This is a genomic window from Nonomuraea gerenzanensis, assembly GCF_020215645.1.
Lineage (GTDB): Bacteria > Actinomycetota > Actinomycetes > Streptosporangiales > Streptosporangiaceae > Nonomuraea > Nonomuraea gerenzanensis.
Map to the genome: position 1 here is coordinate 3,949,248 of NZ_CP084058.1, position 56,026 is coordinate 4,005,273.

A 56,026-nucleotide genomic window follows, 5' to 3' on the forward strand; every position below is an offset into this window, starting at 1 on the left:
CTGGGCGGTGCCGAGCCGCTGCAGCCGGACCACGCCGTTGGCGTCGCCACTGGCCAGGCTCTGCCCGTCGGGGCCGAAAGCGACCTGGTAGACGGCCGCGGCGTGCGTGGTGTGCACGCCGCGGGCCTCGCCGGAGGTCTCCCACACGCGTACGCTGCCGGCCGTGTCGCCGCTGGCCAGCAGGGAGCCGTCGGGTGAGAACGTCACGCAGTAGACGCTGCCCAGGTGCCCGGTCAGCTCGTGGGTGAGCCGCCAGGTGCGGGTGTCCCACAGCCTGACCGTGCCCGCCTCGTCGCCGGTGGCCAGCAGCCGCCCGCCGGGGCCGTGCACGGCGCGGTAGACGCTGCCGCGGTGCTCCCCGAGCGTCTCCTTCACCTGACCGGAGCCGAGGTCCCAGACCCGCACCACACCCGCGGAGTCGCCGGTCACCAGGGCGGAGCCGCCGAAGGAGGCGGTGTAGACGGGTGCCCGGTGCCCGCTCAGCTCGTGCGCGAGCCGCCCGGTGGCCGTGTGCCAGACGCGGACGACGCCGTCGCCGCCGCCCGCCGCGACCAGCTCGCCCGAGGGGTCGAGCCGCACCGGCCAGACGCCGCCGGGGTGGCACTCCAGCCGGTGCAGCAGCTCGCCGCTCAGGGCGTCCCACAGCAGCACGAAGCCGTCGCTGGCGCCGGTGGCCAGCAGGTCGCCGGCGAAGGCGACGGCGTACACGCGGCCTCGGTGGCCCTGCAGCGTGCGCACCGGGGCGCCGCCGGAGCACAGCAGCACACCGCCGTCCTCGTTGCCGACCGCGATCGTGGCCCCGTCGGGGCTGTAGGCGATCGGCTCGGGCAGGCGGCTGGTCTGGAAGTGGTAGCCGTACGGCACGCTGATGCCGGCCGGCGCGAACTGCACCTCGACCGGCTGCCCCGGCACCACGGCGGCGCCGGGCAGGTGCGGCAGCGTGCCGGTCACGTCGATCAGCGAGGCCCGGTGCCAGCGGGCGCCCTCCAGCGCGGCGTCGCTCAGGTCCACCCGCGCCAGCCGCGCCCCCGACAGGTCGGCGCCGCGCAGGTCCGCGCCGGTGAGCTGGGCGCCGTCGAGCCGCGCGCCGGTCAGCCTGGCGTCGCGCAGCGTGGCCCTGGACAGGTTCGTGCCGACGAGCGTGGCCTCCGACAGGTCGGCGCCGGTGAGATCGACCTCGCGCAGGTCCCTGGCCGACAGGTCCTCGCCCTTCAGGTTGGCGCCGCGCAGGTCGGCGTGGGCGGGCGTGCGCAGCCTGGCGGAGATCTTGACGGCGTTCGCCCTGGACAGGTCGTCGGGCGGCGGGTCGTTCACCCAGGCGCGCAGCGACCGCACGTCGGCCAGGTCGCACAGGAACTCCACGGTCAGCGCCGACAGCGGCCTGCGCGTCAGCAGGACGGGGTGGTCCAGCGTCGTGGCGATGTGCCGGGCGACCAGCCACTCCATCACCGAGGCGTGGATGAACCCGAACATCCCCTCCTCGGTGCGCACCAGCAGGCTGCCCGAGCCCATCCGGAACGCGGCGTGCGCGGCCGTGAGCTGCCCGTCGGCCAGGCCGGTCAGCGTCTCGCCGATCTCGGTCAGCTCGTCCAGGGCCAGCAGCGACTCGCCGGACTCCCACAGCCGCACCGCCAGCGCCGTCACCGCCTGCCACAGGTCCTCGACGGTCAGCCCCGTCGGGGAGCCGGGGATCCTGGCCCGCCGCTCCTCGAAGACCAGCCACGAGGTGAGGATCTCCTCATACAGCAGGGCGGGGCTGATCGTGTGCCGCGCCTCGGCCACCGTACGCAGGCGGTCGGCGTCGAGATCGGCGATGAAGCTGAGCATGCGCGGGTTCTGCGCCAGCGCCAGCAGGTCCTCGATCTCCCCCATCAGCGACATGCGGGCGCCGGCCTCCTCGCCGCCGCCGAACCGGTTGGCCAGGTAGGAGCGGATCTGGTCGGGCGTGAAGTCCTCGACGCCGAGCACCCGTCGCTGCGGCAGCACGCCGACCATCTCGCCGAGCGAGGTGAGCACCTGGCTGTGGGACTTGAAGTGCTGGGTGCGGCTGGCCACCACGATCTTCGCCTTGTCGTCGGCGGCGGCCAGCAGCGTGGCCAGGTGGTCGGCCGCCCGGTCGTAGGTCAGCCGGGTCACCAGCTCGTCGAACCCGTCGAACAGCAGCACGATCCGCCCCTGCCGCAGCAGGTAGCGGAACGCCTTCAGGTCGATGACCTCCTCGCCGTGGCTCGCCAGGTGCGCCGCCACCAGCGCGTCCACCGAGTGCGCCTTGTCCAGGGCGCGCAGCTCGATGAGGATCGGCGTCAGGTGCGGCAGCTCGGCCGGGATGCGCCTGGCCAGCTCGCGCAGCGCGAACGTCTTGCCGTGGCCGAAGTCGCCGAGCAGCAGCAGGAACCGGCCGTGGTCGGCGTTCAGCAGCCGCATCAGCTCGTCGGTCAGGCCCTGCCGGATCTGGCTGCCGGGGCGGTCGAGCTCGCGGTAGCGCTGCGGGACGTACAGGTCGGGCGGGTAGCGCCGGTCGGAGGTCAGGCGGGCGGTCTGCTCGGCGACGTAGCCGCTCAGGTCGAGCAGCCCCTGGAACTCGGTGAAGCTGCGCAGCCGCACGCCCATGCGCATCAGGTCGTCGCGCAGCGAGCGCGGCGCGGGCGGCCCCTGGTAGACCAGCTCGGCGGCCAGGCCGCTGGCGTGCGCCTGCCGGACGAACCCGGCCACGGCCTGCTCGTCCAGCGCGCCCACGTGCGCGCCGATCATCGTCTGCCTGACGAACCCGTCCTCGGCCTGGGTGACCACCAGGTGCGCGTCGAACCTGCGGATCTTCGCGCGCTCGTGCCTGGCCTCGCAGACCTCGGCCACCCGGTCGAGCAGCAGCTCCACCGGGCTCGGCGCGCGCTCCTCCGGCTTGGCGGCGGGCGGCCGCTCGGGCGGGCTCTCCCCGGTGAACGTGGCCTGGGCGGCCCGCCAGCGCACGCGTACGCGCTCGGGACGCTCCTCGTCGGGCACCCACGTACGCAGCCCGTCGGGCCCGATCTCCACCACATGGTGCCGCCCCGAGCGCGGCGCGGCGATGCGGCCCTCCGCCGCCTGCCCGGAGCCGCCGTGGAAGAGCAGGTTGAGCCGGTGCCCCAGCAACCGCTCGAACGTCGGCGCGTCGCGCAGCTCCTCCGGCGCGTGCCCCATCGCGCCCAGCCGCAGCCACCCGCGCTCCTCGTAGGGCCGCAGCCGCTCGGCGAACCAGGCCGCCTGCGCCTCCCCGAGCATCGCGTACGCGTCGCGCTCCAGATGGCTCATCGCCATCGTGGAGTTCAGCCCCGCCACGACCACCTTCAGATCGGGCACCTCGAACAACGTCCACGGCTGCCCGCCGTCGAACACCCGGTCGTCCAGCCCCTGGTACAGCTCCCCGAACAGGGTGGCGAAGTGCCGCCACTTGGGCCAGTAGGGCGGCTGCGGGCTCACGTCGTCGGCCTCGCAGGTCATGAAGTACGCGCTGGCGGCGGCCTTGGTGACGTCGCGCGGCCCGGGCAGCAGCACCAGCCGGTGCGGCTCCAGGCCGAGCAGCAGCCGCAGGTCGGTCACGAACCGGGTGGCCTGCGAGAACTGCCCCAGGCTGCCGGACTCGGTCACGTCGCCGCTGATGACCATCAGGTCGGGGCGGGGCATGCCGCGGTCGTACAGGGCGGTCAGGTCGGCCCAGATGCGGGCCTGCATGTCCTCGGGCGTGAACGGATCGCCGGGGTCGGGCAGCGCCCGGCCGAACCGGGGGCCCCCGATGTGCAGCACGCTGATCGAGTCGCGGCCCCGGCTCTCACCGGCCACGGGCGGGAACGTGGGCGCCGTGACCGGCGTGCGCCGCGCCCTGGCCCGCTCGGCGGGCGGCGGCAGGGTCGGCACGGGCGGCGGGACCGAGGTGCCGTCGGGGAAGGCGGGCGCGGCCTCCGGTTTGGCCCGGCCCGCCAGCGCCTCCCTGACCCGGCCCAGCAGCAGCGCCCTGGCCTGGCCAGGATCGGTGACGCCCAGCAGGTCGACCCAGGTGATGGTGGACAGCAGCCCCTCCAGGGGGACGTCCTCCAGCCTGATCGTGACGAGTTTGTTGGAGGGGTTGTCGGGGTCGGCGCGCAGCGCCGCCTGCCACTCCATCCGGCCGTAGCGCGAGCCCAGGTAGTTGCGCGAGAGCACGGCCACGACGAGCTGCGCCTGGCTGACCCCGCGGTCCATGAAGTCGATGAAGTTGGTGCCGGGCACGAAGTCCCAAGCCTGGATCATGGTGCGGTAGCCCGCCGCCTCCAGCTCCCAGGCGATCCAGGTCGCCCAGGCGGTGTCGGCCGGGGAGTAGCTGACGAAGATGTCGGTCGGCCTGCCGTCGCGTGCCATTCGCCCAGTATCCCTTGCTGCGCCGCGGGTGTGCGATCATCTTCGGGTGTTGCGGCGTCTTGGCGTACTCGACTGGATCAGGATCGGGCTGCTCGTCCTGGGGCTGGTCTTCGTGGCGTCCGGGCTGTTGCCGTGGGCCGACGCGGTCACCAGCCTGCGGGAGATCGGCCCGCTGCTGATCTTCCTGGTGGCGGTCATCGTGCTGGCCGAGCTGACCAAGGAGGCGCAGGTCTTCGACGCCATCGCGGCCAGGATGGCGGTGCTCGGGCGCGGCAATTACGCCGCCCTGTTCTTTCTTTGTGTCATTTTTGCGTCTTTTGTTACGATATTTCTGAATTTGGACACGACGGCGGTGCTGCTCACGCCCGTCATGCTCGCCCTGGCCCCCCGGGCCCGTATCGCCGCCCTCCCGCTGGCCATGACCACGATCTGGCTGGCCAACACCGCCAGCCTGCTGCTGCCGGTCTCCAACCTGACGAACCTGCTCGGCATGCAGAAGATCGGCCTGGACGCCCAGGAGTTCGCCGCCCGCATGTGGGCGCCCCAGCTCGCCGCGATCGCGGTGACGATGGTGTTCCTGTGGGTGTTCTACTGGCGGCGCGGCGAGCGGCGCGACCTGCGCTACACCCCGCCCGTGCTGGAGCCGGTGGCCGACCGGGTGCTGTTCTGGGCCGCGTCGGCGGCGTGCCTGCTGTTCATCGCGCTGCTGCTGGTGGAGACGCACGTGGCGATCGCCGCCACGGCCGCGGCGATCGTCGTGGTGGCCGCCTTCGTGCTGCGCGCCCGCGACCGCCTGACGTGGAGCCTGGTCCCCTGGCAGCTCGTCGTCTTCGTGACCGGCCTGTTCCTGGTCGTGCCGACGCTCAGCCTGCACGGCCTGTCGGCCCTGATGACCTGGATGATCGGCACCGAGGGCGACCCGTACCGCACCGCCGCCGTCGGCGCCGGGCTGTCCAACCTGATCAACAACCTGCCCGCGTACAAGGCCGTCGAGACCGTCATCCCGGCCACCGACCAGGATCTTCTGCTGGCCCTGCTGGTGGGCACCAACGTCGGCCCGGTCATCACCCCGTGGGCGTCGCTGGCCACGCTGCTGTGGTTCGAGTCGTGCCGCCGCCACGACGTGCGGGTCCCGATGCGCCGCTTCCTGCTCACCGGGGCCGGCCTGGCCGTCGTGGGCGTCCCTGCGACCGTGTGGGCGCTGGTCACGTTCGGCTGAGCGGTCAGGCGGCGGCCAGGGCGTAGGCGTCGGCCACCGCGTCCAGGGCCCAGCGCATGCGCCGCACGAACGTCTCGGGGTGGTCGCCGGCCTCCTGCGCCACGAGCGCCGCGCACCGGGACGGGTCGCCGCCGCACGCGCACAGCCGCTCGTCCACGGCCTCGCGGATCTGACAGGGGGACAGCTCGTCGGACGGCTGGAGGGTGGTGACGAAGAGCACCTGCGCCAGCTCGGTCGTGGTCATCATGTCGGGCTCCTCTCCGCGTGGTGCCGTTGTCCGGCACCCTCTCAATAGACGTCGAACGGCGGCGGAACTCATCGACAAAGGACACAGATTATCTGCGCACTTTTTCTCACTCGAGCAGGGAGAGCAGGCCCGGCAGCGCCCGGGGGTGCGCGGCCACGAAGCTGCGCTCGTCGCCGGGGGCGTCCACGCACTCCTCGTACGGGCCCCCGTCCAGCGCCCTGATCTCGATGCCCGCCTCCTGCGCCAGCAGCGCCCCCGCCGGCAGGTCCACCACCCCGGCCCGGTAGCCGACGATGCCGTCGATGTCGCCCCGCGCCAGCATCGCCCAGGCCAGCAGCGGCGCCCACAGCTGCAGCACGCGGCGGGCGTTGAGGTCGAGCGCCGTCTTCAGCCGCCGTACGGTCGCGTCGTCCCTGGCGATGCCGTACCCCTGGGTCCAGGCCAGCAGCGGCCCGTGCGGGCTCGGCGCGTAGGGGGGAGCCAGGCGCAGCCCCGAGGAGGTGACCGCGCCCCTGCCGCGCACGGCCGACCAGGTCTGCCGGGACACCGGGTCGTGCACCACGCCCAGCAGCGGCCGCCCGCTCCTGCACAGCGCCACGCCCACCACGTACGTCGGCAGCCCGATGGCCACGTTGTTGGTGCCGTCGAGCGGGTCCACCAGCCACGTCCACTCGCCGCCCGCCGCGCCGACCAGCCCGGACTCCTCGGCGATCACCGTGTGCGACGGGTAGGCCGTCAGGATCCGCTCCAGCAGCAGCTTCTCCGAGGCCAGGTCCAGATCGGTGACCACGTCGCCGGCCTCGCCCTTGGCCCGGGTGCCGAGCGCGCCCCGCGTGCCCTCCAGGAGCAGGGTGCCCGCGGCCTCGGCGGCTTCGACGGCGACCGTACGAGCGTGATCCAGGTCCATCGGGTGCCTCTCAGGTCAGGTGCGCGGTGATCGTGCGGACGGCCAGGGCGGTCTCCGCGGCGTCCAGCGGCTGCCTGGACACGTGGTGGGCGCCACCGGCCAGCGGGCCGAGCGACAGGTCGTGGCTGCCGGGCCGGCCGCGGCCGAGCGCGATCGTGGCCGCCTCGCCGCGCTCGGGCACCACGCTGCTGTGGAAGCGGCCGGCGGCCAGCGTGTAGGTGTCGCCGGGGCCGAACACCTCCACCAGGCCCGTGCTGTGCCGCACGGTGCGGGCGGTGGGCGAGATGCGGTCGCCGTCGGCGCCGCTGACCACCTCGTACACGCGGTGGGTGGCCCGCGCGGGGGCGTCGCGGACCAGCGCGTGCACGTTGCGCACCTGGCCGTAGAGCACGTGGCTGAGCAGGTCCCAGCTGTGGCAGTGGATCTGCGAGGTGGTGCTCTCGGCGTGCGCGAGCGAGTCGGTCCACAGGTGGAGGCATACCCCTTCGCCGCCCTCGCGCTCCAGCGGCAGGCAGACGAACCCGAGAGGATGGCGCACGGCCCGCAGCCCGGGCCTGGCCAGCATCGCCAGCGCCCACGACCTGGCCTCGCCGGCGCGCAGCACGTCACGCACGCTGCCGAGGCTCATGCGTACGGATCCAGCGCGCGCAGCGCCTTGCGGGCGATGTCCACGACGTCGCGGCCGTCGTAGGAACGGGGCAGGGGCACCCCGATCCGCTCGAACAGCTCCTGCACCTCCTCGATGGTGGGCTCGTCGCCGAGCGGCACCTTCTTGTACATCTCCAGCGGCACCCGCCGCGCCTGCTCCATGCTGAGCCGCAGCTCGGTGTCGCAGTTCTCGTAGTAGAACGTGTCGGCCAGCGCGGTCATCGCCATGTTCGGGTCCTCGACCGTCATGATCAGGCGGGTGGAGGACAGGTCCCAGCGGAACGTGGTCATCGTCGAGGACAGGCCCACCTCGATGTCGAGCAGGCCGTAGCGCTGGCGGTGCCAGAAGGCCGCCAGGATGGTCGCGTACGACTCCTTCCTGGCCCGGTCGGTCGTCCACGTCTCGCCGGTGCCGTCGGGCGCGTCGGACAGCGAACGGCGGTAGTGGGCGTAGGTCTCGCACACCTCGACGTTGGACGGGTCGATGATCTCGACGCTGACCCTGAGGTGCCGCTTGTCCTTGCGCGCGGCGGCCACGCACTCGGGCAGGGTGACGGCGCGCAGGTAGGTGCCGGTGCCGCCCTTGAAGCTCCAGCGGGTGGTGTCGCGGCGGGCCTCGGCGTGCGACTGCGCGATCTCCTGCCTGCTGCCCAGCACCCTGACGAGCTGCAGCGAGTCGAGGGCCTTGCGGGTGCTGTGGGCCAGGGTCTCGATCTCCTCCAGGCGGGCCAGCCGCACGGGCAGCTCGGCCAGCGCCCCCGAGGTGATCGTCTTCTCGACGGGCGCCTGGCGGGCGCGGTCGCGCAGCAGCGCCGTGGCCACCAGCGCGAGGATCACCAGGGTCGCGGCGGTCACGAGCTGGCGCTGGATCTCGTCGCCCTGCGAGCCGAAGATCTCGTCGGGCATGATGCCGAGCACGCCGACCACGATCGCCAGGCCCAGTGCGATGGCGCCGTCCGCGTTGCGTGCCGCCCATGGGGCGGACCTCTTCAACGCCGCCATGAACCGTGCCATCGCTCGCCCCGCCGTTCGACGATCAGTTCCCGACGTCATGGTAACGAGCGCGCCACGCGACTGTCAGCACACGATCTACTGGCGAAAGATGCCCCGTGATATTGCCTCGCGCCCGGATCGAGGGTCGCCGTAGGATCCGAGGGCATGATCTTGGACCCGGCCCTCATGGGCTACTACGAGCGTGGCGGCGAGCTGACGAGGTTACGCCAGGGCCGTGGCCGGCTGGAGTACTGGCGCACCCGCGACGTGCTGCGCCGCACGCTTCCTCCGGCGCCCGCGCGGGTGCTGGACGTGGGCGGCGGTACGGGCGTGCACGCCGAATGGCTGGCGGCCGAGGGGTACGACGTCGAGCTGATCGACCCGGTGCCGCTGCACGTCGAGGAGGCGGGGAAGCTGCCGGGCGTGCGCGCCGGGCTGGGCGACGCCCGTGCCCTGCCGGTCCCCGACGGGCAGGCTGACGTCGTCCTGCTGCTCGGCCCGCTCTACCACCTGCCCGAGCGCGCCGACCGCGTGCGCGCCCTGACCGAGGCCCGCCGCGCCGCGCGGCCGGGCGGGCTGGTCGTGGCCGCTTGCATCAGCCGGTACGCGTGCCTGCACGACAGCGTCTACCTCGGCACGTTCGCCGCGCAGCCGTCACGGATCGCCGACTACCGCTCCCTGGAGACAGGCGTGATCATCTCCAGCAAGGAGGGCGGGTTCCGCGGCTACGGCCACCACCCCGACGAGATCCTCACGGAGTTCGCCGACGCCGGCCTGCCCGAGCCGCGCCGCTACGGCCTGGAGGGCGCCTTCTGGCTCTACGGTGACGTGGACGCCTGGCTGGACGACGACGAGCGGCGCGAGCTGCTGCTCGACGCCGCCCGCCGGATGGAGTGCGAGCCGTCGCTGCTGGGCGTCAGCGGCCACCTGCTCGCCGTGTCGTCCGCTTGAGGTCGACGACCTGGTCGCCGCGCCCGGGGTAGACCTGGACCAGCAGGTGCTGCGGCGTCCAGGCGTCCCGGCCCGGCTCTCGGTAGTGCACCCGCACCCGGTAGTGGCCCGCGCCCGCCACCGCCAGGTTGGGCAGCTCGGGCGCGTCGAACGGGTCCCGCAGCCTGAAGTCGCCGGTGGGGCTGCGGTAGCCGACCTCGATCGCCTTGTCCCAGCCCTCGACCTCCACCGGAGGGCGGCGCCGGTAGGTCTCGGTGGTGACGCACTGCTCGAAGTCGGCCGCCAGGTAGATGTGCAACGAGCCCGTCGCGCTGCCCACCAGGTCCTGGTGCATGACCGGGTCCTCCTGCGAGTCCTGATGGTCCTCGTAGGCCTGCAGCCCGATCTCGGAGAACTCCAGGACGCGCGCCACCTCGACCGGCTCGGTCAGCGGCCGGTGGCGGAACCGGTCGCACTCGGCCTGCGCCTCGGCCCGCTCGCGGTCGTACTCGGCCTGCTCGGCGCCGAGCTCGCGCCGCGAGTCGGCCGCGGCGGGCGGGCAGAGCGGGGCCAGGAAGGCCGCCGAGGCGCTGGTGCCGGGGTAGCGGGCGCACTGCTCGCGGCCGTAGGCGAGCAGCCGGTGGTCGGGCAGGGTGGGGTAGGCGCCGCCCTGCCTGGCGCCGCACAGGAACGCCTGCTCGCCCGTCGGGAACGTGCTCACGTAAGGGTGGGAGGGCTCGCACGCCAGCGGTGTGACGGGCCCCGAGGCCAGGTCGGCCGCACGCGACAGGCCGAGCAGGCCCAGCGCGAGCACGACGGCGGCCGTCCGCCTGAAGGGCGCCCCAGGAGCAGGGCGCGCAACCGGTGGCGGGGCACGCGCACGGCCGCCAGCGCGCACAACGCGGCCGACACCGGCGCGAGTGACGGGCTGAGGAAGAACCAGCTGCCTTCAAGGCCGCCCCACGTCTCGACGCAGGCCCGGTCCACGGCCACGTCCGCGGCGAAGGCCAGGGGCGCGGCGCCGTACACCACGAGCACGGCGCAGGCCGTCACCCGCGCCAGCACGCGGCCTGTTCGAGGCCGGGACAGGCGCAGGCCCAGCCAGTGCGCGGCGAAGCCGAGGGCGAGCAGCGGGGCGCCGCCGTAGGCGAGGTACCGCGGGCCGTGCAGGTGGTGGAGGGTGAGCTCCCAGCCCAGGCAGGACCCGATGGAGCCGAAGAAGAACAACGAGCTGTCCACCGACAGGTGATGGCGGGCGCGGGACCGCCCGCCATCCCGGCGTCAGAACCAGCCGCGGTGGCGCGCCATCTGCTCCAGGCCGCGCTGCAGGGCCGCGTCGGCCTCGTGCGGCGACTGGTCGTAGCGCACCGTGAAGCGGTTGTAGGCGTCGTGGCTGGAGCTGAGGAAGCCGCCCCGCTTGTCGGCCTCCAGGATGACGTCCATCTGCCGCGGCCCGGCGATGAACGTCAGCTCCAGCTCGTTGAAGTAGCGCCGCCACTGGCCGCCCGCGTAGTACTCGATCTCCTGGAAGAACGGCATCGTCGAGCCGTACAGCGTGCCGCGCTCCAGGTCGGCCTTCTTGAACTGGAAGCCCAGCCGGTCGAGCGCCCCGATCACGTGCTCCTGGGCCGGCAGCGGGCTGACGAACAGCGGGTCGAGGTCGCCCTTGTCGAGCGCCCCCGCCAGCGCCAGCTCGGTCTGGACGCCCAGCTTCATGCCGTGCAGCGGGTGCCCGGCGATCGCGCTGATCGGCGTCTCCCACGGGATCGGGATCTCGAACTGCTGCTGGTGCTGGGCGCCCTTGGCGAGCTGGAAGGTCCCGGCCACCTGCTGGCGCAGGAAGCTGTAGGACGTCTTGTACTCGTTGTCACCGGACTCGACCTCGACCACGGCGGTGAGGTCGATGTAGATGCCCTCGACCTTGTAGTCGGAGTTGCCGCCACGGAAGTGCACGACGCCGCGCAGCGGCTCGCCCGGACGCACGCCCGTGTTGGTCAACACCGTGTCGACCTCGACGCCCGCGCCGAACGCGGCCATCAGCTTGCGGAACACCATGGGGTTCTCCTATGCGGAAGGTGTGTGACCGTTGAGTTGGCCTGAACCCGAGATGCGGGGGAGCAACTGGGCCAGGAGAAGGGTGGAGAGCGCGGAGTCCGCCTGCCCCTGCTGGGTGCGCACGACCAGGGGCTGGGGAGCGTTCTCCGCCAGTTTGGCACCCACGTCGAGGCGCCTGCGAGCCAGCTCGTACTGCAGCACGGCCCGGTTGTCCCGGTACGACTCGGCCAGCCGGCGCAGCGCCTTGGCCTCGTTCTCGGCGGCGGTCAGCTCGGCCCGGCCGCGCGCCTCGATCTCCCACGTCACCCGCTGCGCCTCGGTCTCCTGCTCCTCCAGCATGCGCGCCACGTCCTTGCGCGCCTTGTTGTGGGCGGCCTTGACCTCGACGACCCGGGCGTCACGGGTCTTCTTGGAGCGTTCGATCTCCATCAGCAGCGTGTCGATGCGGCGCTTGCGGGTCAGCTCCCACTCGCGCTCGTAGGCCGACAGCTCCTTGGCCACCTTCTCGCGGGTGGCCAGGTGCTGCTGGTACTGGTCGGGCAGCTGCACGTCGGGGATGTTCGCGCCGGTGATGCGCACGCCGTAGCGGCCGAGCTGGCGGTTGAGCGCGTCCTGCATGTCGCCGACGTCGGAGCCGCGCAGGTCGTAGGCGCGCTCGGTGTTGACCCGGCGGCTGCGCTGCCTGATGGCGTCCTGCACCGCGCTGGACAGCACGAGGTCGAAGTTGCCCGCGCCGATCGTGCGGACGAACGCGACGGGGTCCACGATCCTGAACTTCAGGAAGAACTCGATCGACTTCAGCGGCACGTTCTCGGCGGTGGGGCAGGCCACGATCGGCGCCGAGTACGGGATCTCGGTGGAGGTGTCGACGACCGCGTCCACCCGGTCCCACGGCAGCCAGAGGTAGTGGCGGCCGGGCGGCAGCGTGCCGGTGATGGCGCCCCAGCGGCTGCGCACGCCGGTGGTGCCCTCCTCGATCTCGATGATCGCCTTGCGCCAGATCGTCAGCAGCGCCAGCAGCACGAACAGCAGCGCCCCGAACGTCCCGATGAGCCGGAAGTCGGTCAGCGCGGCCAGGCCGGCGAAGTACAGCGCCAGGAACACCAGCGTCATCCAGGCGAAGCCGCGCCGGTCCTTGGGGATGACGACGGGCACGAGCTGGCCCTGCTCACCGCCGCGCAGGAGCTGGCGGATCTCTCCCCAGGAGGCCAGCGACTCCTTGATCTTCGAGAACTCACGGCTCATCTCAGATCTCCTTCCCTGGCAGCAGGCGCTCCACCGTGCGTTCCAGATCCTGGTCGGGCTCGGGCGTCTGCGGCGGCTCTTCCACGTCGGCGGCGGCCTTCGTGAGCAACGCGGCGATCTCGTCCTCCCGGTCGCGCACGCGGGCGGCGATCTCGTCGAGCCTGCCGCGGATGGCGGCCATGTCCTCGGCGGAGAACAGCACCGCGCCCTTGCCGCCCACGAGCTGCTGGGCCAGGGCCAGGAAGTCGATGTCGGTCTCCTCGCCCACCTGCACCACCTGCGGCAGCCTGGTGGCGACGGACTCCAGCTTGGCCAGCAGGTCCTGCTGGAAGCGGTAGTCGAGGATCTCGGGCGCCTCGGCGGCGGACAGCGCCCTGATGTCCAGCGCCTGCGCCTCCAGCAGGGCGGCGTTGGCGTTGGCCGTGGACTCGGCCTCGACCAGGCGCTGCCTGGCCTGCGCGGTGGCCTGGTGGGTGGCGCGTTCGAGGGCGGTGTCCATGCGGGCCTGGTAGCCGGCGATCTCGGCCTGGATGGCGCTCAGCGTCTCCTGCAGCCCCGCCAGCTCCTTGACCAGGTCGCCCTCGTTCTGCTCCTTGCGCAGTTGCAGCTCGTACTCGTAGGTGTAGGCCTCCTTGGCGACCCTGACCATCTCGGGGGCGGCCAGGTCCATGCGGTATTCCTGGCTGGACGGCTCGGCGTGGGTGATGTTGACGTCGGTGAGCCGCACGGCGGGCAGGAACTGCTGGTTGAGGCTCTCCAGCATGCCGAGCGTGCTCTCGCCGACCAGGTCGTAGATCTCCTCGGCCCGCTGGGCGTAGATGAGCGAGCGGGTGACCTCGCTGATGGCGTTCTGCAGCTTGGACTGGAAGCCGCTGACCGAGCCGAGGACGAAGATGAACTCCGCCGGGTTCTCGATCCTGAACTGCAGGAACAGGTCCACGCTGGCCTTGACGCCCTGCTGGGTGGGCGCTTCGCTGATCGGCGCGTTGAACGGGTACTCGCGGGTGGTGTTGACGATGTAGCTGACCCGCTTCCACGGGTTGAACAGCGTCACCCGGCCCGGGTCCGCGATGTGCACCAGCTTGCCGAACTGGGTGATGAGCGCCTTGCAGCCCTCGGGCACCATCACCACGCTGCGCCGCCACCACAGGAACCCGGCGGCCAGCACCAGCACGATCCAGTAGTGCGGACCGAAGATCACGTCGGCGTTGGGCACGATGTTGCCGAGCGCGCCGATGAGGCCGAGCACCACGAGGATGCCCAGCGGCACGATCACCTTGGCGGTGCTGCCCTTGGGGATCACCACGGGCGAGATGACGTGCATGCCGTTCTCGGCGAAGCTGCGGTTGACGATCTCGCCGGCCTCGTTCAGCGAGGCGGACTTCGCCTCGATGAGGGTGCCGACGGAGACGCCGCCGTCGCGGGCCGCCGCGAAGTCGTGCGGGTTCAGCCTGAAGCCGGGAGCCTGGCCGGCCAGTTGCCCAGCCTGGTCGACCATCTGTCCCATGGCCTGCCCCATGGCCTGTCGTACGTCACCCCCCTGGGCCACCGCTTGGACCATGCCCTGTCCTGCCTGGATCAGTGCCTCTCTGGGTCGTGACATCGAACCTTCCTTTTCCGCTACAGGCGATTCCGACCGTATCGGGTGCGACTTACTGTTCGCTTGCAATGTGGTGTCATATGTGTATTGCGTCCCGTAGCAGATGTGCTATCAATGTAGTAGTCCTACTATATGGAGGGTCGATGGGCGCGGTGAAAGAGCTCGCAGGCGGGGTCGACCTGGGCAAGGACGCCGCCGCCGTCGAGGTCGCCGGGCTGCGGATGGCGTACGGCGACAAGGAGGTCCTGCGGGACGTCGGCTTCACGATCAGGCCGGGCGAGGTGATCGCCCTGCTGGGGCCCAACGGCGCGGGCAAGACGACGACGATCGAGATCCTGGAGGGCTTCAGGAAGCCGTCCGGAGGGCACGTACGGGTGCTGGGGGTCGAGCCCGCCCGCGGCGACGAGCGCTGGCGCGCCAGGCTCGGCGTCGTGCTGCAGTCGTGGCGCGACCACGGCCGCTGGCGGGTGCAGCAGCTCCTGCACCACCTCAGCCGCTACTACGAGCCGTACGCCGACCGGGACCGGCCGCCGTTCGACACCACCGAGCTGATCGAGGCCGTCGGGCTCACCGAGCAGGCCGGGCAGCGCATCAGGCAGCTCTCGGGCGGCCAGCGGCGCCGGCTGGACGTCGCCATCGGCATCGTCGGCCGGCCCGAGGTGCTCTTCCTCGACGAGCCGACCGCCGGGTTCGACCCACAGGCCAGGCGCGACTTCCACGACCTGGTGCACCGCCTGTCGGACCTGGACGACACCACGATCCTGCTCACCACGCACGACCTCGACGAGGCCGAGAAGCTCGCCGACCGCATCCTCATCCTGTCCGGCGGCCGGATCGTCGCCGACGGCAGCCCCGACAGCCTCACCCGCGAGTACTCCCGCGACGCCCAGGTGCGCTGGAGCCGCGACGGCGAGCACTTCGTGCACGCCACCCACGACGCCACGGGGTTCGTGCGCGAGCTGTTCGAGCAGTACGGCACCGCGATCGGCGACCTGGAGGTGCGCCGGGCCTCGCTGGAGGACACCTACATGACCATCGTCAAGCGGGAGGAAGCGTGAACCCCGTGCTGCACGCGGTCCGCCTCGGGCTCTCCCGCGGCTGGATCGAGTTCAGGCAGCAGCTCACCAGCGCGCAGGACATGGGCTTCACCGTGGTGAGCACCGTGGCCCTCATCGTCGTGCTCTACTTCCAGCGCGACGCGACGCTGCCCGGCACCGAGCTGTCCCTGGCGGCCGCCACGCTGCCCGGCCTGGTGGCCCTGATGGTGCCGATCAACGCGCTCATGGGCGCGGTGGGCGCCCTGTCCGTCGAGCGGGAGGACGGCACCCTGCTGCGGGCCAAGGCCATGCCGCAGGGCATGATCGGCTATCTCGTCGGCCGGATCGTCATGTTGTCGATCAGCGCCGTCGGCGCCGCGGCGCTGATGCTCGTCGCCGGCCTGTTCTTCGTGCCCCAACTGCTCGGGATCGGCCTGGGCGGCTGGCTCACCATCGCCTGGGTCGGGCTGCTGGGGCTGCTGTCGTCGCTCACGATCGGCGCGATCATCGGCTCCCTGGCCCGCACCCCGCAGGGCGGGGCCGGGCTGTCCATGCTCGCCGTCAGCGGGCTCACCGCGATCTCGGGCATCTTCTACCCGATCTCGGCGCTGGCCGGCTGGCTGCAGGTCCTCGCCCAGGGCTTCCCCCTCTACTGGCTCGGCCTGGGCATGCGCTCGGCGCTGCTGCCCGACGCGGCCGCCGCCGCGGAGATCGGCGGCTCGTGGCGGCCGGTGGAGACCACTCTGGTGCTGCTCGCCTGGGCCGTGGCGGGGCTGCTGCTGGCGCCTCCGATCCTGCGCAGGATGGCCAGGCGCGAGTCCGGCTCGGCGATGGAAGAGCGCCGTCACCGGGCGATGCAGCGGGTGACCTGAGAAACTACGCGTGATGAGCGAGAACGTCTACAACCGCATCGCGCTGCTGCGCGCAGAGCGGAACGTGACCCGCAGGCAACTCTCCGACGCCCTGGGGGTGCACTATCAGACCATCGGGTACCTCGAACGCGGCGAATACAGCCCCAGCCTCTACCTGGCGCTGCGCATCGCCGAGTACTTCGAGGTGCCCGTCGAGGTCGTCTTCTCCACCACGCCCTTCCCCCGGATCGGGGAGCGCACGGCCTGACCGTTTCTGTCGGTCGGGCCGCCTACAGTGGCAGCATGCGACCGGTCACTGATTTGCAGCGGAAGGTGGCGCCCTTCGAGGTCGTCACCGAGATGACTCCATCCGGCGACCAGCCGACGGCCATCGCCGAGCTGGAGCGCCGCGTCAAGGCCGGGGAGAAGGACAGCGTCCTGCTGGGCGCCACCGGCACCGGCAAGACGGCCACGATCGCCTGGCTGATCGAGCGGCTGCAGCGGCCCGCCCTGGTCATGCAGCCCAACAAGACGCTCGCCGCCCAGTTCGCCAACGAGCTGCGCGAGATGCTGCCCAACAACGCGGTCGAGTACTTCGTCTCGTACTACGACTACTACCAGCCCGAGGCGTACGTCCCGCAGAGCGACACCTACATCGAGAAGGACTCCTCGATCAACGACGAGGTCGAGCGGCTGCGCCACTCGGCCACCAACTCGCTGCTCACCCGCCGCGACACCATCGTGGTCGCCTCGGTGTCGTGCATCTACGGCCTGGGCACCCCGCAGGAGTACGTCGACCGCATGGCCCGGCTGCGCGTCGGCATGGAGACCGACCGCGACCAGCTCCTGCGCCGCCTCGTCGACATGCAGTACACCCGCAACGACCTGGCCTTCACCCGCGGCACGTTCCGGGTGCGCGGCGACACGATCGAGATCATCCCCAAGTACGAAGAGCTCGCTGTGCGCATCGAGATGTTCGGCGACGAGATCGAGAAGCTCGCGACCATGCATCCGCTGACCGGCGAGGTCATCACCGAGGACGAGGAGCTCTACATCTTCCCCGCCTCCCACTACGTCGCCGGCGAGCAGCGCATGGCCGCCGCCGTGGCCGGCATCGAGGCCGAGCTGGCCGACCGGCTGGCGGAGCTGGAGCGGCAGGGCAAGCTGCTGGAGGCGCAGCGGCTGCGGATGCGCACCACCTACGACATCGAGATGATGCGGCAGGTGGGCACCTGCTCCGGCATCGAGAACTACTCGCGGCACATGGACGGCCGCGAGGCCGGCAGCGCGCCCAACACGCTGCTCGACTACTTCCCCGAGGACTTCCTGCTCGTCCTCGACGAGTCGCACCAGACCGTGCCGCAGATCGGCGCCATGTACGAGGGCGACGCCTCCCGCAAGCGCACGCTGGTCGAGCACGGCTTCCGGCTGCCGTCGGCGCTCGACAACCGGCCGCTGAAGTGGGAGGAGTTCCTGGAGCGCATCGGGCAGACGGTCTACCTGTCGGCCACGCCCGGGCCGTACGAGCTGGGGCGGGTCAAGGGCGACGTGGTGGAGCAGGTCATCCGCCCGACCGGCCTGGTCGACCCCGAGATCGTGGTCAAGCCCACCAAGGGCCAGATCGACGACCTGGTGCACGAGATCCGCGAGCGGGCCGAGCGTGACGAGCGCGTCCTGGTCACCACGCTCACCAAGAAGATGTCGGAAGACCTCACCGACTACCTCCTGGAGCTCGGCATCCGGGTCCGCTACCTGCACAGCGAGGTCGACACGCTGCGCCGCATCGAGCTGCTGCGCGAGCTGCGAGTCGGCGAGTTCGACGTGCTCGTCGGCATCAACCTGCTGCGCGAGGGCCTCGACCTGCCCGAGGTGTCGCTGGTGTCCATCCTCGACGCCGACAAGGAGGGCTTCCTGCGCTCGGAGACCTCGCTGATCCAGACCATCGGCCGCGCCGCCCGTAACGTCTCGGGCCAGGTGCACATGTACGCCGACAAGGTCACGCCGTCGATGGAGCGGGCGATCGACGAGACCAACCGGCGCCGGGCCAAGCAGATCGCCTACAACGAGGCCAACGGCATCGACCCGCAGCCGCTGCGCAAGAAGATCGCCGACATCCTCGACTCGCTGTCCCGCGAGGACGCCGACACCCAGCAGCTCATGGGCGGCGGCCGGCAGCAGTCGCGCGGCAAGGCCCCCGTGCCCGGCTTCGCCGCCCGGCAGGCGGGCCAGCACGCCAAGGCCATCGCCGGTGAGATGCCTCGGGCCCAGATGGAGTCCCTCATCGAGTCGCTCACCGAGCAGATGCACCAGTCGGCGGCCGACCTGCAGTTCGAGGTGGCGGCCCGGCTGCGCGACGAGATCAAGGAGCTCAAGCGCGAGCTGCGTGACATGCGCGAGGCCGGAGTTCAATAGGGCGTATGCCTTCTGACCTGGGCGAATGCTTCGCCTGCTGGTGGGCAGCGTCCAGGTATGAACAAGACGATCATTGGGGCCCTGGTCGGTGCGTCGGTGCTCGCGGGGGGCTGCGGCGCCGTCGTGCGCGAGGTGGAGCGGCTGGCCGTCCGCTCCTCGCCGTCCATCGGCACCCCCACGTCCGCGTCCTCGCCGACCGGCTCGCCGGGGGCGGGCGACCTCAAGCAGGCCGCCCAGGCGGCGCTCGGCGCGGTGCCCGGCTCCACCCTCGTCTCCATCGAGACCGAGGAGAACGGCAGCCTGTGGGAGGTGCAGGTCGTCGGCAAGGACGGCACCGAGCACCAGCTCGACGTGGAGTCCGGCAAGGTCGTCGCGGGGCCCACCACCGAGCAGGAGGACGCCGACGACAAGGCCAAGCACCGAGCCCGGGTGTCGGCGGCCAAACTCGACTACGCCCAGGCGGCCGACAAGATCGTCGCCGCGGTGCCCGAAGGGCGGGTCACGGAGCTGAACCTGGACACGGAGCAGGGCAAGACCGTGTGGGAGGCGGATGTGATCGGGGCGGACGGGGTCAAGCACGAGGTGGCGGTGGACGCGGCCACGGGCGCGGTCACCAGGAACAACGCCGCCACGTCCTGACAAACCACGGCACGCGCCCAGCGCCACGGCACGAAGCCCGGGGATCACCACATGCGGAAGGGGCGATCGCAGGCGGGCACGGGGCCGCTGTGTGCTGCCGAGGGTGCGGTGGAGCCCCCAGGCCAGGGGACGTCTGAGGTCAGGGACGCCTTGGGCGGGGGACGTCTGAGGTCAGGGGAGCAGGGCTGTGAGGGTGCGGGCGAAGGCCTCGGGGTTGTCGAGCATGATGTTGTGCCCGGATTCCGGCACCTCCAGCACCCGCACCCCGGCCTCCCGCAACCCCGCGACCCCGGCGGGCTCGGCCCCCTCCGGGTACAGGAAGGCGCGCGAGATCGACAGCCCGGCCAGCAACTCGCGCACGGCCGGTTCCGTCCCCCTGGCCAGGCTGACCGCGGTGCGGTGCAGTGCGCGCAGGTCGGCGAGGCGCATCGTGGACCACCAGTGCGGCCCCACCCGATCCCGCACCTGCCTCCACCCTCCCGCCAGGAACTCCTCCTCCCCGAACGCCGCGATGCCGCTGCTCCCGGGCGGGACCGGCGTAGGCGGGTAGGGGTCGAGGTTGGCGTCGACCAGCACCAGCCGCGCGACCAGCTCCGGATGGCGCGCGGCCAGGACCGTGGCCACCGCCCCGCCCATGCTGTGCGCGATCACCGAGGCCCCCGCCACCCCGGCTTTGCGCAGCCCCTCCGCCAGTGTTTCCGCGTGCTCCTCCAGCGTGTACGAGAACTCCCGCGGCCGGTCGCTGATCCCGAACCCGAGCAGGTCGATCAGCAGGGACCGGTGGCGGGGCAGCAGGGGATGGGCCGCGACCTCCGCGTAGTAGGGGGCCGAGGTGGCGCCGAGTCCGTGGACGTAGACACGCGCCGGCTCCTCGCCTGGCAACTCCACCCAGCGCATGCGAGCGCCGCTGTGATGGACGATGGCATCGTGCATGACGGATCTCCTCGTATATCGGCACCAATATATATCGGATCCGAGGTATGATGACAGTCATGCTGGAGCTGGCCATACTCGGGTTTCTCAGAGATCGGCCCCTACACGGTTACGACCTGCGCCGCAGGGTGGCGGCGCTGATGGGGCACGTACGCCCGGTGGCCGACGGCACGCTCTACCCGGCGATCAAGCGGATGGCCGCGGCCGGCTGGCTCGTCAGGAAGGACGAGCCGGGGGTCGCCGCCGCACCCCGCCGCACCCTCTACCTGACGCCCGAGGGCCGCGCAGAGCTGGAACACCGGCTGCGCGACCCGGACGAGCTCGACATCAGCGACGAGAACCGCTGGTTCGCGCTGCTCGCCTTCCTCCGGCACCTGGACGAGCCCAAGGAGCAGGCGGCGGTGCTGCGCAGGCGGCTGGCGTTCCTGGAGGAGCCGACGAGCTTCTTCTACGACGGGGACAGGCCGATGGGCGCCGAGGAGTTCGCCGACCCGTTCCGTCAGGGCCTGCTCACCATCGCCCACGCCACCAGCCAGGCCGAGCTGGCCTGGCTGCACCACACCATCGCGACCCTCGAATCGGTCACCGGCTGAGCCCAGCCTCCTTGCGGAGCAGGGCGGCCAGGTCGTCCGGGTCGGCGGCGGCCACGCCCTTGGCGGCGAACCACGTCGCCACGTTCCGGGCGTCGCGGTCGAGGAACGACGGCCCGGCCGGATGCGCGATCACGTCCACGATCTGCGGCAGGTCGATCACCACCAGCCTGCCCTCATGTACCAGCAGGTTGTACGGGGACAGGTCACCGTGCGCGAGCCCCTCCCTGGCCAGCGTCACCATGGCCGCCACGAGCTGCTCCCACAACCCGTCGAGCCCCTCGGCCACCTGCGCCAGCCGCGGCGCCGCGTACCCGTCGGCCGTCCCGACGAACTCCTGAAGGATCTCCGTCCCGACGATCTGCACCGGGTACGGCACCGGCACCCCCAGCTCCCACAGCCGGCACAGCGCCGAGAACTCGGCCACCGCCCACTGCGCGGCGATGGCCTGCTTGCCGAAGGCGGTGCGGCTGGCCATGGCCCGGTTCATGCGGTCGTCGCGCGTCCTGCGGCCCTCCAGGTAGCCCGAGTCGCGGTGGAACAGGCGGTGCTCGGACGAGCGGTACCGCTTGGCGGCCAGCAGGCACACCCGGTCGGTGCCGGGCACGCCACGCGAGATCAGGTGGACGTCGGCTTCCTTGCCGGTCTTGAGTATGCCGTGCTCGGTGTCGACGGCGGCCAGCTCGGTGACCAGCCAGTCAGGGTGAGGGCGGGGGCCCTTCTCGGTCGGGGTGCTCTGGTCCCAGGTGGACCAGCGGTCGCCCTCAGGCGGGCCGTCGAGCGCCTCGGGGGCGTTGTCGAGCCATTCGAGGTCGTCGGCGTCGAGGGCGTTCCTGCCACGGCGGCGGTGTTGCGAGTGCTTCGGCACGGTGGGATGACTCCAGGTCTGAGGCCCACCGGCGGGTCGCGATCAGGTCGGCTGACGCCTGGTGGGAAGGAATGAGGACGCGGAAAACGGCACGCGGACAGTCGTTGTCACGGTCTCAGCCTCCCTTCGTGCAGCGGTGATCGATACGAGCTCAGAGTATGGCGACGCGGCCGGTACCGCCGCAACCCCTTTACCGCTCAGCGCGCGGCTGCCTCCAGGTCGAGGTCGATGTCCACGTCGAAGCCGATGCTGGTACGCAGGCGCTTGCGGTGGATGCCAGTGGGGACATATGCCCTGACCGAGGGTTCGAGCTCGAACGTGTAGACCACGGGCAGCGCATCCTCTTGCTCCACGCGCCAGAAGTGCCTGATGCCGGCGTCCGAGTACTTGATGGGCTTGGTGGTGCGGTCGCGCTCTCTGGACTCGTCCGAGACGACCTCGACGGCCAAGTGGACATCCTCGGGTTTGAACGAGGTGGTCTTCGCGGTGAAGGCGGAGCGCCTGACGATGAGGATGTCGGGCTCCGGCCGCTGCCGCAGGCCCAGCGTCACCGTCATCTCCCGGGCCACCAGGAACTCCTCGGGCGGGCGGAGCGACCGCTCCAGCAGGCGAAGCATGAGCATATGGAAGCCGGTCTGCGGCGACCTCATGATGAGGGACTCATCGATCAGCTCGACGTGCCGGGGCGCGTCAGGGGGAAGGTGATCGAGCATGTCGGCGGTCCACCCACCGGGAGGCCCGGGGTAGAACCACTCGGGAAGGGCCATGCTCATCGGAGCACCTCCTCAGTGAACTTCACGCGTCGCATCCATGGTGACACATGGAGTGACTGTCAGGGCCGGTCCCTGCGCTCCTCCATCGAGCGCCGGTACAGCTCGTCGATCTGGTCCAGCGGGTCGGGGGCGTGGCGGCGGGCCTCGATCTCCAGGTCGGTGCGGGAGTGGAGGTCGGCGATGCCGGTGGCGGTGTGCTGGACCTGGTCGCCGAGGAGGTCGGCGCGGATGCGGGCGCACATCGCCGTCAGCTTGGCCTGGTGCTCCCTGAGCCGGTCGAGGGTGGCGTGGTCGACGTACGGGGACAGGCGGCGCTGCTGGGCGTACATGCCGAGCTGCCCGTCGTGCACGTCGGCCTGCGCCGTCAGGTCGGCCAGGAGGCGGGGCAGGTCGCCCAGGCCCCAGCCGAGGCTCTGCGCGTGCTCGACGGCCTGGCGGGTGAGGGTGACCTCGCGGCGCAGGTCCAGCCGGAGGCGCTCGACCTCGGCGGCGTCGCCGGTGCCCATCGCGTTGACGTGCGTGCTGAGGCGGGCGGTGGCCTGCTTGGCCTTGACCGCGGCCTTCTTGCCCAGCTTGACCAGGACGTAGATGCCGACGCCGCCCAGCAGCAGGAGGAACGCCAGGATCACCAGCACGATGACAAGGAACTCGCCGATCTTCGCCACCTCCTGTTGGTGTTGGTGCCTTGAAGGATAGTCGGCTCCGGCGGTTCGGGCGCGCCTCGCGGGCGCTGCGGTGAGCAAGCAAGCTCTTGATCGGATACGGCCGGTGTGTTTCAGTGCACATGACTTCCGAACCACCCCTAGAGAGGGCATACAGGGTGCTTGACGGCAAGGTTGTGATCATCACTGGCGGCGCCCGCGGCATGGGGGCGGCCACCGCCCGGCGCTGCGTCGCGGCAGGCGCTTCCGTCGTGCTCACCGACGTGCTGGTGGAGGAGGGTACGGCGACTGCCAAGGAACTGGACGCCCGCTTCATCCAGCACGACGTGACCAGCCAGGACGCCTGGGCGGCCGTCGTCGCCGAGACCCTGGAGGCGTACGGACGGGTGGACGGCCTGGTGAACAACGCCGGCATCGCCACCATGCTGACGATCGAGCAGCAGCCGCTGGAGGAGTTCCAGAACGTCCTCCAGGTGAACCTGGTCGGCACCTTCCTGGGGCTGAAGGCCGTGGTCGGGCCGATGCGGGAGCAGGGCGGCGGCGCCATCGTGAATCTGTCGTCCGTCGCGGGCCTGTTCGCCCTTCCCCTGACGGGCGGGTACGGCGCCTCCAAATGGGGCGTGCGCGGGCTGACGAAGATCGCGGCGCTGGAGTTCGGCCGGGACCGGATCCGGGTCAACTCCGTGCATCCCGGGATGATCGTGACCCCGATGACGCAGGGGCTCGGAGCGGTGTCGGGGGAGGGCACATTCGGGCTCGCGCCCGCCGGGCGCTGGGGGGAGCCGCAGGAGGTGGCGGAGGCGATCACATTCCTGCTGTCCGACGCGGCCTCGTACATCACCGGTGCCGAGCTGGCCATCGACGGCGGCTGGACCGCAGGGGAGGGCTCGCTGCTGCCCCCGCCCAAGGCGCCGGAGGTCTAGATGCCGTACGCGGAGGTCGAGCGGGGGGTGCGGCTCTTCTACACCGACGACGGCGTGGCGGGCTCGCCGCCGTTGCTGCTGGTCCACGGCTGGGGGACGGACTCGCACCAGTGGTCGTGGCACATCGACGCGCTCTCCTCCGCGCACCGCGTGCTCGCCGTGGACCTGCGCGGCCACGGCTACTCCTCGGTCCCGGAGACCGGCAACACGCCGCGCGCGATGGCCGGTGACCTGGACGTCCTGCTCGACCGGCTGGCGATCCCCCAGGTGGTCGCCGTCGGGCACTCCATGGGCGGCCAGGTGGTCTCCATCCTGGCCGTCGAGCATCCGGAACGAGTGCGGGCGCTGGTCACCCTCGACCCCGGCTACGGCATGTCCGCCGAGATCGCCCGCGGCTTCCCCCGCATGATCGCGGGGCTGAAGGGCGAGCGGCCGCACGAGGCGGCCGAGCGCATCGACGAGTGGTGCACGAACGCGGCCACTCCCGCCGTCATCAGGCGCTGGCACAAGCGGCGGTTGTACGGCATGCCGCCGCACGTGCTCGTGCAGGCGTTCGAGGCCATGTTCACCGGCCCGGGGGCCATCGGGGTGCGGCCGGCCAGCGACGAGTACCTGGCCCGGAGGCGGTGCCCGGTGTTGTCGATCTGGGCCGATGCCGGGCGGGCTAGCTGGGAGGCGGGGCTGCTCAAGGATCCCGCGTCGGTGGTGCTGTCGTGGGAGGGCGCCAGCCACCGGCTGCACGAGGAGCGCCCCGACGACTTCGTCAACGCCGTGGACGGCTGGTTGAGCCGCCTGTGATGAGCCACGCCGAATGTGCTGGGCCCGGCGGCACGGATGTCCCGCCGGGCGCCAGCGCGTGTGAGCGTGCCAGGGTTGGGGGCCACGGATTGACGCCCACACGTTTCGATCCCTTTGTTCGCTACCTCGCCCCCACGGTAGGCGCCGGCCTCCCGCCGGCGCGTCACCCCGCGGGTGGAGATGGGGTCACCCTGGCGGGTGATGCCCCCGGGCGGCCCTCCTGCGCGCACGCGAGCGGCGTACCCGGCGCAGCACCCACCACGCTCCTACCGCGAGCAGCAGCAGCACGACCAGCACCAGCACGGGCAGGAACAGCGCGATCAGGCTCATGCCGAACGACCCGGCGTCCTCGACCGTGCTGACGACCGGCGCGCCGACCCCGGCCGTGCCCGCGTTGATCACCGGACGGGCGGCGGACTTGAGCGCGTGCACGGCCAGCGCCATCACGATGCCCAGCAGCCACCCCGCCCACGGGTTCTGCGTCATCCAGGAGGAGTTCTCCAGCTCGGCGGCGGCGCTGGTGGCGGAGAAGACCACGCCGCCGGAGGCGGGGCGCACCACGGTCTGGATGGCGTCGTTGACGCTGTCGACGGCGGGCACCTTGTCCAGGACCATCTCGGCCAGCAGCAGCACCGCGAGGATGGCGAGCACGCCCCAGTTGGACAGCCACGCGTAGCCGTCGGGCAGCCGCACGGCGTCGGTGACGTTCGCCAGCACCCCCACGACCAGGAGCGGGATGTATGCGTTCAGCCCGGCGGCCGTGGACAGCCCCAGACCGGTCAAAGCGGCCAGCATGCCCCTAGTCTGCCCGGGCGGCCTCGTCCATGAGGCGTGTCAGCGCGGGATCGGTGAACTCGGTCATCGCCCGCTCGTACTTCTCCATGCCCCACGACCAGAAGTCGAAGTCGATGGTGTCGTTGGCGCCGTCCTGGATGGAGGCCCACAACGTCCAGCCGTACTTGGACATGAGGCCGAGCAGGCGCGCCCGGGCGATCTTGTGGCGCAGGCGGCGGCCGTAGTACGCGGTGACCAGCTCGTCCAGGTGCCCGGGTGGCAGGTCGGACTCGCTCCAGATGTTGCCCAGCTCGAAGCAGGGGTCGTTGTTGCCCGCGTACTCGTAGTCGATCAGCCAGAGGCGCTCGCCGTCGTCCAGGATGTTCCCCGGCAGCAGGTCGTTGTTACACGGAACCGTCCCCTCGTCCCTGATGGCCAGACATTTCCGGATCTGGGCGACGGCGGGCATGAAGTCGAGGTAGCGAGGCGGCAGCCGGAAGCCGCGATCCCGCACGATCTCCAGGTAGCGCCGCTGCACCTCGAACATGTCGAAGTCGCGCACGAAACGCGGCCCGGCGTGCAGCCGCCGGCACGCCTCCGCCACGCGCGGCAGGTTCGCCGGATCCCGCAGGTCGGCCTCCGTGTACGTGCGGCACCCCGGCAGGAACCCCACCACGAGCACCCCCAGCTCCGGCAGGTAGTCGTGCACCGGCGCGCCGACCCCGGCCTTCGCCGCCGCGATCGAGTTGGCGTGCTCGGCGGCCCTGTCGATGGCCAGCAGCTCGCCGTCGCTGGCCCACACGCGCACCACGTACACGCCGGACGGTGTCGTGACCTTGTAGTTGTGGTTGGTGAGCCCGCCGGGCAGCTCCTCCACGGAGCGCGGCACGCCGGACAGCAGGGGGATGCGATCGAGGACCTCGGGCGCGGCCATGCTCGATGCTAGCTCCACCGCCCTAAACGGTCTAGACCTTTACAGGCGCGCCGGTTAACCTCGCGACCATGAGCGACTCGGCCCGGATCGTGATCATCGGCGGCGGGGTGGGCGGCGCGTCCGTCGCCTACCACCTCGCCCAACTCGGCGAACGCGACGTCGTCCTGCTGGAGCGGGACGAGCTCACCAGCGGCTCCACCTTCCACTCCGCCGGGCTCGTCGGGCAGTTGCGCGCCGACCCCACCCTGACCCGGATGAACCAGTACTCCGTCGAGCTCTACCGCACCCTCGACGCGGGATGGACCGAGTGCGGCGGCATCAAGCTCGCCTCCACCCCGGAGCGGATGGCGGAGATCCGCCGCCAGATCGGCTGGGCCCGCACGTTCGGCCTGCCGCTGGAGGAGATCTCCGTGGCCGAGGCCGTGGAGCTGTTCCCGCTCATGGACCCGGCGGGCGTGGTCGGCGCGGCGTACCTGCCGACGGACGGGCAGATCGACCCGTCCCAGCTCTGCTACGCGCTCGCGAGCCGCGCCCGCGAGGCCGGCGTCACCGTCCGCACCCGCACCCGCGTGCTCGGCATCACCGTCGAGCGGGGCCGCGTCACGGGTGTGCGCACCGACCAGGGCGATCTCGCGTGCGAGATCGTGGTCAACTGCGGCGGCATGTTCGCCGCCGAGATCGGCCGCATGGCCGGGGTGCGGGTCCCGATCGTGCCGATGTCGCACCAGTACGTCGTCAGCGACGCCTTCCACGACCACACGGGCCTGCCCACCCTGCGCGACCCCGACCTGCTCATCTACTACCGCCAGGAGGTCCAGGGCCTGGTCATGGGCGGCTACGAGCGCCAGTGCGCCCCCTGGACGGCCGGGCAGAACGCCTACGACGCGGTGCCGGGCGACTTCAACGGCCGCCTCCTGCCGGAGGACTGGCCCAGGTTCGAGGAGATCTCCGACAACTCCCGGATCCGCGTGCCCGCCATGGCCGACGTCGGCATCCGCAAGCTGATCAACGGGCCGGAGGCGTTCACCCCCGACAACGAGTTCTGCCTGGGCGAGACCGAGGTGGCCGGGTTCTTCGTGGCCGCGGGGTTCTGCGCCCACGGCATCGCGGGCGCGGGCGGCATCGGCAAGGTGATGGCCGAGTGGATCGTCGAGGGCGAGCCCAGCATGGACCTGTGGCACATGGACGTGCGCCGCTTCGGCCGCCACTACCGCTCGCCGTCGTACACGATCAAGCGGGCGGTGGAGAACTACGAGACGTACTACGACATCCGCTACCCCGGCCACGAGCGGTCGGCGGGCCGGCCGCTGCGGGTCTCGCCCGCCTACGGCTGGCACGCCGCCCACGGGGCCGTCTTCGGCGAGAAGTCGGGATGGGAGCGGGTCAACTACTACGCCGCCAACGAGCATCCCGGCGAGGAGGAGCGCCCGGACGGGTGGGCCGGGCGGCTGTGGTCCTCCGCGATCGGGGCCGAGCACCGGGCCACGCGCACGGCCGCCGGGCTGTTCGACGAGAGCTCGTTCGCCAAGATCGAGGTCACCGGCCCCGACGCCGCCGAGCTGCTGGAATGGGTGTGCGACAACCGGGTGGCCAGGCACGTGGGCGCCGTCACCTACACGCAGGCGCTCAACCGGCGCGGCGGCATCGAGTGCGACTTCACCGTCACCCGCCGCGGCGAGCAGGAGTTCCTCATCGTCACCGGCACCGCGTTCGGCGCGCACGACCTGGGCTGGCTGCGCAAGCAGGCCGCGCTCACCGGCTCGACGGCCAGGATCGCGGACGTGACCGGCCAGTACGCCTGCTTCGCGCTGTGGGGGCCGCGGGCCCGCGACGTGCTGGGCGGGCTGTCACCCGATCCGCTGGACTTCCCGTTCATGTCGGCGCGCGAGCTGACCGTGGGGGACGTGCCCGTGCTGGCGCTGCGGGTGACGTTCGTGGGGGAGCACGGGTGGGAGCTGTACTGCTCCAGCGAGTACGGCCTCGCGCTCTGGCAGACGCTGTGGCGGGCGGGGGAGCCGCACGGGCTGGTGGCCGGTGGCTACCGGGCCATCGACAGCCTGCGGCTGGAGAAGGGATACCGGGTGTGGGGGGCCGACCTCGGGCCCGAGACGACGCCGTACGAGGCAGGGCTGGGCTTCTGCGTCAAGACCGACAAGGACTTCCTCGGCAGGGACGCCCTCGACCCGGCGCCCGCGCGGCGGCTGCGCTGCCTGACGCTGCGCGATCCGCGCGCCGTCGCGCTCGGCAACGAGCCGGTGCGGGTGGACGGGCGGGTGGCGGCCCGGGTGACCTCCGGCGGGTACGGCTACACCGCCCGTGAGTCGATCGCCTACGCCTACCTGGAGGCCGAGCCGGGGACACCGGTGGAGGTCGAGGTGGAGGGGCGGTGGGTGCCCGGGGTGGTGGTCAAGAGCCCTCTGGTGCCGTGACGCCGCTGCGTACCGTGATGCGGACCCGGTCCGGGCGGAACAGGTCGCGGGCGTACTCCACCGGCGTGCCGCCCGCCGCGTAGGCGGTGCGCTCGATCAGCATCAGCGGCGTGCCGGGCTCGATGCCCAGCTCGGCGGCCTCGGCCGGCTGGGCGATGACCGGGTCGAGGTGCTCGGTCGCGGTGCGCGGCTCCAGGTCGTACCGGGTGGCCAGGAGCGCGTACAGGGAGCCGGTGAGGTCCTCGTCCAGCAGGCCGGGCAGGCTGGGAAAGTACGAGCGTTCCAGCGCCACCGGCGACCGCCCGGCCGACCGCACCCGCGCCACCTCGTGCACCGCGGCGCCCGGCGCGACCCCCAGGGCCCGCGCGGCGGCGGCGGGCGCGGGCACCGTCGCCGCCCGCAGGATCCGTGCCTCGGCCCGCAGGTGGGCGCGGCGCATCTGCTCGGTGAACCCGGCCAGCCCCGTCAGGTCGCAGTCGATGCGCGGCTCCGGGCGCGGCTCGGCGACGAACGCGCCGCCCGACCGGCCGGGCACCCGCACCAGCACGCCGTCGCGTTCCAGCGAGGCCAGCGCCTGCCGCAGCGTCATCCTGCTCACGCCGAGCCGCCCGGCCAGCTCCCGCTCGCCGGGCAGCCGGTCGCCCGGCGCCAGCTCGCCGCCGGCGATCGAGGCGAGCAGCCAGCGCTCGATCTGCACGTGCGCGGGGACGCCGGTGCCGCGTTCCAGCTCAGGCGGAGTCCCGACCACAGGCGCAGGTTACCTCCTGGCAAAAAGCGGGCAACCTCCGGGCGTCACCCTTCCGACAGGCTTCCGGCAGGTGGCTTCGGGCGTCACCCTTCCGACAGGTGGCGCAGCCGCTCGATCGCCTCGCCGAACTCGCTGACCATGTCGTAGACCACGTCCCTGGCCGGCCGCACCTGGTCGAGCTGGCCTACGACCTGCCCCACGAAGTAGTTGACCAGCTCCACGGCCCCCGGCTCGCCCTTCTCCGCCGCCGCCCCGATGCGCGCCATCGCGCCCTCGGCCAGCAACATCTGCAGCGGCATCCCCAGCGCGCCGGGGCTCTCCTGACCGGCGTCCCACTCATCCGTCCAGGCGGACTTGAGCTGCCGGGCCGGCTTGCCCGTGCGGGAGCGGGAGCGGACCGTGTCCAGCGACGAGGCCGCCAGGAACTTGGCCTTGACCGCCGGCGCCGTCTCGGCCTCCTCGGTGGTGAGCCACACCGAGCCGCACCACACGCCCTCGGCGCCGAGCGCCATGGCGGCGGCCATCTGCCGCCCCGACGCGATCCCGCCCGCCGCCAGCACGGGGACGGGGGCGACCGTGTCCACGACCTGGGGCACCAGCACCATCGTGGAGACCTCGCCGGTGTGCCCGCCGGCCTCCGTGCCCTGCGCCACGATCAGGTCCGCGCCCGCCGCCACCTGCCTGCGGGCGTGCTCGACCGTGCCGACCAGCGCGGCCACCGGCACGCCCGCCTCCCTGGCCCTGGACACCATCTCGGGCGGCGGCGGCCCCAGGGCGCTGGCGATCAGCCCGATGCGGTGCTTGAGCGCCACGTCGATCAGCCCCGTCGCACCGGCCGCCGTCACCCGCCTGCCGAACTCGTCGGCCACCGCCGTCATCGGCTGGCCGGGGGCGCTGACGCCGTACTTGGCCAGGAGATGGGTGACGAAGTCGCGGTGACGGTCGGGGACGGCCTCCATGAGGTGCGTGCGTCGGTCGAGCGCCGAGGCGTCGACCTTGCCGGGGACGAGCACGTCCACCCCGTACGGCCGGCCGCCCACCCGTTCGTCCAGCCAGGTCAGCTCCGTGTCGAGCTGCTCCGGCGAGTACGCGATCGCGCCCAGCACCCCGAAACCGCCCGCGTTCGTGACGGCGGCCACCACGTCGCGGCAGTGGCTGAAGGCGAACAGCGGGAACTCGATGCCCAAACGCTCACAGATGGCGGTCCGCATGGAACGACGCTAACTGTCAGAACCTTGTTCGGTCCAGAGGGTGACTCAGGGGATGATGTCCAGCGTCACGGGTGTGTGCCAGCCCAGCTCCGGCGTGTAGCCGCGCACACGCCTGGCGGGCACCCCCGCCACCACGCTGTGGTCGGGGAACTCACCGCGCACCACCGCGCCGCCCGCCACCACGCAGTGCCGCCCCAGCGTGGTGCCCGGCAGGATGATCGCGCCCGTGCCCAGCCACGAGCCGGAGCCGATGGAGACGGGGCTGTTGCGCGGCCACTGCCGGCCGATCGGGATGTCGGGGTCGTCGTAGACGTGGTTCTGGTCCGTGATGTAGACGTACGGCCCGGTGAAGACGTCGTCGCCGATCTCGACCGACTGGTGCGCCACGAGGTGCGAGCCCCGGCCGATCGAGCAGCTCGCGCCGATCCGCAGGATCGTGTCGGGGCCGAGGTCCCGGTCGGGGACCATGCCGCACGACATCGACACCCGCTCCCCGATGAGCGTGTGCTCGCCGATCTCGATCCACTGCTCGCCGAAGATCGCTCCAGGGGGGAACGCGATGCTGACTCCGGCGCCGAGCCGGCGGAAACGGTAGCCGGCGGGACTGGCGGGGGAGATCTCACCGGCGTGGCGGATCGCCGCGTAGGCACGGTGAATCAACGCGCCCAAAGCCCGCCGTACTAGTGACATAGGCACCAAAGTTACCGCTAGGTCATGCCGTTCAGGCATGTGAGGGGCGTTGTTTGATATCCTGAGAGCCCGTGGACACTTCGACCACACCTCGAGCCACGGGAGCCCCTTTGCGCAGCGCATCGCAAACCAAGCATCTGTTCGTCACCGGCGGTGTCGCCTCCAGTCTCGGCAAGGGGCTCACGGCATCCAGCCTCGGTCGCCTGCTCAAAGGGCGCGGTCTCAGGGTCACCATGCAGAAGCTCGACCCTTACCTCAACGTCGACCCCGGCACCATGAACCCGTTCCAGCACGGCGAGGTGTTCGTCACCGACGACGGTGCCGAGACCGACCTCGACGTCGGCCACTACGAGCGGTTCCTCGACACCCACCTGCACGGCTCGGCCAACGTGACCACCGGCCAGGTCTACTCCAACGTCATCGCCAAGGAGCGGCGCGGCGAGTACCTCGGCGACACCGTCCAGGTCATCCCGCACATCACCAACGAGATCAAGGACCGGATCCGGGGGATGGCCGGCCCTGACGTGGACGTCGTCATCACCGAGGTCGGCGGCACGGTCGGCGACATCGAGTCGCTGCCGTTCCTGGAGGCCGTGCGGCAGATCAGGCACGAGGTCGGGCGCGACAACGTCTTCTTCCTGCACGTCTCGCTGCTGCCGTACATCGGCCCGTCCGGCGAGCTGAAGACCAAGCCGACCCAGCACAGCGTGTCGGCGCTGCGCAGCATCGGCATCCAGCCCGACGCGATCGTGCTGCGCTCCGACCGCCCCGTGCAGACGGCGATCAAGCGCAAGATCAGCCTGATGTGCGACGTCGACGAGGACGCCGTCGTCTCCGCCGTGGACGCCGCCTCGATCTACGACATCCCCAAGGTGCTGCACTCCGAGGGCCTCGACGCGTACGTCGTGCGCCGCCTCGGCCTGCCCTTCCGCGACGTCGACTGGAAGGAGTGGGAGCAGCTCCTGCGCCGCGTGCACCGCCCGGCCAAGGAGGTCACGGTCGCGCTCGTCGGCAAGTACATCGACCTGCCCGACGCGTACCTGTCGGTCACCGAGGCGCTGCGCGCCGGCGGGTTCGCCAACGACGCCCGCGTCAACATCCGCTGGGTCAAGAGCGACGACTGCGAGACGCCCGAGGGCGCCGGGCGCGAGCTCGACGGCGTCGACGGGGTGCTCATCCCCGGCGGCTTCGGCGTGCGCGGCATCGAGGGCAAGATCGGCGCCATCCGCCACGCCCGCGAGAACAAGATCCCGCTGCTCGGCATCTGCCTCGGCATGCAGGGCATGGTCATCGAGGCCGCGCGCAACATGGCCGGCATCGAGGACGCCAACTCCGCCGAGTTCGACCCCGACACCAAGCACCCCGTCATCTCCACCATGGCCGACCAGGAGGACGTCGTCGCCGGCGAGCGCGACATGGGCGGCACCATGCGGCTGGGCAGCTACACCGCCAAGCTGGGCGAGGGCACCCTGGCCCGGCAGCTCTACGGCGGCAAGGCCAAGGCCGACGAGCGCCACCGCCACCGCTACGAGGTCAACAACGCCTACCGCGAGCAGCTGGAGCAGGTCGGCCTGGTCTTCTCCGGCCTGTCGCCCGACGGCCGCCTGGTCGAGTACACCGAGCTGCCCACCGACGTGCACCCCTTCTTCATCGGCACCCAGGCCCACCCCGAGTTCCGCTCCCGGCCGACCAGGGCCAACCCGATGTTCAAGGGCCTGATCAACGCCGCCCTCGTCTACGCCGACGCCCGCGTCGGTGCCAAGGTGGGCCCATGAGGGTCGAGGACACGCCCGAGGCGTGGGACGTCGTCGATTCGCGGCACCGGTTCAAGGGCCACGTGATCGAGGTCGTCACCGACAGCGTCAAGATGCCCCGCGACGAGGTGGCCGACCGCGACTACGTCGTCCATCCGGGAGCCGTCGCCGTGCTCGCGCTCGACGAGCGGGACCGGGTCCTGATGATCAGGCAGTACCGCCACCCGACGCGGCACCTCATGTGGGAGCTGCCCGCCGGGATCCGCGACGTGGCAGGCGAACCGCTGGTCACCACCGCCGCCCGCGAGCTCGCCGAGGAGGCCGGCTACCGCGCCGACACCTGGCACACCCTGCTCGACCTGCGCTCCTCGCCGGGCATGACCGACGAGCGCGTCCGGGTGTTCCTGGCCCGCGGCCTGAGCAGGATCCCCGACGAGGAGAACGGCTTCGAACACCGGCACGAGGAGATCGACATGCCGGTCGAATGGGTCCCGCTGGCCGACGCGGTCGAGAGGGCGCTCATGGGAATGATCCACAATTCCTCGACCGTGGCCGGTATCCTCGCCGCATATGCGGCTTCGGTCGAGGGGCACGCCCTGCTGCGCCCGGCCGACGCACCGGAGGCGTGACGGAAGGACCAGTTCGTGGAGGCGGTGCTCTCCAGCTACCTCGCCCATCTGGCCGTGGAGCGCGGCCTGGCCGCCAACACGCTCGCGTCCTACCGTCGTGACCTGCGCCGATACTTCGAGCATCTCCAGGCGCGCGGGCGCCTGGAGCTCGGCGAGGTGGGGGAGGCCGACGTGCTGGCCTTCCTCGCCGCGCTGCGCGAGGGCGACGGCGAGCACCCCGCCCTGGTCGCCAGCTCCGCGGCCCGCGCCGTCTCCGCCGTGCGCGGGCTGCACCGCTTCGCCCTGCGCGAAGGCGTCACGGCCCACGACCCCGCCCACGAGGTACGCCCGCCGCGCCAGCTCCGCCGCCTGCCCAAGGCCATCGGCGTGGACGAGGTCGAGCGCCTCATCGCCGCCTCAGGCCCCGACGGCGCGCCGCTCACGCTGCGCAACCGCGCCCTGCTGGAGGTCCTGTACGGCACCGGCGCCCGCATCTCCGAGGCCGTGGGGCTGGCCGTGGACGACCTGGAGGACGACCAGGTACGCCTGCACGGCAAGGGCAACCGCACCCGGGTCGTGCCCCTGGGGCGCTACGCCCGGTCCGCGCTGGACGCCTACCTCGTACGGGCTCGGCCGGGGTTGCTCGCCCACGGGCGCGGCACCCCGGCGGTCTTCCTCAACGCCCGCGGCGGGCGGCTGACCAGGCAGGGAGCCTGGGAGGTGCTCCAGGCCGCCGCCGAACGAGCCGGACTCGACGGGATAAGCCCGCACGTACTCCGGCATTCCTTTGCAACTCACCTGATCGACGGCGGCGCGGACGTTAGGGTGGTACAGGAGTTGCTCGGCCATGCCTCTGTGACGACCACTCAGGTCTACACCCTGGTCACGGTCGACAAACTCCGCGAGGTCTACGCCGCCGCGCATCCACGTGCCCGGCAGTGATCTATAGTCTTTTGGGACGTGCGCCGCCCACGGCGTGCCGCCTTGCCGCGTTAAGTGGTGACGCCATAGTGTCCGTCCGGACGGTCCGGTTCGGGATCGTCAGGGAGGTTCGAGCTGGTGACTGTGACGACCAAGGGTTCGACCCCGGGGACCCCCGACAACCCCTGGGGCGACACGAAGACCAACGCGCCTTCCAACGGCGTCAACCTCGGCCCGACGCAGCGGCCCCGGCCGGTGTTCCCGGAGCCGGTGCCCCCGGCGGTGCACGGCCCGGCGCGCGTGGTCGCGATGGTCAACCAGAAGGGCGGCGTCGGCAAGACGACCACCACCATCAACCTGGGCGCCGCGCTCGTCGAATACGGCCTCAAGGTGCTGCTGGTCGACTTCGACCCGCAGGGCGCGCTCTCCGTCGGCCTGGGCATCAACCCGCTCCAGCTCGACCTGACCGTCTACAACCTGCTCATGGAGCGCGGCGTCACCGCCGAGGAGGTGCTGCTGCAGACCGGCGTCGAGGGCCTCGACCTGCTGCCCAGCAACATCGACCTGTCCGCGGCCGAAGTGCAGCTCGTCACCGAGGTCGCCCGCGAGCAGGTGCTCGGCCGCGTCATCAAGCCGCTGCTGCCGCACTACGACGTGTGCCTCATCGACTGCCAGCCGTCGCTCGGCCTGCTCACCATCAACGCCCTCACCTGCGCCCACGGCGTCATGGTGCCGCTGGAGTGCGAGTTCTTCGCGCTGCGCGGCGTGGCGCTGCTCATGGACACCATCTCCAAGGTCCAGGAGCGGCTCAACGAGGAGCTCGAGATCGAGGGCCTGCTCGCCACCATGTACGACGCCCGCACCCTGCACGGCCGCGAGGTGCTGGCCCGGGTCGTGGAGGCGTTCGGCGACAAGGTGTTCCACACCGTCATCAACCGCACGGTGCGCTTCCCCGACGCGACGGTGGCAGGTGAGCCCATCACCACCTTCGACCCGTCGTCCCTCGGCGCCAACGCCTACCGTGAGCTGGCCCGCGAGGTGCTCTCGCGCTGGCCGGCGCCTGCGACAATGGCCAGGTGACCACCGAGCAGCAGCCGCCCCCGCAGGGCTTCCAGGTTCACCTGGACGTCTTCGAGGGTCCGTTCGACCTGCTCCTCGGCCTCATCGCCAAGCACAAGCTCGACATCACCGAGGTCTCGCTCTCCAAGGTCACCGACGAGTTCATCGCCTACATCCGCTCCCGCGGCCCCGAGTGGGACCTCGACCAGACCAGCCACTTCCTGCTGGTCGCCGCCACCCTGCTCGACCTCAAGGCGGCCCGGCTGCTGCCCACCGGCGAGGTCGAGGACGAGGAGGACCTGGCACTCCTGGAGGCCAGGGACCTGCTGTTCGCCCGGCTGCTGCAGTACAAGGCCTACAAAGAGGTGGCCAAGGTCTTCGCCGGGCGGATGGCCGAGGAGGCGCTGCGCTACCCCCGTACGGCGCCGATGGAGGAGCAGTTCGCCAACCTCCTGCCCGAGCTCATCCTCGGCATCGGCCCCGAGCAGCTCGCCCGCATCGCCGCCAGGGCCTTCACCCCCAAGCTGCCGCCCACCGTCAACCTGGGGCACGTCTACCAGCCGCTGGCCAGCGTCAAGGAGCAGGCGGCGATCCTCGTCATGCACCTGCGCCGGCTCCGCCGCGCCACCTTCCGCGCGCTCGTGGCCGACTGCGACGGCACCTTCGAGGTCATCGCGCGGTTCCTGGCCGTGCTGGAGCTCTTCCGGGAGTCGGCGGTGACGTTCGAGCAGGTGGAGCCGCTGGGGGATCTGCATGTGACGTGGACGGGGGCTGACGAGGGGGATGTGGCGGTGGGCGACGACTACGAGGAACCCGCGGAGAGACCAACCGATGACTGACGACAACCCGTTGCCCAATCCTCGCCGTTCGCCGGATTCGGAGCCGCCGTTGCCTGCCTGGATGACTCTTCCCGGGTCGTTGGCGCAGCCTGGGGCGCCTGAGGTGGAGGGTGAGGATGGGGAGGTGGGGGGTGAGGGCACTGAGGCGGGCCCGGCCCCCGAGGTCGAGCCCGCCGGTGACAGCGCCCGTGCAAGTGCCCGTGAGGGCGCCGGTGACAGCGCCGGTGACGGTGGTGAGAGTGCCCGTGACGGCGCCGGTGGCGGTGACAGCGGCGCGGGTCGGCTTGACGCGGAGTTCGACGGCGCCGGGTCGGCGAGCCGTGGTGCGGCGGTGCTCGGCGCGGTGCGCGCGCCCGAGCAGGCGGCTGAGGCGGATGCGGAGCGGGACGACGCGTCCCTTGAGGCGGATGCGAGCCGTGAGGATGCGTCGTGGGTGGCAAGTGCCGGCTCTGAGGATGCGTCGCAGGGGGCGGATGCGCAGAGCGCCGGCGAGCGTGCCGGTGAGGGCGCGGGTGGGCCTGGCGCGGGGTTCGACGGTGCCGGGTCGGCGAGCGGCGGTGCGGTGGTGCTCGGCGCGGTGCCCGCGTCCGAGAAGGCCGCTGAGGAGGCGCAGGAGCAGGGGGCCGACGAGCCCGTTGGGCTCGGAAGTGGCGAAGGCCCGGCACTGGAGGCCGCCCTGGAGGCTATCCTGCTGGTGGTGGACGAGCCGGTCGCCGAGGTGACCCTCGCCCAGGTGCTGGAGCGGCCCACGCACGAGGTGACCACCGCACTGCGCGCCCTGTCGGCGGAATATACCGCCGCCGGCCGGGGTTTTGACCTGAGACAAGTCGCGGGCGGCTGGCGGTTCTACACGCGGGCCGACTGCGCGCCGCTGGTCGAGCGGTTCGTACGCGACGGCCAGCAGACGCGGCTGACCCAGGCCGCGCTGGAGACACTGGCGGTCGTGGCCTACCGGCAGCCGGTGAGCCGTGCCCGCGTCGCCGCGGTGCGCGGCGTCAACAGCGACGGCGTCATGCGGACACTCGTCGCCAGGGGGCTGGTCGAGGAGGCCGGCACCGACCCGGAGAGCCAGGCAGTGCTCTACCGGACAAGCTCATACTTCCTTGAACGTCTGGGACTGCGGGATCTGAGCGAGCTCCCCGAGCTCGCGCCCTTCCTCCCCGACGACGTGGAGAATCTCGAGGAGACAACAAAGTGATCAACAGGCGTAGCACCCCGTCCGGTGATGGACGCGGTCGTGGACGTACCGGCGGCTCGGGCCGCGGCGGGCGTCCCGCCTTCCGCTCCGACGACACCCGGGGCGGTGCCCGCGGCGGCTTCCGCCGCGACGACGACGATTCCCGCGGCACCGGCGGCGGCCCGCGCCGCGACGGTGGTTTCCGCGACGGTGGCTTCCGTGACGGTGGCTTCCGTGACGGTGGTTTCCGTGACAGCTCCTCGCGCGACTCCCTGCGCGCCGACCGGGGCGGCGTCCGCGCCCGGTACGGAGGCAGGCGCGACGGCGAGAACGACGGCCGTTCCTCCCGCGACGAGCGGTTCGCCGGCCGTGAGGGCCGTTCCACCGGTCGTGGCGACCGGTCTGACGACCGCAGCACCCGCTTCGGAGACCGTGGTGACCGTGGCACCCGCTCCGTGGACCGTGGCGAGCGTGGCGCCGGTTTCGGCGACCGTGGCGAGCGTAACGACCGCTTCGGCGAGCGCGGTGACCGCTTCGGCGGCCGTGGCGACCGGTTCGGTGGCAGCGGCGACCGCGGGGGCCGCTTCGGCGGTGGCGGTGACCGTGAGGACCGCTTCGGCGCCCGTAGTGGGCGTCCCGCTCGTGACGACCGCTTTGGCGGTCGCGGCGACCGTCCGGCTCGTGACGACCGTTTCGGTGGCCGGAGCGACCGTCCGGCTCGTGACGACCGTTTCGGTGGTCGGAGCGACCGTCCCGCTCGCGACGACCGTTACGGCCGCGGCGAGCGTCACGAGCGCCCCGCCCGCGCCGAGGACCGGGGCGGCTACCGTCCCCAGACCCGTGACGACTACCGCGACGGCGGGCGCGACGACCGGGCCGGTGGTTTCCGGGCCGGGCGGAGCGGCCGCAGGGAGGACGCCGCCCCCAGGGCGGCGAGCTCGACCCGCTCCCGCTACGGCAAGCGCGACGGCGACGCCAGGCAGCCGGGAGCAGGCGGCGACCGCCGCACCTCCCGGGCGCCGCGCCGCGACGACGTGCAGACCATCGGGGGCGGCGCCAGGCGCGGCGGCACCGGCTCGCAGGGTTACAGCAGCCCGCAGCACAGCAGGGTGAAGGCCGCGCGGCAGCCCATCCGCGACCGCGACCTCTTCCCCGAGGGCTACACCGACGAGCGCGACACCACCGAGGTCCCCGGCGGCGTCCGGCTGCAGAAGGTGCTCGCCCAGGCGGGCGTGGCCAGCCGCAGGGCCTGCGAGGAGATGATCGGCGAGGGCCGCGTCACCGTGAACGGCCAGGTCGTGCGCCGGTTCGGGGCCAAGGTCGACCCCGCGACGCAGATCATCCACGTGGACGGCAAGCGCATCCCGACGGCGCCCGACCTCGTCTACTACGCGCTGAACAAGCCCATCGGCGTCGTCTCCACGATGGACGACCCGCAGGGCCGCCCGTGCCTGGCCGACTACGTCGAGGAGCTGGCGCCCCGGCTGTTCCACGTGGGCAGGCTCGACACCGAGACCGAGGGCCTGCTGCTGCTCACCAACGACGGCGAGCTGGCCAACAGGCTGACGCACCCCAGCTACGGCGTGCAGAAGAAGTACTGGGCCAAGGTGCCGGGGCCGATCCCGCGTGACCTGGGCCGCAGGCTCAAGCAGGGCATCGAGCTGGAGGACGGCATCGTCAAGGCCGACTCGTTCTCGATCGTGCAGGAGCACGGTCAGCAGGCGCTGGTGGAGGTCGTGCTGCACGAGGGCCGCAAGCACGTCGTGCGGCGGATGCTGGAGGAGGCCGGTCACCGCGTGATCGACCTGGCCAGGATCGAGTTCGGGCCGGTGAAGCTGGGCAGGACCAAGCCCGGCACCGTCAGGGCGCTGACCTTGAAGGAAGTCGGCGAGCTGTACGCGGCCGTGAAGCTGTAATCTGGCCGGACGAAGGAGCCCGTGCGTACCTCCGCACGGGCTTCGCGGTTATGGGGAAGGGGACCAACCACATGGTGCGGGCGATCCGTGGGGCGATCCAGGTGGACGCCAACGACCGCGACTCGGTCATCTCCGGGACGACCGAGCTGGTCAACGCGATCATGGGGCGCAACAACCTGACCCCGGACGACGTGATCAGCGTGTTGTTCACGGCCACGCCCGACCTGACGGCGGAGTTCCCGGCGCTCGCGGCCCGCAAGCTGGGTTTCCACGAGGTGCCGCTGATCTGCTGCACCGAGATCGACGTGCCGGGCGCGCTGCCGCGCGTCGTGCGGCTCATGGCGCACGTGGAGACCGACCGCCCGCGTTCGGAGATCCAGCACGTCTATCTGCGCGGTGCGGTGGCGCTGCGCCAGGACATCGCCCAGTAGCCGCCACCCGGAGCGTCCCCGTCAAGCGCGCGGCAAGCCGGCCGCGCGACACTACCAGCCCGTCGGCCCGACAACTCAGGACATCGAGATGGAACTTCGTACCGTGCTCGTCGTCGGCACCGGTCTCATCGGCACCTCCGCGGCGCTGGCGCTGCGCAAGCGCGGGGTGCGGGTGCTGCTCGCCGACCGCGAGCAGGGCGCCGTGCGGCTGGCACGGGAGCTCGGCGCCGGCGAGGAGTGGCAGCCCATGAAGGGCGAGCAGCCGGCCGAGCGGGTGGACCTGGCGATCATCGCGGTGCCGCCGGCCCACGTGGCGACCGAGCTGCTGGCGCTGCAGCGCCTCGACGCGGCCCGCTTCTACACCGACGTCGCCAGCGTCAAGGCCGAGCCCATCCACCGGGCCGCGCAGCTCGGCTGCGACCTGGCCAGCTACGTCGCCTCCCATCCGCTGGCCGGCCGCGAGAAGTCGGGGCCGGGCGCGGCCAGGGACGACCTGTTCCTCGGCCGTCCGTGGGCGCTGTGCCCGACGGAGGAGGCCGATCCCGAGGCGAAGGCGGCGGTGCTGCGGCTGATCGAGCTGTGCGGCGCCAACGCCGTCGAGGTGAGCGCGATCGACCACGACCGGGCGGTCGCCGTGGTGTCCCACGCGCCGCACGTGGCTGCCTCCGCCGTGGCAGCCCGCCTGGCCGACGCCACCGACGTCGCGCTGGGGCTGGCCGGGCAGGGCGTGCGCGACGTGACGCGGATCGCGGGCAGCGACCCGGGGCTGTGGCTGGGCATCCTGTCGGGCAACGCCTCGCCGGTCGCCGAGGTGCTGGAGGCCGTGGCCAACGACCTGGCCGAGGCGGCAGGCGCGCTGCGTGCCCTGGCCGACGGCGACGGCACCGCCACCAACGAGATCACCCAGCTGCTCAAGCGCGGCGTGGTCGGCCACGACCGCATCCCGGGCAAGCACGGCGGCCCCGCCTCCTCCTACGCCGTCGTCCAGGTCGTCATCGGCGACCGGCCCGGCCAGCTCGCCCGGCTGTTCCAGGCGTGCGACGAGGTCGGCGTCAACGTCGAGGACGTGCGCCTGGAGCACGCCCCCGGCCTGCCCCTGGGCATCGCCGAGCTGTCGGTGGAGCCCGACGCGGCCACCGCGCTCACCGAGGCCCTGCACGAGCGCGGCTGGCAGGTTCCCTAGGAGCTTCCGCGTGCAGATGTCACATCCGCGCCTCCTCGATCCGTCTGCAAGCACGAATCGAGGAGGCAACGAAGATGACCGACATCCTGGTACTCGGCGGAGGCTACACCGGCGTCACGGCGGCCATCAGGCTCGCGCGCAAGGCCCGCTCCACGGGCGCGCGCGTCACGCTGGTGAACGCCTCCCCCAGGTTCACCGAGCGGCTGCGCCTGCACCAGACGGCGGCGGGCGAGCGGCTGGCCGATCACGCGCTGAGCGACGTGCTGGCGGGCAGCGGCGTCGAGCTGGTGGTGGGCCGGGTGGCCGCGATCGACCCTGAGCTGCGGCAGGTCCGGCTCCACAGCGACGCCCCGGAGCGGCCCGCGCTGGACGGCGACGCCGCTCCTCACGGCGACGCCGCTGAGCCCCCCGTGCTCCGCTACGACAAGCTGATCTACGCCCTCGGCACCGTCACCGACGCGACCGTCCCCGGCGTCGCCGAGCACGCCCACGTCTTCGACGACTACACGGCCACCGTCCGCCTGTCACGGCGGCTGGACACGCTCACCCGCGGCACGGTCGTCGTGGCAGGCGGCGGCCTGACCGGCGTCGAGGCGGTCACCGAGCTGGCCGAGGCCCGCCCGCACCTGCGCGTCGTCCTGCTGACCAGGGGACGCCCCGGGTCGATGATGGGCCAGGCCGCCCGCGCGTACCTGGACAGGGCGCTGGAGCGGCTCGGCGTCGAGGTGCGCTCCGGCGTGAGCATCACCAAGGTGCTGCCCGACGGCGTCGAGCTGGGCGACGGCGAGCTGATCCACTCCGACGCCACGATCTGGACCACCGGCACCCGGGCGCTGCCGCTGGCCGCCGAGGCGGGGCTGAGCGTGGACGCGCGCGGCCGGATCGTGGTGGACGAGGTGCTGCGCTCGGTCTCCCACCCCGACGTGTACGCGGTCGGCGACGCCGCCGCCATCACCCAGAAGTTCGGCGTCATGCACGGCACCTGCCAGGGCGGCATCCCCACGGGCCTGGGCGCGGCCGACTCGCTGGCCGCCACGCTGCGCGGCAGGACGCCCCCGCCGTTCAGGTTCGGGTACGTGCATCAGCCCGTGAGCCTCGGCAGGAAGGACGCCGTCATCCAGTTCACCCGCCCGGACGACTCCCCGCGCCGCGGGTACCTGACGGGCCGGGCGGCCATCGCCTACAAGGAGACGGTCAGCAGCAGCCCGATCACCCTGTGGAAGCTGCTCAAGCGCGGCCTGGTGCCGGTCCGGGTGTTCGGGTTGACGGCCGGGCGCGCATGACGGGGACGCGCGACGGGCGGGGCCCCGAGTGGCCCCGCCCAACGCACCCCCACGAATTCAGCGTTTGGTGACCGCCTCGCTGACAGCGTTCGGGCCGTCGTACTGGCGGTCGGGCATGTTCTGCAGCGCCTGGACGATGTCGTCGCCCGCGTCGTGCTCACGGGCGGCCTTGACCAGGTCGTCCTTGGAGGCGGGGTAGTCGACCCCGCTCAGGTGCTTCTGCAGGTCGATCGGGTTGGGTGCAGTGCTCATACCCGCCTGCTGCCCCGCGTTCACGAGACGTAACGGCGGGCTCGCGAGTTCTCCTGCGAGGCCTCCAGGCTCGCCAGCCTGGCCTCCACGCGTGGCGGCACGCGCCGCCGCTCGGCCAGCACCCACGGCAGCCCGCGCAGGGCGTCCAGGGCCGCCAGCGCCGACACGCGGTCGCGCGGCACCGTCCTGGCCAGGTGCACGGTACGCCGCAGCGCCGCCCGCACCGGCCGCCGCAGCCAGGTGAACCAGAGCGTGTTGCGCAGCCCCACCCGCCGCCTGCCGTGCGAATCCCGCAGGGTCGAGGCCTGGTGGTGCACGGTCAGCTCCTCCAGGTAACACAGCTCCCAGCCCGCCGTGGCCAGGTCCACGGCCAGCAGCTCCTCCTCGCCGCCCAGCCACAGCCGCCGGTTGAAGCCGCCGCACTCCAGGAACGCCTCCCGCCGCAGCACCGACGCCCCCGCCAGGAAGCTGCCCAGCGCGGGGCCGGGCAGCCAGTCGGGCCCGCGTACGGGCGAGCCGCGCAGCTCGGCCACGATCGGGTCGTCGCGCCCGCCCGGCTCGGCCAGGATGCGGGCCGTCACGACGGCCAGGCGGGGATGGGCGTCCAGCACGTCGGCCGCCCGCGCCAGGGAGCCCGGCGCCCACCACGTGTCGTCGTCGGCGAAGGCCACGTACGGCGTGCGCAGCCGCCCGACCCCCACGTTGCGGCCCACGGCGCCCAGGTTCTCGTCGAGGGCGACCAGGTCCACCTCGGGATAGGCGCGCGCGACGGCCTCGGCGGTGCCGTCGGTGGAGCCGTTGTCCACCAGCACCACCTGGGGCCGTTCCGGCAGCGCGAGCAGGCGGCCCAGCGCGGTGAGCGCCTCCTCGCGCCGGTTCCAGGTGATCACGACGGCGCCCACGCGCGGATCAGTCATCGGCCCGCTCCAGCGTGCGCCGCGCCCGTTCCACGGAGACCGGCAGCTCGCGCCGCTCCGCCAGCGCCCTCGGCAGCCTGCGCACCGCCGTACGCAGCCCCTCCCTGCCCGCCGAGCCGCTGCGCAGCGCCTGGAACGAGCGCCGCGCCACCACCCGCCACGGGCGGCGCAGCACGGCGGTCAGCACCGCGTTGCGCGCGGCCAGCACCTGCCTGCCGCGCGGGTCCCTGGCGGGCGAGGGGTGGTGGTGCGCCACCACGTCGTCCACGTACGCCAGCCCCCAGCCCTTGGCGGCCAGGTCCACGGCCAGCCGCTCCTCCTCGCCGAAGAAGAAGATCACGTCGTCGAAGCCTCCCGCGTCGAGGAACGCCTCCTTGCGCACCACCGCCCCGCACGCCAGGAACCCCAGCACGCTCGGCCCCGGCAGGTCCGCCTCGACGCCGAGCGGGGAGTGGCGCATCTGCTCCGACACCGGGTCCAGCCGCTCCTCGGGGCCGACCAGCACGCGCGCGCCCAGGACCGCCAGGCGCGGGTAGGCGTCCAGCACGTCGGCGGCCCGCTCCAGGGCGCCGGGCGCCCACCAGGAGTCGTCGTCGGCGAAGGCCACGTAGGGGGTCTCGGCCATCTGGACGCCGATGTTGCGGCCGGGGGCGCCCAGGTTCCTGCCCGCCTCGACCACGTGGACGTCGGGGAAGTGGCGCCGGACGAACGTGGCGGTGCCGTCCGTGGAGCCGTTGTCGACGAGGATCACCGGGCGTGGGTGCAGGGGGAGCGAGCGGGTCAGCGCCGGCAGCCGGTCCTTGCTCGCCACGACGACCGTGACGCGGGCTCCGTTCTTCACACGATGTCACTTACCGGAGGGGACCGCCTTACTCCTCCACCGATCCGTTGACGGGTGCCGGGGGGAGGCGTATGAAGGAGGTAACAGTGTTACCGACAAGAAACGGCGTTACCAAGCATGACGGTTACCGCGTACCAGCAGGCCCAGCGGGAAGGCCAGAGCGCCGTCAGGGCGGCCATCCTCGACGCGGCCAAGCGGCTGCTCATCGCGGAGGGGCCTGGGGCGCTCACCGTGCGGCGGATCTCCGGCGAGGCAGGCTGCTCCACCAAGGTGATCTACACGCTCTTCGGCGGGAAGGACGGGCTGGGCGAGGCGCTGTGGCTGGAGGGGTTCGCGCGGTTCGAGCGGTGGATGCTGGCCCTGCCGCCGCACGACGACCCCTTCACGCGGCTGCACCGGGGGCTCATGGCCTACCGCGAGTACGCGCTGAGCGAGCCCGACTACTACCGGGTCATGTTCCAGGGGGCGCTGCCGGGGCTGCGGCCGGGGCGTGAGGCGGTGCAGGCCGCCAAGCGCACGTTCGAGCTGCTGGTGCGCGGGGTGGCCGACTGCCTGGACGCCGGGCTGCTGCGCGGGGCGGAGGCCGGAGAGATCGCCGACGTGTTGTGGATGGCCGTCCACGGTGCCGTAGGTCTTGAAATTTCGGGATTTTTCGATCGGGACGTGGCCGAACGGCGTTACCGGCTCCTCTGCACCTCGGTGCTCACGCCGTTCCTGGCCTACGACGAGGGAAGGGACACGCCATGACCACTCCGTTCAAGGATGGATTCGCCCCGGTCAGCGAGGAGGTCACCGCCTTCGACCTCGACGTCACCGGCCGCATCCCGGCCGAGCTGAACGGCCGCTACCTGCGCAACGGGCCCAACCCGCTCAGCCTCGACGACCCCAGCGCCGGCCACCTGTTCTTCGGCGAGGGCATGGTGCACGGCGTGCGGCTGCGCGACGGCCGCGCCGAGTGGTACCGCAACCGCTGGGTCCGCAGCGCCCGCGTGGCCGAGCGGCTCGGCGAGGAGCCCAGGCCCGGGCCCGTGCACGCCGGTCTCGACTTCGCGGCCAACACCCACGTCATCGGGCTGGGCGGGCGCACGTTCGCCACGGTGGAGGCGGGGGCGCTGCCGTACGAGCTGGGCTACGAGCTCGACACCATCGGCGCGTGCGACTTCGACGGCGGGCTGCCGGGCGGCTTCGCCGCGCACACCCACCTCGACCCGGTCGCCGGCGAGCTGCACGCGCTGGCCTACTTCTTCGGCTGGGACCACCACCAGCACCTCGTGCTCGACCCCAAGGGCGTGGTCCAGCGGGTCACGGACATCCCGGTCGCCGACAAGCCGATGGTGCACGACTTCGCGCTCACCGAGCGGTTCGTGGTGATCTACGACCTGCCGGTCACCTTCAGCATGGACCACGCGGAGCGGGGCGCCCGCCTGCCGTACGCGTGGAACGACGAGCACCCCGCGCGCATCGGGCTCATGTCGCGCGAGAGCGGCGACCTGCGGTGGGTGGACGCGCCGCCGTGCTGGGTCTTCCACACCCTCAACGCCTACGACGACGGCGACGAGGTGGTCGTGGACGTGGTCAGCTACCCCAAGGGGTTCGTGGACGCGCGGCTCGACCTGGGCGGCAGGCCCACGCTCGACCGGTGGCGGATCAACCTCACCACGGGCAGGGTCGGGCAGGCGCGGCTCGACGACCGCGCCCAGGAGTTCCCGCGCATGGACGAGCGCCGCACCGGCCGCCCCTACCGCTACGGCTACACCGCCACCACCCGCGAGCTGATCGACGTGGTGGGCGGCGAGCTGGAGGACCTGCCGGACGACGCCTTCGACAACACGCTCATCAAGCACGACCTGCGGCGGGGCACGCAGGAGACGCGGCCGCTGGGGCGCGGCGCGTACGTGGGCGAGCCCGTCTTCGTCGGCGCGGGGCAGGCCGAGGACGACGGTTACGTGCTGTCGTTCGTCAACAACCCGGCCAGGGGAGCCGCCGACCTGGTCATCCTGTCCGCGCAGGACTTCACCGGCGAGCCGGTCGCCACCGTGCATCTGCCGGCCCGGGTGCCGCTCGGCTTCCACGGAAGCTGGATCGCCGACTGACTCGGAGGCGGTAGCCTCTTCAGGTTGGACCTAACACGTGAAGAGGGAGAGGCCGTGACCGGTCTGGTCGTCGCCATGGACGGACCTTCTGGGTCGGGTAAGTCGAGCGTGTCGCGCGGTGCCGCCCGCGCGCTGGGCCTGCGTTACCTCGACACCGGGGCGATGTACCGCGCGATGACCTGGTGGGTGCTCCAGCAGGGCATCGACCCGGCCGACCACGCCACGGTCGCGGCCCGCTGCGGCGAGCCCGCCATCGTCTCCGGCACCGACCCCGACGCGCCCGCGATCCACGTCGACGGCGTGGACGTCGCGGGGCCGATCAGGCAGGCCGAGGTCACCGGCGCGGTCTCGGCCGTCGCCGCCGTGCCCGAGGTGCGCGCGCGGCTCGTCGCGTTGCAGCGCGAGATCATCGGCACCGGTGACATCGTGGTCGAGGGCCGCGACATCGGCTCGGCCGTCTGGCCCGAGGCGCCGGTCAAGATCTACCTGACGGCGAGCGCGGAGGCCCGCGCCCGCAGGCGCAGCGCCGAGGTCGCCGGCTCCACGGTGGAGGCGCAGCAGGAGGCCATGGCCAGGCGTGACACCCTGGACTCAACACGTAAGACGGACCCGCTCTCGATGGCGGTTGGCGCCATCGAGCTCGACACCACCGCGCTGACCTTGGATGAGGTTGTGGCGGAGGTGCTGAGACTGGTCGCGGAGCGGAGGAGCTCGGGAGGAGAGCGCGAGGGACGAGCCGACGAGTCCCGAAGCGGCCGCGACCATATCCGCGAGCGCACCTGAACCGTTCAGGTGCGGTACTCACTGTAAGGACGAGACATCGTGTCAACGGGGGATTGGGTCGAGGCCGACCTCGACGAGCTGGAGATCGACGAGCAGGAGCACCACGGCGTGCCGCTGCCGGTCGTGGCCATCGTCGGGCGGCCGAACGTCGGCAAGTCCACGCTGGTCAACCGCATCATCGGCCGTCGTGAGGCGGTCGTCGAGGACGTGCCGGGCGTCACCCGCGACCGCGTCACCTACGACGCCAACTGGCGCGGCCGCCGCTTCACCGTGGTCGACACCGGCGGCTGGGACCCTGACGCCACCGGCATGAACCTGCGCATCGCCGAGCAGGCCCAGGTCGCCGTGGAGCTGGCCGACGTGATCGTGTTCGTCGTGGACGCCACCGTGGGCGCCACCGACGCCGACGAGATCGTGGGCTCGGTGCTGCGGCAGTCCGGCAAGCCGGTCATCCTGGCCGCCAACAAGGTCGACAACCAGCAGCTGGAGCTGGAGGCCGCCGCGCTGTGGGCGCTCGGCCTCGGCGAGCCGTACCCTGTCTCGGCGCTGCACGGCCGCTCCAGCGGCGACCTGCTCGACGTGGTGCTCGAGGCGCTGCCCGAGACGCCCGAGGTGACCTTCGGCGCCGAGCGCGGGCCCGCCCGCGTCGCGCTGCTCGGCAAGCCCAACGTCGGCAAGTCCTCCCTGCTCAACAAGCTGGCGGGGGAGGAGCGGGTGCTGGTCGACCCGATGGCGGGCACCACCCGCGACCCCGTGGACGAGCTGATCGAGCTGGGCGGGCGCACCTGGCGCTTCATCGACACCGCCGGCATCCGGCGGCGCGACCGCGAGCTGCAGGGCGCCGACTTCTACGCCGCCATGCGCACCCGCGCGGCGCTGGAGCGCACCGAGGTGGCGATCGTGCTGATCGACGCCAGCGAGCCGCTCACCGAGCAGGACCTGCGCATCATCGGCCTGGTCATCGAGTCGGGGCGGGCCATGGTGGTGGCCTTCAACAAGTGGGACCTGGTCGACGAGGACCGGCGCTACTACCTGGAGAAGGAGATCGACCGGCAGCTCGTCCGCACCCCGTGGGCGCTGCGGGTCAACATCTCCGCCAAGACCGGCCGGCACGTCGACCGGCTCGTCCCGGCCCTGGAGAAGGCGCTCGACTCCTGGTCCACCCGGGTGCCGACGGCCCGGCTCAACGCGTTCCTCACCGAGCTGGTGCAGCAGACGCCGCCGCCGGTGCGCGGCGGCAAGCAGCCGAAGATCCTGTTCGCCACGCAGGCGTCCGTCGAGCCGCCCAAGTTCGTGCTGTTCACCTCCGGGTGGCTGGAAGACACCTACCGCCGCTTCATCGAGCGCCGCATCCGCGAGGAGTTCGGCTTCGCCGGATCCCCGATCGAGGTGACGATGAAGATCAGGGAAAAGCGCGCGAAGAAGGACAAGTGACTGGGGTACGATTCAGCGCAACGCGTTGACGGAGACGAGTAGCCAGCGGGTCCGCACGGGCCGAGAGAGCCGCCGGTAGCTGCGAAGGCGGTGCCGTGCCCCGCTGGTGAAGACACTCCCGAGTGCGGGGAGGAAATGCCCCGCCGGTCTGACCCCCGTCATCGGGTCGCCGAGGCCGCCTCCGTCGTGGGGCGGCGAAAGTGCGGTGGCACCGGGAGCTCCCTTCTCCCCCGCACTCCCAAGGGGTCATGCACTTCCTTCATCGAGGAGCTGTAATGATCTCTCGTGTCATGTCGGCGGAGCTGTCCGAGCACGCCGGCCAACGAGTGACGATCGCCGGCTGGGTCCATCGCCGCCGGCGACTCAAATCCGTGTCCTTCCTCGTCGTCAGGGACCGTACCGGGCTGGCGCAGGCCATCTCGGGCGGTGACCTGCCGCCCGAGGAGAGCGTCGTCCGGGTCACCGGCACGGTGGCCGCCAGCGAGCAGGCACCCGGCGGCTACGAGCTGGTCTCGCCCGAGGTCGAGGTGCTCGCGCAGCCGTGCGAACCGCCGCCGTTCGACCTCTACCGGCCCGTGGTCGGGGCGGCCCTGCCGGCCGTGCTCGACCACGCGCCGGTCGCGCTGCGGCACCCGCTGCTGCGCGCCGGGCTGGAGATCTCGGCCGCGAGCGTGGCCGGGTTCCGCGAGACGCTCGACCGGCTCGGCTTCACCGAGATCCACACACCCAAGATCGTCGAGTCGGCCACCGAGTCGGGCGCGAACGTCTTCGGCATCGACTACTTCGGCCGGCCCGCCTACCTCGCCCAGTCGCCGCAGTTCTACAAGCAGGCGATGGCCGGGGTGTTCGAGCGGGTCTACGAGGTGGGCCCGGTCTTCCGCGCCGAGCCGCACGACACCGTGCGGCATCTGGCCCAGTACACCAGCCTGGACGCCGAGCTGGGCTTCGTCCGCGACCACCGGGACGTGATGGTGGTGCTGCGGGAGGCCGTGGCGGGCATGCTGGAGTCCGTACGCGGCCGCGCCGGCGCCGCGCTCGGCCTGCTCGGCGTCGTCCCGCCCGCGGTGCCCGCCGAGATCCCCGCCATCCACTTCACCGAGGCGCAGCGGCTGACCTCCAGCGACGAGTCCGACCTGGCGCCCGCCCAGGAGCGGTGGCTGTCGGAGTGGGCGGAGCGGGAGCACGGGTCGCAGTTCCTGTTCGTCACCGGGTTCCCGATGTCGAAGCGGCCGTTCTACACCCATCCGGACCCGGCGCGGCCCGCGTACTCCAACGGGTTCGACCTGCTCTTCCGGGGGATGGAGCTGGTGACCGGGGGGCAGCGGCTGCACCGGTACGAGGACTACGTGCGGGCGCTGGGCTCACGGGGGGAGGGGACTGCGGCGTACGAAGGGTATCTGCAGGCCTTCCGGTACGGGATGCCGCCGCACGGTGGGTTCGCGCTCGGGCTGGAGCGGTGGACGGCGCGGCTGACCGGGGCGGCCAACGTCCGGCAGACCACCGCGTTTCCGCGCGACCTGCACCGGCTCTCACCGTGAACGCGCGTGCCCGTCCCGTCCCTGTCGAGGGGTGGGGCGGGCACGCCTCAGCGGCTTTCCACGGTGCGGCCTTCAGCGGCGTGGCATCAGGACGGCGACCGCCGCGCCCAGCAGGCAGATGAACGCCGTCACCAGGAACATCTCGGTGTACTCGGTGTGCAGGGCCGCCTGCACCTTGGCGGTGTAGTCGGCCAGTCGCCGCTGGTACGTCTCCCGATCCACGCCGAACGGGAGCGGCGTGTCCAGGTGGGCCGTCAGCGACTGGAACCGGTAGAACCCCCACGCCGACACCGCCGCGATGCCGATCAGCATGCCCATCATCCTGGCCACCACGACCGCCGCCGACGCCACCCCGTGCTGCGCCGCCGTACTCGCGCGCAGCACCGCCGACGACACCGGCGCGATCACCAGCCCCAGCCCCAGCCCGGCGAGCACCAGGTCACGATCCATCGCCGGCCCCGCCCCGGCCAGGTCGAGCGGCCAGTGGCTCATCAGCCAGTAACCCCCGGCCGCCAGCGCCATGCCCGCCACCGCCACGACCCGCTCACCCAGCCTGCGCGCCAGCAGCCCGCCCAGCAGGGCCGCCACCGCCAGCGCCGCCAGGAACCTGGCCAGCACCAGCGACGCGTCCAGCGCCTCCTTGCCGAGCAGGGTCTGGGCGGTGATCTGCACGAACACCATGGTGACCAGCAGCGCGGCGCCGGCCAGGAAGCTGACGGCGAGGGTGGCCAGGAGCGGTCGCTTGCGGGTGGTGGCGAGGTCGAGCAGGCGTACGGGGGAGCGGATCTCCCACCAGACGAAGGCCACGGCCACCAGCACGCCGGCCACTATCACGGGCGGGCCCCAGGGTGGGAGGACGGCGGTGGCGGGGTCGGGGTTGTACAGGCCCACGACTAGGAGCGCCAGGGCCAGGGCGAGCAACACCCCGCCCACCACGTCCACCCGCTTCGCCGCCACCCCGTCGGCGGCCGTCGTCTCGGCACTCGCTACCTCGCCGGGCGCCGTCACGCCAGCAGCCGCCGTCTTGGCGCTCGCTACCTCGCTGGGCGCCGTCACGCCTGTGGCCGCTGTCTCGCCGCTCCCCACCTCGCCGGCGGCTGTCACCTGGCCGGCCGCAGCCTTGCCGGGGGCCGACGGGCCGGGCGTCACGGCACCGACCCTCATCTCGCCGGGTGCGGACACCTCACCGGGCGTCGCTTCCGGTCCGCCCGCCCGGACCGCGTTCGGGCGATGGGGTGGGATCGTGAGGTGGATGGCGACGGCGGCCAGGGCGGCGAGCGGGACGTTGACCCAGAAGATGGCATGCCACCCACCAAGCTCCACCCCCGCCACCACCGCACCGGGCACCCCCGCCAGCAACCCTCCGTACAACGGCCCCAGCGCACTGCCCAGCTCCTGCGCCGCCCCCACAGCCCCCAGGGCGACCGGCCGCTCGCGCTCCTCCCACAGATCCCCGATGAGCGCCATCGTGATCGGCAGCAGCGCGCCTCCGGCCACCCCCTGCACGGTACGCCCGGCCACCACCATCACCTCCCCGGCCGCCAGCGCCGTCAGCACCGAGCCGAGGGCGAAGGCCGCCAGGCAGGCGTGGATGAGGGGCCGCCGGCCGTACCGGTCGGAGAGCTGGCCGAGCAGCGGCATCGCGGCGACGTACCCGAGCAGGAAGCCCGTGACGATCGGGGTGGCCCGCTCCAGGTGGTTGAGCGGGATGCCGACGTCCTCGGCGATGTCGATCAGGACCGTCACCACCACGTACGCGTCCAGCGCCGCCAGCAGCACCACCGCGCCGCCGGTACCGAGCACCACCCGCCGGGCGCGCCTCATCGCACCGCCCTCACGTCGCAGGACATCCAGGACGGCGGGTGGCGGCGGCCGGTCGCGCACGGCATGTCAGACAAGCCGGCGGGCCTCACTTGGTGGCGGGCGGCGTGATCGTGACGGGCGCGTCGTAGTCGCTGAACGTCACCGTGACCGTGCCGCCCTGCAACGGCAGGCTGGCCTTGGTGAGCCGGCTGCTGGCCTGGTCGAGCCAGACCTTGCCGTTCACGTCCTGCGTGACGCCCGGCACGATCGGGGAGACGACGGCGGCGGGGAAGGTGGTGGCGACCCGGTAGGAGCCGTCCTCGACGCCCTCCACCTTGGGGCCGGTGGCCGAGGCGAGCAGCTGGGAGATGCCCTTGGTGGGCTGCAGGATCACCGACGGGTCGTAGATCTGCGCGAGCTGCGCCCGCGTCATCTTCTGGAAGCCGCCCGTCGGCCCCTTGAAGTGCACCGTGTCGCCGACCAGGGCGAAGGAGACCTCCTGCAGGGTGCCCAGGATGTCGAGGGTGAGCGTGCCGTCGGCGTCGCCCTGCGCCGTCAGCCGGCCGTCGGCCTTCTTGATCGGCACCTGCGGCTCGCCCTCGGTCGCGATCGCGAAACCGGCCGACTTGACGGCCTTCATCGCCTCGGAGGCCTTGTTCATCAGCTCGGGCCCGGCGGGCAGCTCGGCCCCGCCGCCGCCCGATGAGCACGCCGCCGCTAACGCGAGCGCGGCCACGACGAGGAGTCTTCTGAGCATGCCCGGATCGTATCGACCGGTGGCGGAGACCGTGCGCCGTCGCGGATATCGGTTGGGTGTCAGCGCAGCTTCTTCAGCTGCTCCACCAGCGGCGCGTACGCCTCCTCGATGGCCTCCAGCTGATCGTCGGTGAGCCGGTCGACGAAGTGCTCCCGGACGCTCGCCACGTGGAACGGCGCCACCCGCTGGATCGTCTCCCACCCCTCGTCGGTCAGCACCGCGAACGTGCCCCGGCGGTCGTCACGGCAGTCCTCCCTGACGACCAGGCCCTTGGCCTCCATGCGGGAGATCTGGTGGGACAACCGGCTGCGCGACTGGATCGTCGCGTCGGCCAGGTCGCTCATCCGCATGCGCCGGCCCGGGCTCTCGGAGAGGTTGACGAGGATCTCGTAGTCGTTCAGCGAGAGTGAGTGCTCCTGCAGCTCGCGGTCGAGCCGGTGCATGAGCAGCTTGTGCAGCGCCAGGTGCGTACGCCAGGCACGCTGTTCGGCGGGTGAAAGCCAGCGAGGCGTGCTCATCGGAACCCCTTAAGTGTGCGGGCCTCGTCCTTCGGCCTGGGAAGGGAACGCGGTTCGGCGCCGCAGGATCGAACTCCTCCAAGTATCGCTCCCCTGCGGCTCCGCAGCAGCCGCAGGAGCTCCTCGCCGGTGGAACGGCGCAACGTCTGTGGCGCTGAGGTGGGACTCAAGAGGAGGTACCTCCTCGGCGGGCGATCGGCGGCGAAGCAGGAATCCCTCCCGACAGGCAGGGAATCAGCCAAGATCCCCAATCTAGCGCACGTAGAGTTGAACGCCATGGGGGAGGGCACATCGGGGGAGAGCCTGGGCACCGTGCTCGTAGCCGGTGCCGCGAACCTCGCCATCGCGCTGGCCAAGCTCGTCGCCGGGCTGATCGGCGGCTCGGCGGCGATGTTGTCGGAGTCGGCGCACTCGGCCGCCGACACCGTCACCGAGCTCCTGCTGCTGGTGTCGGTGCGCCGGTCGGGCAAGCCCGCCGACCGGCGGCACCCGTTCGGGTACGGCAAGGCCGGCTTCGTCTGGGCCATGATGGCGGCGGTGGCGACGCTGGTGGGCGGGGCCGGGTTCTCGATCACGCACGGGTTGCACGAGATCAGCCATGGTGAGGAGCTGGCCGATCTCACGCCGTCCTATGTCGTGCTGGCCGTCTCGTTCGTCATCGAGGCCATCTCGTTCACGAAGGCGTACCGGCAGTTGCGGAAGGAGGCGCGCCGCTACGAGGTGAGCCCTGTGCGGCTGGTGCGGCTGACGTCCGACACCGCGCTGAAGGCCGTGCTGTTCGAGGACGCCGCCGCGCTCGTCGGGCTGGTCATCGCCGGCGCGGGGCTGCTCGGCTCGCAGCTGAGCGGCTCGGCGCTCTGGGACGGTGCCGCGTCCGTCGCGATCGGCCTGCTCCTGCTGGTGGTGGCGCTCATCCTGATCCAGTCGAACCTGTCGCTGCTCATCGGGCAGGCGGCGCCGCAGGGCGTGCAGCTCGGCATCCGGGCCGTGCTGATGGCCCAGCCCGAGGTGGAGGACGTCGTCGAGCTGCTGACCATGATGATCGGCCCCGGTGCGGTGCTGGTCGCCGCGAAGATCGACTTCAGGGACGAGGCCAGCGCCGCGGGGGTGGAGATCGCCTGCGAGGAGGTGGACCGGCGGCTGCGGGAGCGTTTCCCCGGGGTCAGGCAGGTCTTCCTCGACCCGACCCCGACCCGCCGCCGCTTCTGACGCCTGACCGGGCCTGCGCTGGTCATGGGGCCGGATCCGGATCGGTCACAGGTGCTGGCCCGGGATGGGCACGCGGCCGGCGGGGCTGTCGGTGACGACCGCCACCCTGATGTCCGGCCCGGCGCTCCACTCCAGCAGATGCCGGCCCGTCAGGTCCTCGCCGCTCTCGCCGACCTTGTCGAGCGTCAGCTCGCCGCGCTTGATGAGTGCCTCCTTGCGGGTCCAGTGCCTGATCAGCTCGTCGTTGCCGGTGACCATCGCCCGCTCGCGCGGGGTGAGCACGCGGTCGGCCAGCACCGTGTCGAGCGGGCCGGGGCGGACGCGCTCGGCGTCCACGCCGACCTTGCCGGGGCCCGCCCCCGCGCACACGTATCCGCGCGTGTGGCTGAAGCTGACCCCCAGGTCAGGGGCCTGTTCCAGGTACGGCCTGCCGTGGCCGAAGCCGTGCAGGTCGCAGTACTGGAGCAGGGTCAGCTCAGCCGGATCGGCGCCGAGCACCTCGGCGGCGCAGAGCCGGACGAGGAGGTGGGCGGCGATGAAAACGGTGCGGTCGTGGTCGAACTTGAAGCGGGCGGCCCGCTCCTGCTCCACCTCGGTGAGCCATTCGTCGGGGGCGCGCACCTCGTCGGGGCGCCCGCCCATCGCTAAGGGGCCGATCGTCAGTCCTTCTTCTTGTCGTCGCCGTCGAGGTTGTACTGGTCCTCCGACGCCGCGCCGAGCACGGTCACGTCATGAATCTTCCAGGTCCCCTTCTCCTTGACAAGGCTGATCTTAAGGTGCGAGTCCTTGACCGAGCGGATCGCCTCCGAAGTGTTCACCTGCTGGTCCACGACGACGATGGCGTGGGCGGTGGCGTCGTCCACGTCGGCCAGGTAGACCTTGCGCACGGTGGCCTGCGAGGTGGCCTTGAGCTTGACGATGACCTGGGCCATGGCGCCGCCGAACGCGGCGTCGTAGGTGGTCAGGAAGTCGCCCGTGGCCTGGGCGGCGAGGGTGGAGCGGGTGCTCTGGAGGTTCTGGTAGTCGTAGCTGAGCAGGGCGCGGCTGAACGCGCTCGCGGCGCCGGACACCTCCAGGCGCAGGGCGCGCTCGGACTCCAGGCTCGCCCGGGCGTCCTCGGCCTGGGCGGCGGAGATCCACTGCAGGACCGCGGTGGCGGTGATCGCGGTCACCAGCATCGCGGCCAGCGCGCCCACCACCTTGGCCCGCGTGAAGCGGCGGCT

Annotated in this window: 54 protein-coding genes (2 of these 54 only partly in view); 27 read left to right on the top strand and 27 right to left on the bottom strand. The window is 71.9% G+C overall.

Annotation, left to right across the window (positions count from 1 at the left end; genetic code table 11):
* Positions 1–4,371 carry the 5' portion of a WD40 domain-containing protein gene (locus tag LCN96_RS18900; RefSeq protein ID WP_225274118.1) on the bottom strand. Its footprint begins 1,182 nt before the window's first position, so the window shows 4,371 of its 5,553 coding nt (coding positions 1–4,371); it begins with the start codon at positions 4,369–4,371; its stop codon lies beyond the left edge, outside the window.
* Here LCN96_RS18900 and LCN96_RS18905 point away from each other — a divergent pair.
* Complete coding sequence (locus tag LCN96_RS18905) at positions 4,343–5,590, top strand: ArsB/NhaD family transporter (RefSeq protein WP_225274120.1); 1,248 nt, start codon at positions 4,343–4,345, stop codon at positions 5,588–5,590. The genes LCN96_RS18900 and LCN96_RS18905 overlap by 29 nt on opposite strands.
* Positions 5,591–5,594: 4 nt before the next feature.
* On the opposite strand, the gene LCN96_RS18910 is transcribed toward LCN96_RS18905, so the two are convergent.
* The 4 genes from LCN96_RS18910 to LCN96_RS18925 all read right to left on the bottom strand — a co-directional run bounded on the left by LCN96_RS18910 (position 5,595) and on the right by LCN96_RS18925 (position 8,394).
* Positions 5,595–5,837 (bottom strand): hypothetical protein, encoded by a 243-nt coding sequence (locus tag LCN96_RS18910; protein WP_225274121.1) that lies wholly within the window; start codon positions 5,835–5,837, stop codon positions 5,595–5,597.
* Positions 5,838–5,943: 106 nt separating this feature from the next.
* Entirely contained in the window at positions 5,944–6,744 is an 801-nt protein-coding gene (locus LCN96_RS18915) for an inositol monophosphatase family protein (RefSeq protein ID WP_225274123.1), read from the bottom strand.
* Positions 6,745–6,754: 10 nt separating this feature from the next.
* Positions 6,755–7,372 carry a hypothetical protein gene (locus tag LCN96_RS18920; protein ID WP_225274125.1) on the bottom strand — a complete coding sequence of 206 codons (618 nt, stop codon included), beginning with the start codon at positions 7,370–7,372 and terminating at the stop codon, positions 6,755–6,757.
* Positions 7,369–8,394 carry a hypothetical protein gene (locus LCN96_RS18925; RefSeq protein ID WP_225274126.1) on the bottom strand — a complete coding sequence of 342 codons (1,026 nt, stop codon included), beginning with the start codon at positions 8,392–8,394 and terminating at the stop codon, positions 7,369–7,371. The genes LCN96_RS18920 and LCN96_RS18925 overlap by 4 nt, the downstream gene beginning before the upstream one ends.
* 156 nt (positions 8,395–8,550) lie before the next feature.
* Here LCN96_RS18925 and LCN96_RS18930 point away from each other — a divergent pair, with 156 nt between their 5' ends.
* Positions 8,551–9,336, top strand: a complete 786-nt coding sequence (locus tag LCN96_RS18930) for a class I SAM-dependent methyltransferase (protein WP_225274128.1) — start codon at positions 8,551–8,553, stop codon at positions 9,334–9,336.
* On the opposite strand, the gene LCN96_RS18935 is transcribed toward LCN96_RS18930, so the two are convergent.
* Genes LCN96_RS18935 through LCN96_RS18955 form a run of 5 tightly spaced genes read right to left on the bottom strand, consistent with a single transcriptional unit; the run spans position 9,302 to position 14,218 of the window.
* A complete protein-coding gene (locus LCN96_RS18935; RefSeq protein ID WP_225274130.1) occupies positions 9,302–10,129 on the bottom strand; it encodes a hypothetical protein in 828 nt (275 codons plus the stop codon). The genes LCN96_RS18930 and LCN96_RS18935 overlap by 35 nt on opposite strands.
* On the bottom strand, positions 10,033–10,554 hold the full coding sequence (locus LCN96_RS18940) for a hypothetical protein (protein WP_225274132.1): 522 nt from the start codon (positions 10,552–10,554) through the stop codon (positions 10,033–10,035). The genes LCN96_RS18935 and LCN96_RS18940 overlap by 97 nt, the downstream gene beginning before the upstream one ends.
* A 42-nt stretch (positions 10,555–10,596) precedes the next feature.
* A complete protein-coding gene (locus tag LCN96_RS18945; RefSeq protein WP_148441571.1) occupies positions 10,597–11,370 on the bottom strand; it encodes a sporulation protein in 774 nt (257 codons plus the stop codon).
* 9 nt (positions 11,371–11,379) lie between these two features.
* Positions 11,380–12,615, bottom strand: coding sequence for an SPFH domain-containing protein (locus tag LCN96_RS18950; protein ID WP_225274134.1), 1,236 nt, complete (start codon positions 12,613–12,615; stop codon positions 11,380–11,382).
* Between the two features lies 1 nt (position 12,616).
* Positions 12,617–14,218 carry an SPFH domain-containing protein gene (locus LCN96_RS18955; protein ID WP_225274136.1) on the bottom strand — a complete coding sequence of 534 codons (1,602 nt, stop codon included), beginning with the start codon at positions 14,216–14,218 and terminating at the stop codon, positions 12,617–12,619.
* Between the two features lie 140 nt (positions 14,219–14,358).
* On the opposite strand from LCN96_RS18955, the gene LCN96_RS18960 reads away from it, so the two are divergent.
* From LCN96_RS18960 to LCN96_RS18980, 5 genes are read left to right on the top strand one after another with little or no spacing between them, the layout of a single operon-like run.
* Complete coding sequence (locus tag LCN96_RS18960; protein ID WP_225274138.1) at positions 14,359–15,273, top strand: ABC transporter ATP-binding protein; 915 nt, start codon at positions 14,359–14,361, stop codon at positions 15,271–15,273.
* Positions 15,270–16,124, top strand: a complete 855-nt coding sequence (locus tag LCN96_RS18965; RefSeq protein ID WP_225274140.1) for an ABC transporter permease — start codon at positions 15,270–15,272, stop codon at positions 16,122–16,124. Before LCN96_RS18960 ends, LCN96_RS18965 begins: the two co-directional genes overlap by 4 nt.
* Before the next feature lie 13 nt (positions 16,125–16,137).
* Positions 16,138–16,371, top strand: coding sequence for a helix-turn-helix transcriptional regulator (locus LCN96_RS18970; RefSeq protein WP_148441575.1), 234 nt, complete (start codon positions 16,138–16,140; stop codon positions 16,369–16,371).
* A gap of 35 nt (positions 16,372–16,406) precedes the next feature.
* Complete coding sequence (uvrB, locus tag LCN96_RS18975; protein WP_225274142.1) at positions 16,407–18,515, top strand: excinuclease ABC subunit UvrB; 2,109 nt, start codon at positions 16,407–16,409, stop codon at positions 18,513–18,515.
* A 57-nt stretch (positions 18,516–18,572) separates the two neighbouring features.
* Positions 18,573–19,154 (top strand): PepSY domain-containing protein, encoded by a 582-nt coding sequence (locus tag LCN96_RS18980; RefSeq protein WP_225274144.1) that lies wholly within the window; start codon positions 18,573–18,575, stop codon positions 19,152–19,154.
* Between the two features lie 171 nt (positions 19,155–19,325).
* On the opposite strand, the gene LCN96_RS18985 is transcribed toward LCN96_RS18980, so the two are convergent.
* Complete coding sequence (locus LCN96_RS18985; RefSeq protein ID WP_225274146.1) at positions 19,326–20,087, bottom strand: alpha/beta fold hydrolase; 762 nt, start codon at positions 20,085–20,087, stop codon at positions 19,326–19,328.
* 59 nt (positions 20,088–20,146) lie between these two features.
* Here LCN96_RS18985 and LCN96_RS18990 point away from each other — a divergent pair, with 59 nt between their 5' ends.
* Positions 20,147–20,680 carry a PadR family transcriptional regulator gene (locus tag LCN96_RS18990; RefSeq protein ID WP_225274148.1) on the top strand — a complete coding sequence of 178 codons (534 nt, stop codon included), beginning with the start codon at positions 20,147–20,149 and terminating at the stop codon, positions 20,678–20,680.
* Here the strand turns inward: LCN96_RS18990 and LCN96_RS18995 are convergent.
* The 3 genes from LCN96_RS18995 to LCN96_RS19005 form a co-directional block, all read right to left on the bottom strand.
* On the bottom strand, positions 20,670–21,545 hold the full coding sequence (locus LCN96_RS18995; RefSeq protein ID WP_225274150.1) for a serine protein kinase RIO: 876 nt from the start codon (positions 21,543–21,545) through the stop codon (positions 20,670–20,672). The two genes, LCN96_RS18990 and LCN96_RS18995, sit on opposite strands and share 11 nt — an antisense overlap.
* Positions 21,546–21,742: 197 nt before the next feature.
* Positions 21,743–22,318, bottom strand: a complete 576-nt coding sequence (locus LCN96_RS19000) for a Uma2 family endonuclease (RefSeq protein WP_225274152.1) — start codon at positions 22,316–22,318, stop codon at positions 21,743–21,745.
* Positions 22,319–22,377: 59 nt separating this feature from the next.
* Positions 22,378–22,983, bottom strand: a complete 606-nt coding sequence (locus LCN96_RS19005; RefSeq protein ID WP_225274153.1) for a hypothetical protein — start codon at positions 22,981–22,983, stop codon at positions 22,378–22,380.
* 119 nt (positions 22,984–23,102) lie between these two features.
* On the opposite strand from LCN96_RS19005, the gene LCN96_RS19010 reads away from it, so the two are divergent.
* Positions 23,103–23,903, top strand: coding sequence for a glucose 1-dehydrogenase (locus LCN96_RS19010; RefSeq protein WP_225274155.1), 801 nt, complete (start codon positions 23,103–23,105; stop codon positions 23,901–23,903).
* On the top strand, positions 23,904–24,701 hold the full coding sequence (locus LCN96_RS19015; RefSeq protein WP_225274157.1) for an alpha/beta fold hydrolase: 798 nt from the start codon (positions 23,904–23,906) through the stop codon (positions 24,699–24,701).
* A gap of 186 nt (positions 24,702–24,887) precedes the next feature.
* On the opposite strand, the gene LCN96_RS19020 is transcribed toward LCN96_RS19015, so the two are convergent.
* Positions 24,888–25,496 carry a DUF4126 domain-containing protein gene (locus tag LCN96_RS19020; RefSeq protein ID WP_225274158.1) on the bottom strand — a complete coding sequence of 203 codons (609 nt, stop codon included), beginning with the start codon at positions 25,494–25,496 and terminating at the stop codon, positions 24,888–24,890.
* Between the two features lie 4 nt (positions 25,497–25,500).
* Positions 25,501–26,427, bottom strand: coding sequence for a choline kinase family protein (locus LCN96_RS19025; protein WP_225274160.1), 927 nt, complete (start codon positions 26,425–26,427; stop codon positions 25,501–25,503).
* Positions 26,428–26,477: 50 nt separating this feature from the next.
* On the opposite strand from LCN96_RS19025, the gene LCN96_RS19030 reads away from it, so the two are divergent.
* The gene (locus LCN96_RS19030) at positions 26,478–28,838 is read left to right on the top strand and encodes a GcvT family protein (RefSeq protein WP_225274162.1); all 2,361 of its coding nucleotides are present in this window, start codon (positions 26,478–26,480) and stop codon (positions 28,836–28,838) included.
* Here the strand turns inward: LCN96_RS19030 and LCN96_RS19035 are convergent.
* The 3 genes from LCN96_RS19035 to LCN96_RS19045 all read right to left on the bottom strand — a co-directional run bounded on the left by LCN96_RS19035 (position 28,816) and on the right by LCN96_RS19045 (position 31,457).
* Positions 28,816–29,586 (bottom strand): GntR family transcriptional regulator, encoded by a 771-nt coding sequence (locus LCN96_RS19035; protein WP_225274164.1) that lies wholly within the window; start codon positions 29,584–29,586, stop codon positions 28,816–28,818. The genes LCN96_RS19030 and LCN96_RS19035 overlap by 23 nt on opposite strands.
* Before the next feature lie 83 nt (positions 29,587–29,669).
* Positions 29,670–30,797, bottom strand: coding sequence for an NAD(P)H-dependent flavin oxidoreductase (locus LCN96_RS19040; RefSeq protein WP_225274165.1), 1,128 nt, complete (start codon positions 30,795–30,797; stop codon positions 29,670–29,672).
* A gap of 45 nt (positions 30,798–30,842) precedes the next feature.
* Positions 30,843–31,457, bottom strand: coding sequence for an acyltransferase (locus LCN96_RS19045; protein WP_318528355.1), 615 nt, complete (start codon positions 31,455–31,457; stop codon positions 30,843–30,845).
* Positions 31,458–31,597: 140 nt separating this feature from the next.
* Between LCN96_RS19045 and LCN96_RS19050 the strand changes: the two genes are divergently transcribed.
* The 10 genes from LCN96_RS19050 to LCN96_RS19095 all read left to right on the top strand — a co-directional run bounded on the left by LCN96_RS19050 (position 31,598) and on the right by LCN96_RS19095 (position 42,658).
* Positions 31,598–33,262, top strand: a complete 1,665-nt coding sequence (locus tag LCN96_RS19050; protein WP_225274169.1) for a CTP synthase — start codon at positions 31,598–31,600, stop codon at positions 33,260–33,262.
* Positions 33,259–33,870 carry an NUDIX domain-containing protein gene (locus tag LCN96_RS19055; RefSeq protein WP_225274171.1) on the top strand — a complete coding sequence of 204 codons (612 nt, stop codon included), beginning with the start codon at positions 33,259–33,261 and terminating at the stop codon, positions 33,868–33,870. Before LCN96_RS19050 ends, LCN96_RS19055 begins: the two co-directional genes overlap by 4 nt.
* Before the next feature lie 15 nt (positions 33,871–33,885).
* On the top strand, positions 33,886–34,791 hold the full coding sequence (locus LCN96_RS19060; protein WP_148441591.1) for a site-specific tyrosine recombinase XerD: 906 nt from the start codon (positions 33,886–33,888) through the stop codon (positions 34,789–34,791).
* Between the two features lie 123 nt (positions 34,792–34,914).
* Positions 34,915–35,850, top strand: a complete 936-nt coding sequence (locus LCN96_RS19065; RefSeq protein ID WP_375126950.1) for a ParA family protein — start codon at positions 34,915–34,917, stop codon at positions 35,848–35,850.
* Positions 35,847–36,668, top strand: a complete 822-nt coding sequence (locus tag LCN96_RS19070) for a segregation and condensation protein A (RefSeq protein WP_225274175.1) — start codon at positions 35,847–35,849, stop codon at positions 36,666–36,668. Before LCN96_RS19065 ends, LCN96_RS19070 begins: the two co-directional genes overlap by 4 nt.
* A gap of 664 nt (positions 36,669–37,332) precedes the next feature.
* Positions 37,333–37,866 (top strand): SMC-Scp complex subunit ScpB, encoded by a 534-nt coding sequence (gene scpB, locus LCN96_RS19075; RefSeq protein ID WP_225276012.1) that lies wholly within the window; start codon positions 37,333–37,335, stop codon positions 37,864–37,866.
* Positions 37,863–39,761 (top strand): pseudouridine synthase, encoded by a 1,899-nt coding sequence (locus LCN96_RS19080; RefSeq protein WP_225274177.1) that lies wholly within the window; start codon positions 37,863–37,865, stop codon positions 39,759–39,761. The genes scpB and LCN96_RS19080 overlap by 4 nt, the downstream gene beginning before the upstream one ends.
* Before the next feature lie 71 nt (positions 39,762–39,832).
* Positions 39,833–40,192: a chorismate mutase gene (aroH, locus tag LCN96_RS19085; RefSeq protein WP_225274179.1), complete on the top strand. Its 360-nt coding sequence runs from the start codon at positions 39,833–39,835 to the stop codon at positions 40,190–40,192.
* Positions 40,193–40,280: 88 nt separating this feature from the next.
* Positions 40,281–41,375 carry a prephenate dehydrogenase gene (locus LCN96_RS19090; RefSeq protein ID WP_225274181.1) on the top strand — a complete coding sequence of 365 codons (1,095 nt, stop codon included), beginning with the start codon at positions 40,281–40,283 and terminating at the stop codon, positions 41,373–41,375.
* Positions 41,376–41,449: 74 nt separating this feature from the next.
* Positions 41,450–42,658 (top strand): NAD(P)/FAD-dependent oxidoreductase, encoded by a 1,209-nt coding sequence (locus LCN96_RS19095; RefSeq protein WP_225274183.1) that lies wholly within the window; start codon positions 41,450–41,452, stop codon positions 42,656–42,658.
* Positions 42,659–42,715: 57 nt separating this feature from the next.
* Here the strand turns inward: LCN96_RS19095 and LCN96_RS19100 are convergent, their stop codons facing one another.
* From LCN96_RS19100 to LCN96_RS19110, 3 genes are read right to left on the bottom strand one after another with little or no spacing between them, the layout of a single operon-like run.
* Positions 42,716–42,910, bottom strand: a complete 195-nt coding sequence (locus LCN96_RS19100) for a DUF2795 domain-containing protein (RefSeq protein WP_225274184.1) — start codon at positions 42,908–42,910, stop codon at positions 42,716–42,718.
* A gap of 20 nt (positions 42,911–42,930) precedes the next feature.
* Positions 42,931–43,827: a glycosyltransferase family 2 protein gene (locus tag LCN96_RS19105; protein WP_225274186.1), complete on the bottom strand. Its 897-nt coding sequence runs from the start codon at positions 43,825–43,827 to the stop codon at positions 42,931–42,933.
* Positions 43,820–44,668, bottom strand: a complete 849-nt coding sequence (locus LCN96_RS19110; RefSeq protein ID WP_225274187.1) for a glycosyltransferase family 2 protein — start codon at positions 44,666–44,668, stop codon at positions 43,820–43,822. Before LCN96_RS19110 ends, LCN96_RS19105 begins: the two co-directional genes overlap by 8 nt.
* Before the next feature lie 117 nt (positions 44,669–44,785).
* On the opposite strand from LCN96_RS19110, the gene LCN96_RS19115 reads away from it, so the two are divergent.
* The 5 genes from LCN96_RS19115 (at position 44,786) to aspS (ending at position 50,516) form a co-directional block, all read left to right on the top strand.
* The gene (locus LCN96_RS19115) at positions 44,786–45,415 is read left to right on the top strand and encodes a TetR/AcrR family transcriptional regulator (protein WP_225274189.1); all 630 of its coding nucleotides are present in this window, start codon (positions 44,786–44,788) and stop codon (positions 45,413–45,415) included.
* Entirely contained in the window at positions 45,412–46,761 is a 1,350-nt protein-coding gene (locus LCN96_RS19120; RefSeq protein ID WP_225274191.1) for a carotenoid oxygenase family protein, read from the top strand. Before LCN96_RS19115 ends, LCN96_RS19120 begins: the two co-directional genes overlap by 4 nt.
* A gap of 54 nt (positions 46,762–46,815) precedes the next feature.
* Complete coding sequence (gene cmk, locus LCN96_RS19125; RefSeq protein WP_225274192.1) at positions 46,816–47,544, top strand: (d)CMP kinase; 729 nt, start codon at positions 46,816–46,818, stop codon at positions 47,542–47,544.
* A 39-nt stretch (positions 47,545–47,583) separates the two neighbouring features.
* Positions 47,584–48,978 carry a ribosome biogenesis GTPase Der gene (der, locus tag LCN96_RS19130; protein ID WP_225274194.1) on the top strand — a complete coding sequence of 465 codons (1,395 nt, stop codon included), beginning with the start codon at positions 47,584–47,586 and terminating at the stop codon, positions 48,976–48,978.
* Between the two features lie 275 nt (positions 48,979–49,253).
* Positions 49,254–50,516, top strand: a complete 1,263-nt coding sequence (gene aspS / locus LCN96_RS19135; RefSeq protein ID WP_225274196.1) for an aspartate--tRNA(Asn) ligase — start codon at positions 49,254–49,256, stop codon at positions 50,514–50,516.
* A 72-nt stretch (positions 50,517–50,588) separates the two neighbouring features.
* Here the strand turns inward: aspS and LCN96_RS19140 are convergent, their stop codons facing one another.
* The 3 genes from LCN96_RS19140 to LCN96_RS19150 form a co-directional block, all read right to left on the bottom strand.
* A complete protein-coding gene (locus tag LCN96_RS19140; RefSeq protein ID WP_225274198.1) occupies positions 50,589–52,340 on the bottom strand; it encodes an MFS transporter in 1,752 nt (583 codons plus the stop codon).
* 85 nt (positions 52,341–52,425) lie between these two features.
* Entirely contained in the window at positions 52,426–53,076 is a 651-nt protein-coding gene (locus LCN96_RS19145) for an LppX_LprAFG lipoprotein (RefSeq protein WP_225274200.1), read from the bottom strand.
* 59 nt (positions 53,077–53,135) lie between these two features.
* Entirely contained in the window at positions 53,136–53,594 is a 459-nt protein-coding gene (locus LCN96_RS19150) for a MarR family winged helix-turn-helix transcriptional regulator (protein ID WP_225274202.1), read from the bottom strand.
* A 276-nt stretch (positions 53,595–53,870) separates the two neighbouring features.
* Between LCN96_RS19150 and LCN96_RS19155 the strand changes: the two genes are divergently transcribed.
* On the top strand, positions 53,871–54,803 hold the full coding sequence (locus tag LCN96_RS19155; RefSeq protein ID WP_225274204.1) for a cation diffusion facilitator family transporter: 933 nt from the start codon (positions 53,871–53,873) through the stop codon (positions 54,801–54,803).
* 45 nt (positions 54,804–54,848) lie between these two features.
* Here LCN96_RS19155 and LCN96_RS19160 read toward each other — a convergent pair whose 3' ends face one another.
* Positions 54,849–55,445 carry a 4'-phosphopantetheinyl transferase family protein gene (locus LCN96_RS19160; RefSeq protein WP_225274206.1) on the bottom strand — a complete coding sequence of 199 codons (597 nt, stop codon included), beginning with the start codon at positions 55,443–55,445 and terminating at the stop codon, positions 54,849–54,851.
* A gap of 17 nt (positions 55,446–55,462) precedes the next feature.
* Positions 55,463–56,026: the 3' portion of a hypothetical protein gene (locus tag LCN96_RS19165; RefSeq protein ID WP_225274208.1), read on the bottom strand. Its footprint extends 180 nt past the window's final position; the window shows 564 of its 744 coding nt (coding positions 181–744); its start codon lies off the right edge, out of view — the gene reads right to left on this strand; it ends in the stop codon at positions 55,463–55,465.

Excerpts from the sequence above, each read along its gene's own strand:
- LCN96_RS19115 (WP_225274189.1), top strand. The coding sequence starts at position 44,786 with ATGACGGTTACCGCGTACCAGCAGGCCCAGCGGGAAGGCCAGAGCGCC.
- LCN96_RS19040 (WP_225274165.1), bottom strand. The coding sequence starts at position 30,797 with ATGCGGACCGCCATCTGTGAGCGTTTGGGCATCGAGTTCCCGCTGTTC.
- LCN96_RS19120 (WP_225274191.1), top strand. The coding sequence starts at position 45,412 with ATGACCACTCCGTTCAAGGATGGATTCGCCCCGGTCAGCGAGGAGGTC.
- LCN96_RS18985 (WP_225274146.1), bottom strand. The coding sequence starts at position 20,087 with ATGCACGATGCCATCGTCCATCACAGCGGCGCTCGCATGCGCTGGGTG.
- LCN96_RS19010 (WP_225274155.1), top strand. The coding sequence starts at position 23,103 with ATGACTTCCGAACCACCCCTAGAGAGGGCATACAGGGTGCTTGACGGC.
- LCN96_RS19090 (WP_225274181.1), top strand. The coding sequence starts at position 40,281 with ATGGAACTTCGTACCGTGCTCGTCGTCGGCACCGGTCTCATCGGCACC.
- aspS (WP_225274196.1), top strand. The coding sequence starts at position 49,254 with ATGATCTCTCGTGTCATGTCGGCGGAGCTGTCCGAGCACGCCGGCCAA.
- LCN96_RS19155 (WP_225274204.1), top strand. The coding sequence starts at position 53,871 with ATGGGGGAGGGCACATCGGGGGAGAGCCTGGGCACCGTGCTCGTAGCC.
- LCN96_RS18925 (WP_225274126.1), bottom strand. The coding sequence starts at position 8,394 with ATGGCGGCGTTGAAGAGGTCCGCCCCATGGGCGGCACGCAACGCGGAC.
- LCN96_RS18970 (WP_148441575.1), top strand. The coding sequence starts at position 16,138 with ATGAGCGAGAACGTCTACAACCGCATCGCGCTGCTGCGCGCAGAGCGG.
- LCN96_RS19020 (WP_225274158.1), bottom strand. The coding sequence starts at position 25,496 with ATGCTGGCCGCTTTGACCGGTCTGGGGCTGTCCACGGCCGCCGGGCTG.
- LCN96_RS18990 (WP_225274148.1), top strand. The coding sequence starts at position 20,147 with ATGCTGGAGCTGGCCATACTCGGGTTTCTCAGAGATCGGCCCCTACAC.
- LCN96_RS19030 (WP_225274162.1), top strand. The coding sequence starts at position 26,478 with ATGAGCGACTCGGCCCGGATCGTGATCATCGGCGGCGGGGTGGGCGGC.
- LCN96_RS18905 (WP_225274120.1), top strand. The coding sequence starts at position 4,343 with ATGTCGGTCGGCCTGCCGTCGCGTGCCATTCGCCCAGTATCCCTTGCT.
- LCN96_RS19150 (WP_225274202.1), bottom strand. The coding sequence starts at position 53,594 with ATGAGCACGCCTCGCTGGCTTTCACCCGCCGAACAGCGTGCCTGGCGT.
- LCN96_RS18920 (WP_225274125.1), bottom strand. The coding sequence starts at position 7,372 with ATGAGCCTCGGCAGCGTGCGTGACGTGCTGCGCGCCGGCGAGGCCAGG.
- LCN96_RS19145 (WP_225274200.1), bottom strand. The coding sequence starts at position 53,076 with ATGCTCAGAAGACTCCTCGTCGTGGCCGCGCTCGCGTTAGCGGCGGCG.
- LCN96_RS19100 (WP_225274184.1), bottom strand. The coding sequence starts at position 42,910 with ATGAGCACTGCACCCAACCCGATCGACCTGCAGAAGCACCTGAGCGGG.
- LCN96_RS19095 (WP_225274183.1), top strand. The coding sequence starts at position 41,450 with ATGACCGACATCCTGGTACTCGGCGGAGGCTACACCGGCGTCACGGCG.
- LCN96_RS19140 (WP_225274198.1), bottom strand. The coding sequence starts at position 52,340 with ATGAGGCGCGCCCGGCGGGTGGTGCTCGGTACCGGCGGCGCGGTGGTG.
- LCN96_RS18915 (WP_225274123.1), bottom strand. The coding sequence starts at position 6,744 with ATGGACCTGGATCACGCTCGTACGGTCGCCGTCGAAGCCGCCGAGGCC.
- LCN96_RS18955 (WP_225274136.1), bottom strand. The coding sequence starts at position 14,218 with ATGTCACGACCCAGAGAGGCACTGATCCAGGCAGGACAGGGCATGGTC.
- LCN96_RS19160 (WP_225274206.1), bottom strand. The coding sequence starts at position 55,445 with ATGGGCGGGCGCCCCGACGAGGTGCGCGCCCCCGACGAATGGCTCACC.
- LCN96_RS19015 (WP_225274157.1), top strand. The coding sequence starts at position 23,904 with ATGCCGTACGCGGAGGTCGAGCGGGGGGTGCGGCTCTTCTACACCGAC.
- LCN96_RS18960 (WP_225274138.1), top strand. The coding sequence starts at position 14,359 with ATGGGCGCGGTGAAAGAGCTCGCAGGCGGGGTCGACCTGGGCAAGGAC.
- LCN96_RS19055 (WP_225274171.1), top strand. The coding sequence starts at position 33,259 with ATGAGGGTCGAGGACACGCCCGAGGCGTGGGACGTCGTCGATTCGCGG.
- aroH (WP_225274179.1), top strand. The coding sequence starts at position 39,833 with ATGGTGCGGGCGATCCGTGGGGCGATCCAGGTGGACGCCAACGACCGC.
- LCN96_RS18930 (WP_225274128.1), top strand. The coding sequence starts at position 8,551 with ATGATCTTGGACCCGGCCCTCATGGGCTACTACGAGCGTGGCGGCGAG.
- uvrB (WP_225274142.1), top strand. The coding sequence starts at position 16,407 with ATGCGACCGGTCACTGATTTGCAGCGGAAGGTGGCGCCCTTCGAGGTC.
- LCN96_RS19105 (WP_225274186.1), bottom strand. The coding sequence starts at position 43,827 with ATGACTGATCCGCGCGTGGGCGCCGTCGTGATCACCTGGAACCGGCGC.
- LCN96_RS19000 (WP_225274152.1), bottom strand. The coding sequence starts at position 22,318 with ATGAGCATGGCCCTTCCCGAGTGGTTCTACCCCGGGCCTCCCGGTGGG.
- LCN96_RS18950 (WP_225274134.1), bottom strand. The coding sequence starts at position 12,615 with ATGAGCCGTGAGTTCTCGAAGATCAAGGAGTCGCTGGCCTCCTGGGGA.
- LCN96_RS18980 (WP_225274144.1), top strand. The coding sequence starts at position 18,573 with ATGAACAAGACGATCATTGGGGCCCTGGTCGGTGCGTCGGTGCTCGCG.
- LCN96_RS18945 (WP_148441571.1), bottom strand. The coding sequence starts at position 11,370 with ATGGTGTTCCGCAAGCTGATGGCCGCGTTCGGCGCGGGCGTCGAGGTC.
- LCN96_RS18910 (WP_225274121.1), bottom strand. The coding sequence starts at position 5,837 with ATGATGACCACGACCGAGCTGGCGCAGGTGCTCTTCGTCACCACCCTC.